We start from the raw sequence: 57151 nt of genomic DNA on the forward strand, positions 1-57151 counted from the left end.
TCAATGACGTCGAAACATACCGCGATCCAAGTCCCCACCACGGCTGCGCGATATGCGCCGCTCTTGTAGCAGTTGACTGCCTCGACGAGAAACACCTTGACCCTGTCATCGCGGCACTTTTCAACGAGTACGTCCAAGTCAATCAGTGATGTGTCCATGAGGACGATTAGGGCTGGGACGGATAGCCATGTCAATAGGCTCGCCGACGCCGTAATCTATGCCGCATCCGGCGTCTCTGAGCGGAATCTATGGGAAATGCAGGCCCAGGCAAGCCCGGACTGGGGGGCTCCCCGCTCGCCGGCCCCGTGATTTCCCCTTTACCCGCCCGCGCATGAGGAAACTCGAAATCAGCAGACCAAACTTTTAGAGGGAGCGCAACATGGCAGCGCGGCGATGGACGCAGGAGCAGCGGGAGCGGCAGCGGGAAACAATCAGGTCCTGGAAACCATGGGAGAGTCCAGCGGCCCCAAAAGCCCCGAAGGCAAGGCTAGGATAGGAAGGAACGGCTGGAACGGCGGAACCCGGGTGTTGCTTAGGGAGCTGTCACGGGTGCTGCGTGGGCAGCGAGACCGTCTCAAGGAACCCTCTTTCGACTGAGTACCATTGCGGAAAATGATGGAGGTTCGATGCAGCAAGCAATCTTCGCAGTCGGTGACGAGCCGTATTCACTCTGGGAAGAGGACATCTTCGTCCGCGCCGTGGACTTTCTCGACGGCCTGGACCCAGAGTTCTTCACCTACTTGCTGAAGGCTCACCAAGGAGCCAGTGACGAACAGAGAGCAGCCGTTGGCATTCGCCTTGCACTACATCACGCAGTGGAGACCATGTTCTCATTGCTCGGGGCACTGGTACAGGCTCCGGACTGTCCTTATGCATGGATCGCACGCTGCTCGAACATTGAGCTTCGCGAAGTGGTTCGGCGAATATCCGAGGGCGACCAAACGCTGCTTTCCAAATTTAAGCTTCCGAGCATGGGCTGGGAGCCAATTGCGGCCCTTGTGTTCCAGGGGTTCGAGCCGGGCTCCGAAAGGCAGAAACTAGCTGTGCAGGGTTTCTCCAAGCTCTGGAAAGGGCTGGCGGGGGAACTGCTCACCGAGGCGGTTGCTGACGAATACAACGCAACCAAGCACGGGTTTCGTACAAGGCCAGGCGGGTTCAAAATCGAGATCGGCCCGGTCACTTCTCCTGACATGCGTCCAGAGGATGTACCGATGACTGTCCTGGGTGAGTCAAAGTACGGCGCCATGTTTTACCGCGTGGAGAAATTTGGTGGCAAAGGCAGCCGTCACCTGCGGTCGCAGCGAGTGGCGATGAACTGGTCGCCAACGCGCGACAGTCTCTTGCTCCACCTAGCGCAGCTCTCCATTCAGAACACGGTTACAGCCCTCAAATTGGCCAACAAGTTTCCGGCAGAGCAGTGCAGGTACCAATGGCCGGATGACGAGACGGACTTTGCGGGCCCCTGGCGGCACTCTCCCGGCGTTACGAGCATTACGTTGCCCCACACTGTCGACCCGAGCGGGGTTGCTCGCGATATCCCCAAGGCTGACCTTCTGAAACTGATTCGCGATGCTCTGGGTGGAAATGTGGGTCCCTGACCGCGCACGCACCGTGTTCCTCGTGGGAATTCCCGGGGTGGTGACAGTAAGACAACAAGGACCTTCATGAGCCGCCTCCTATCTGCCTTAGCGATCTTCCTTGTCGTCGGGTGCGCCACGCCGCCACCGGCAGCCTATCCGGCAGCGGCCAGCAACAACGCGGCCTACATTGCGATCCAACGTTCAGATGCTGCCAAACTGCGTGAGAACATCTCGAACGCCCAAACCCGTAGAAGCCTTGCAAGACTGCAGGCCGAAATCGATGCACTTGAGGAGGAGATTGAAGCCCTCGAAGAGCGACTTGCAGACGTGGAGAAGCGGATAGCGACCGCCGAAGGGCGGCAGTATGTGCCGGCTGCGCCACCTAGCGGTAGTGGAGCAGTTCACACTGGCCCTAGGGGGGGCCGGTACACAATCAGTCCATCTGGGAACAAGGTCTATAAAAAGCGCCGCTAGGTCGGCAATGCGGTACGACTGTTTGGGATTTTTCTGTGATTGAGGCCGTGCTTTGTCTTGTCGTGGCAGTGAGCGACGGCGACACCGTGAAAATTCGGTGTGGTGACCCTATCAACCGCGTCGGGCGTCTCACTGCTTGAACTGCGGCGCCGCGAAGGATGGCCAGTTTTTGTGGGTCGACAGTGGAATACATCGCAGCCGCAGACTCAGCGACGACCTTGTACTGATCATCGGTTAGATTTTGGACGAGCACATGCATCGAGTTTGTCAGTGGTCTTCCAATAATCCCCAGTTGTGGTCGTCGAATATTCCCCACCCATCAACGCCAAGGAGCAGACGATGGAAGAGGAAGTTCGAGGGATCGCGGCAGCGATCGAAGGTTGGATTACAGCAATGGGAGGCAGTACATGAGCGATGCTCGCAAGGGCTGAGCATCGCGGCGATCGCGCGCGAGCTCGATCTGGATCGCAAGACGGTGCGCACATGCCTTAAACAGGAGTGCTGGCGTCCGTATCGCCGCGAGGCTGCAGGCAGCCTTCTCGATGCGCATCGCGACTGGCTGGGCGCGCGTGCGCCCGAGGTCAACTACTCGGCGCGCATCCTGTGGCAGGAGCTGCGCCAGCAGCGCGGCTTCGCCGGCAGCTACGTCATCGTGCGTCGGGCTGTGGTGCCGCTGCGGCTTGAGGCCTCGGTGGCATCGCTCACGCAACGCCGCTTCGAGACAGGCCCTGGCGAGCAAGCGCAATGCGATTGGGGGCAGGTGACGGTACGGCTGGGCGGTGTGCGCACCGAGATCCACGTGTTCGTCATGACCCTGGGCTACAGCCGCCGCGGCTTCGCCATGGGGTTCCTGCGCGAGCGCATGCCCGACCTGCTCGCCGCCCATGAGGCAGCGTTCGCGCACTTCGGCGGGCGCTGCGAGTTTCTGCTGTACGACCGCATGCGCACCGTGGTGCTGGGCACGAGTGAAGGCCGTGCCCGACTGAACCCCACGTTTGCCTCGTTCGCGGCGCACTGGGGCTTCACGCCCCGGCTATGCCAGCCGTATCGCGCTCAGACCAAAGGCAAGGTCGAATCGGGTGTGAAGTACGTCAAGCGCAACTTCGTGCCCGGGCGCCAGTTCCGCGACCTGGAGGACTTCAACGCGCAGCTCGCGGCCTGGCAAATCGAGGTGGCCGATGTGCGCGACCACGGCACGACGCATCAGCGCCCGATCGACCGCTTTGCCGAGGAAGCGCAGGCCCTGGCACCGACGGCAGGCCATCCGAGCTTTCTGGCCGCGATGGTGCGCGAGCGCATGGTGGCTGACGATTGGCTGGTGTCCATCGAGGGCAACCGCTACTCGGTGCCCTTCGCGCTGATCGGCAAGACCGTGCAGGTGGTGCGCCAAGGCGGCAGCTGGGTCATTCGCCATCGCGGCTGCGTGGTGGCCGAGCACCCGGTGCTGGCCGGCCGGGCGCAACTGAGCGTGAAGCCCGAGCACGGCCCCGGGGCTGCGGCGCGCAATGTGCGGCAACGCCACGGCAATCGCCCCCCGCAGAACACGGCGAACGTGGATGTAGCGCGCGAAGTCGAAGTGCGTGACCTGGCCATCTACGAGCGCCTGTTCACGACCCCGATGCTGGAGGTGGCGCCATGAGCAGAACCGCAACCCGCAGCGTGTCGGCGGCCGCCAGCGCCGGCGCGATGACCACACCGGCACAGCTGGAGCGCCTGGGCGAGCACTTGCGCAAGCTGCGGCTTCTGAAGAGTGGCGAGCGGCTCGAAGCGATGCTGCAGCACGCCGCCGCGCAGGAACTGCCCTACGCGGAGTTCCTCGAGCAGGTGCTGGGCGAGGAGGTGGCGGCCAAGATGAGCAAGAACATCACCATGCGCACTTCCATGGCGCGCTTCCCGTTCGTCAAACCCCTGGAGACCTTCGACTTCAGCTATCAGCCTTCCATCGATGCCAAGCAAGTGCAGCAGCTTGCCAGCTGCCACTTCATCGAGCACGGTGACAACGTGATCGTGCTCGGGCCTCCTGGAGTGGGCAAGACGCACCTGGCCGTGAGCCTGGGCATGAAGGCGATCGAGGCGGGCTACCGGGTGCTGTTCACCACCGCGGCGCACCTGATTGCCACGTTGACGAAGGCACACGCGGAGGGGCGGCTCGATGAGAAGCTGAAGGTGTTCACCACGCCACGCCTGTTGATCATCGACGAGATCGGCTACCTGCCGATCGATCGGGTGGGCGCCAACCTGTTCTTCCAGCTGATTAGCCGCCGCTACGAGCGCGGCCCGATGATCCTCACCAGTAACCAGAGCTTCGGCGCTTGGGGCGAGGTGTTCGGGGACCGCATCATCGCCACAGCCATCCTGGACAGGTTGCTGCACCACGCCGTGACCATGAACATCCGCGGCAACTCATACCGCTTGAAAGACAAGCTCAAAGCCGGCCTGGTCCGGCCTCACGACGACAGTTCATCCCAACCGGGTGGGGAAATTTGAACGACCATGACTGGGGAAAATTCAGCGACCCTTGACAGAGTTGAGCCCGGCTTCCAGTTGTCGGATTGATTCTTCGACTCGTGCCATCTGACGCCCGCGGGCCAAGCTGTCCACCAACGTTGGCAGCAGCCCGGCGAAGTCGCCCACCGCAACGCCAATCACGGCCGCCCCAACCCGGCAACGGTTGATCCGGCGACTGCAAGGCAAGAAACCCGGTCATCATCCGGCCCGGTTTTGCCCGTTCACCCAGACGATACCCAGACCGATCGGGCCACAGGCGTGCTCAACAATTCCGATGGCTGCCAGTCTTATTTAAGCGTTGCGCATAACGCATCAGCCATCGCAAACTCAAGCTTATGTATGTTGCCTGAGACTTCCTGCAGGTATGAGGAGTCGCCGGGAATCAGCAACTCCCCGGTCTTGGTCGTAGTCTCGATACCTGCCTCTTTTATTTTCCGCAGATAGGTCTCGTTGCAAATCCATTCATTATGAATTCCCAGGTCTCGTACCTGACTCGCATCTTGCAGCGCTGCGCATCCGACTTGCAGCACGGTCTGCCTGGTGCGATGCGCCGTTAGGAAAACTTGAACCGTTCCGCCGGCACCGCGCCCGGCCGCGCTGGCGCGGTGTGTTCGCGCTGGCATTGCGCTTGGCCATGAACCTCGGACCCTGCGGTGTGATCCGTGCGGGCACGCATAGGTCAATGGGCTGGCGTCTGGCGCATTCTGATACATTCCGCTTAATGGCCACATCAGTCGGCCTGTATTTCAAGGAGGAACCCAATGATCCGCAAACATCTCATCGCTGTTTTCTTGATGTGTCTATGGGGAGTGGCTGTGGCAGCCCCGAACTGCCCAGTCGGCACGACTATGAACGTAGTCGCGCATCAGGACGACGATCTGTTTTTCATGAACCCTGATCTCATCCACGAGATTCGCGCCGGCCGCTGTGTTCGCACAGTGTATGTAACTGCGGGCGATGCTGGACAACCGGAGGCATACTGGAAAAGCCGAGAGGACGGAGCAAAAGCGGCTTATTTGCAGATGAACCAACCACCGTCGGGCCCGCCGCTGCTCCCTTCCTGGAACGTTTCATCCGCGGGCGTCCCCGGTCGCGTCATTGACGTTCACTCATTGCTCAACACGAAGGTTTCACTTGTCTTCCTGCGACTTCCCGATGGGGCCCGTTGGGGGGGTGGAAATGCAAGCCAAGGCTATAAAAGTCTGCACAAGCTGTGGACCGGGACCGGGACAGATGTATGGCGGACAGCGGAGCCTGGAACTGGATTCATTTGGGACATGAAGAGCGTGGATAACCTGAACATCTATACGCTTGCCCAACTGCAAGATGTCCTGCTGACGTTGGTTAACAACTATCAACCCGACAGACTCAAGACACTCGATCACGTCGGGCCCCACGCGGATATGGATCATCCAGACCACCATACCGTCGCCTATATCATGGATAACGTGAACGGCCGCTACACTACCCCACACGTGTTCATGGGCTATCGTGGTTACACCGTGACATACCCGGTCCACTTGGCAGAGAACGTGCATGGAAGCGATCGCACTGACAAGCTAAAGGCAATGCAAGCGTATCTGCCTTATGACAGTCAACTACCTGCGAATGCACTTGATCCGTCGAACGTCGATTCGGAATATAAGTGGGTAACGCGGCAGTACAAGGTGAATGCTGGACCCAACTTGGCATTCACCGCCACGGCGACGGCATCCTCAACCGCGGGAACTTCTCAGGCGGCTAGCAAGGCTATTGACGGGGTAGCCCAAGGATATCCCTATGACGCTACGCGTGAGTGGGCGGCGACGTCTGGTGCTGGCGCGGGTAGTTGGCTTCAGCTTACTTGGCCCTCGCCGCAAATCATCGATCGGGTCACCTTGATTGATCGTCCCAATGAGTACGACCAAATCATGTCCGGCGCGCTGGTGCTCAGTGGTGGGGGCGTTGCGGCAAGCTCTGAGTCGGTTGGGGTGGTGGAAAACCTCGATGGCAGAAGGACTGTTGTGGAATTCGCAAAAAGGCCAGCTACAACCGTTCGATTGAACATTCAAACCGTTTCCGCCGCCACACAAAGCGTTGGCCTGTCAGAAATAAAGGTCCATGGCCCGCCGCAATTCGGCACTAACCACGCCTTGACGGCGACGGTCACGGCGTCCTCCCAAAGCACGAGCACGTCTCAAAGTGCTGCAAAGGCGATCGATGACGTGGTCGGCGGGTATCCTGGGGACTCCAGCAAGGAGTGGGCGACAGTGGGCGGTCAAGCCGGCAGCTGGCTGCGTCTCGCATGGAGCACGGCCCGTAAAGTCAACCAGGTCATCTTGCACGATCGCGTGAACACCTACGATCAGGTCATGAGCGGAAAGTTGACTTTCAGCGACGGCACCAGCGTGGACGTGGGAAACCTCAACGACGACGGATCCCCTACGCCGGTGGTGTTTCCTGAGCGTCTAGTCTCGTGGGTCAAGTTTGAGATATTGGCAGTCAAAAACGCAAATCAATCCAGCACTGGCCTGGCCGAAATTAGGGTGTTTGGACCCTGACGTCGTCCGCCGCGGTCTGGGCGAATCAGTCGGCAGTCGGCGGCCGTGCCGGTGAGCAAGCGCTGGGCGGCGGCGCTCCCGGCGGGCTAACGACTAGGGTGCTCAGCTCGCGGCCCACTAAGAGAACTTGAACCGTTCCGCGGGCACCGCGCCCGGCCGGCGGGTCTTGCGCCAGTCGGTGCTGCGCTCAGGGCCGGGCGTGTACGGGCTGGCCTTGCGCTTGGACATGAACCCCTCCACTTCCAACTGCAGGACTATGTCGAACAGCTCGGCGTCTGTGCCCGCCACCACCAACCAACCTAGCGAAATCGCGATTGGTAGAAAGTAGTGGTCGTTTCGTTGGGCCGCCCGACACTGTCGTGGTCAAGTTTTTTCGGACACGCCGATCGGGTGGTTGGTTAAATTCTCGGGTTTGCTGAGTGCCTCAGGCGGGTTGCTTCTGATGGACCGCCTCATGCATGTTCGGCGAGCAGTAGTCCAGCGTCGAATGCAGTCGCACACTGTTGTAGAAGCCGACGATGTAGTCCGTGATATCTCGCTTGGCTTCGTCGTGGTTGGCGTAGTCGCTGTGCCACACGCGCTCCATTTTCAGGTTCAGGAAGAACCTCTCCATCACCGCGTTGTCCCAGCAGTTGCCCTTCCTGCTCATGCTGGCAATCAGGCCGTGTCGGTTCAACAGGTCGGCATGTTCGGCGCTTGCGTATTGGCTGCCTCGATCTGAATGAACGATCAATCCTTTGGGCGGGCGGCGGCTGCATATTGCCATCTCCAAGGCCGCGCACACCAGCTGCGCCGGCATCGCCGAAGCCATCGCCCAGCCCACGATCTTGCGCGAGTACAGGTCCATCACGGCCGCCAGGTACAGCCAGCCGCTGCGCGTGCGGATGTACGTGATGTCGCTCACCCACGCCTGATTGGGCCGAACAGGCGTGAACTGGCGCGCCAGCACGTTGGCGGCCACCGGCAGGGTATGGCGGCTGTCGGTCGTATGGACGAATTTGCGTTTCCATTTTGGCCGCATCTGACCGGCCCTCATGAGGGTTCTGGCGCGATGACGGCCGATCTTGTGTCCTAGGCTTTTCGAAGCAGCGCTCACGCGCCTGCTGCCGTAGGTGCCTCCACTGGCGTCGAAGACGGCCGCCACCTGCACGCTGTCGGCGCAGATCGTCGGCGTTGCCGTGGCTCTCCGTCGCGCCGTGTAGTAGCCCGAGCGACTGACTTGCAGAAGCCGGCACAGTTGCTTGATGGGGGCCTTCCCCGACCACCGGGTGATCAGCTCGTGAATCACTTCAGTTCCCGGGCGAAGAAGGCCGATGCTTTTTTTAGGAGATCGTTGTCCGATTTGAGTTGTCGATTCTCTGATTCGAGCTGGCGAATGCGCTGCTGCTCAGGGGTCAGCGGCTTGCCCACCCCGGGCCTGCCGGCGCTTTCCTCGTCGTACTGCTCGACCCAACAGCGAACAGCGCTCTCGACCAGGTTCATGTCGCGACACACCTGGGAGATGCTCACGCCTTGCTCTCGAATCGTGCGAACCACTTGCAGCTTGAATGCCGCATCAAAGGCTCGCCGGGATCTCTTCTTTTCTGCCATGCTCTTCTTGTCCTCGTGGGAAAAAGGCCCTATCGAGGTGTCCATTTGGATTGGACCACGTCAGGCGGGCCATGCTGTCACCAGACTGTCACCGCACAAACTCTGCAAATCTGGCTGCTACACAAAAGAGAGCGCCACCCGAAGGCGGCGCTTGTGTTTCAGTGGCGGGCCCTGAGTGACTCGAACACTCGACCTACGGATTGAGAGTCCGTTGCCACCCTGCCATCACATGCGCAGAGTAGGGCGGCCGTATTAGTTACATGTATTTCCGCGACGGGGTGCTAACGACTATCCAGATTCGCGGTGCTAGCCGTGGAAGGTCCCGCGAATCTTCAAACCTTGCCCTACCGCCCACGCATCAACCCCGCCAACCGCGCATTCGCATCCGACTGCCTCTCAATCTCACGCGCAAACTCCACCGCGCTGCCCGTGGCGGGCAGGTTGCCACCTTCGGCCAATGCCTTGCGAAACTCCGCCTGCGCCAGCACTTCGGCGCAAGCCGCGTTGAGGCGCGCCACTTCTGCCGCCGGCGTGCCCGGCGGCGCAAACAAACCGAACAGGGAACTGAGGTTGGCGGCAGGTGCGCCCACTTCGGCGAACGTGGGCACCGTGGGCAGAAACGGCGAACGTGTCGGCGCACCGAGTGCCAGCGGCGTGAGCTTGCCGCTGTTCACATATTCGATCTGCAGCGGCGCCAGGTTGGTGGATAGCAGCTCGAAGCGCCCGGCCAGCGCGTCTTGCAGTTGCGGCGCTCCGCCGGAATAGGGCACGTGCACCACGTCGAGCTTCAATTCGCGCCGCACTTGCTCCAGCGCCATGTGGCCGATGGTGGCCACGCCCGACGTGGCCCAGCGCAGGCCCAGCGTGTTGGCCCGCGCCTCCTGCACCATGTCGGCAAAGTTGCGCGCGGCCAGGGCGGGCGTGCCCACCAACAGCAGCGGCGTATGCATGACGCCGCTCACGGGCACGACGTTCGGCGCTGGCATGCCGAAGTGCGGTGCCAGCGCCAGTGGGCTGATCGCGGTGAAGACCAGCGTGTTGCCGTCCGGTGCCGCACGCGCCAGCGCGCCCAGGGCCAGGCCGCCGCCCGCGCCGGGCTGGTTCTCGACGATCACGCTTTTCTGCAAGACGATGCCCAGGCGCAGCGCCAGCAGCCGCGCCACGTGGTCGCTGATGCCGCCGGGCGGGTATGCGACGACGATGCGCATCGCCTGTGCCGCCGCAACGCGCGCCGCGCAGGCCGCGCCGGCGATGACCAGCCACTGGCGCCTACGCATCACCGTCCCTTGCCTTTCGCCCTGGGCGCGGATGCGCGCACCAGGTCGACGAAGGATCGCAACGCGCCCTGGTACTCGGCCTGGCGGAACACCAGGGTCAGCGGCGCGTCCAGGCTGTCCGTGCCTTCGAGCGCGCGGTATTCGACAGCCTCGGCGTGCACGCCTTGCATCGAGGCGGGCACCACGGCGATGCCCTGGCCGGCAGCGACCAGCGTGAGTGCGGTGGTCATGCGGCTGACCTCATGGCTCACGGTCGGCGTGAAGCCCTGCTTCTCGCACAGCGACAACAGGTTGGCGTAGAGGCCCGGCGCGCCGCTCTGGCGCACCAGGATGAACGATTCGTCTTTGAGCTTGCCCAGTGACAGCGGCCGCGGCGTCTTGGTCAGCAGCTTGTGCCGCGACGGCAGCGCCACCAGAACCGGCTCACGCAGCAAGGTCTCCAGCACCAGGCCCGGCGGCCGCGCCACCGGCACGCGCAGAAAGCCGCAGTGCAGCTTGCCGGCGGCGATGGAATCGGTAAGGCCGGCGGCGTGGTCTTCGCCGATCTGCAAGGCGATGCCCGGGAAAGCCTCGCGGCACTCGCGCAGCACGCGCGGCGTGAACTCGTGCGCGGCGGCCGAACTGGTGAAGCCGATGGACAGCACACCCGCGTGGCCGGCGGCCACTGCGCGCATGCGCGTCTTCACCGCGGCGGCGTCTTCGAGCAGGCGGCGGCTGTCGGCCAGCAGCAGCTCGCCGCTGTCGGTCAGCGTCACGCCCTTGGGGTGGCGGCGAAAGAGGGTGGTGCCCAGGCTCTGCTCCAGCGCGCGGATCTGTTGGCTGAGCGGTGGCTGCTGCATGCCCAGGCGGGCCGCGGCGCGCGTGATATGGCCCGTTTCCGCAACCGCCACGAAGTAACGCAGGTGCTTCAAGTCCATATCTTTATCGTCTGAAGATGGGCATTTAATTGTATTTGATTTTATGTACATCGGCTCTTATCGTTCGCTCCCAAGCCGGCCCCGACTGGCACCAAAACACTCGTTGGAGACAGAAGTTGAAGTACCTCGCATCCCTCGCCGTCGCCTCGTTCGCTCTTCTCCTGGCGGGCTGCGCCACCCCGCCGCCGGCATCGCCGCCTCCGCAAGCTACGAGTTGCCCGGCTGCGGTGCCCGCCGGCACGCGCTGCCTGTCGGGCCAGGACGCGGCCGGCGCCTTCTATCTGGTGGCCATGCCGCCGCATTGGAACGGCACGCTGGTGCTGCACGCGCATGGCGGCCCCAACCTGGGCGTGCCCACGCTCGCCCGCACGATGGAAGACTTGCAGCGCTGGGCCGTGGTGGTCAAGGCGGGCTACGCCTGGGCCGGTTCCAGCTTCCGGCAGGGTGGCGTGGCGGTGCATTCCGCGGCTGAGGACACCGAGCGGCTGCGCCGCATCTTCGTGAAGCAGGTGGCGCAACCCAAGCTCACCATCCTGCACGGCCAGTCGTGGGGCGCCAGCGTCGCCGCCGTCGCCGCATCCATGTTCACCGACGATGCCGGCCGCCGGCCTTACGACGCGGTGCTGCTCACCAGCGGTGTGCTGGCGGGCGGCACGCGCGCATATGACTTCCGTCTGGACCTGCGTGTGATCTACCAGTCGCTGTGCGCCAATCACCCGCGCGCCCATGAGCCGCAGTACCCGCTGGCGATCGGCCTGCCGCCGGGCAACAAGCTCACCAATGCCGAACTGCGCGATCGGGCGAACGAGTGCCTGGCGCTCGACAAGCCGGCGGCACAGCGCACACCGGACCAGCAGCGAAAAGTGCAAACCATTGCCGACGTGTTGAAGATCCCGGCCGGCTCCATCCTCAGCCACCTGGCTTGGGGCACCTTCCACTTCCAGGACGTCGCGCAGCGCAACGGCGGGCGCAGCCCCTTCGGCAACGCCGCCGCGCGCTACGCCGGATCGCCCGATGACGCGGTGCTCAACGCCTCGGTGGCGCGCTATGCAGCCGACCCGCAGGCCGTCGCGGCGTTCGGCGCCGACACCGATCCAGACGGCCGCATTCCGGTGCCGGTGCTCACGGTTCACGGCATGGGTGACCCGACGGCGTTCGTCGAAATGCAAGACACCTTCCGCCGCACCATGGAGAAGGCCGGCACCGCGAGTCACCTGGTGCAGACCTTCACGTCGCACGACACGCACAGCTACCTGGACGACGCGGTCTATCCCACACTGCTGTCGGCGCTGGCCGACTGGGCGCGCGGCGGAGCCAAGCCCACGCCGGAGCAGATCGCGGCGCAGTGCGGCCGGGCGGCGCCTGCGCTCGGCAACAACTGCCGCTTCCGCCCAGATTTCCAGCCGCAGCCGCTCGCGTCGCGTGTTACGCCCCGCTAACCACACCCCGTCAATCACGGCCCGCTGAACTCACCGACTCTCCGCCAGAGGCCTTCATGATCAATCGCATTCGCACAGCCACCATTGCCGAAAACGCGGCCGCCAGCACCGCGATCTACACACCGGCACCCGCTGACCTTCTGTGGCAAAAACTGATGGCATTGCTGCCGGGGATGCGCGTGCAGTACACACTGGGCGGCGCTGACGCGGCCCTGTTCAACATATCTTCCACCGGCGTGGTCACCCTCAAATCCCCTGCCGACTACGAAAGCCGCAGCAGCTACAACGTGGAAGTGATCGCCAGGAGCGGCGCGCAGACGACCGTCCAGCCGCTGAACGTGCTCGTGAGAAACCTCAACGACAACGCGCCGGTGTTCACCTCGGGCGGAACGGGTTTCGTGGCGGAGAACGCGAGCAGCAGCACGCTGGTCTATACCGCAGTTGCCACTGACGCGGACCAGCCGGGTGGCCTGATCGCCTACTCGCTGGCGGGTGCCGACGCCGCCTTGCTGCGAATCACGGCGTCGGGCGCCGTGAGCCTGAGGGCCTCCGCGAACTTTGAAGCCAAGAGCAGCTACAGTTTCAACGTGGTCGCGAGCGATGGGTTCCACACCACCACGCGGGCGGTGGTCGTGACGGTGGGTAACCTTGACGAGTTTGCGCCGGTGTTTACCTCGGGCGGCACCGGGACCGTGGCCGAGAACGCGGCGGCCGGCAGCGTGATCTACACCAGCGTGGCCGGCGACGCCGACACCCCCACGCTCAGCTACAGCTTGGGTGGCGCCGATGCGGCCTTATTGGACATCGACGCGGCCGGTGCGGTCACGCTCAAGGCCGCGGACGACTACGAGGTCAAGGGCAGCTACAGCTTCACAGTCACTGCGAGCGATGGCGTGCACGACACGGTTCAACCGGTGCTGGTTTCGGTCACCAACGGCGCGCCGACGCTGGCCATCACCAGTTCCGTCGCTTCCTTGCAAGACGGCGAAACCGCAACCATCACCTTCACTTTCAGCGAAGACCCGGGCAGCAGTTTCATCGGCTCCGACATCGCCGTCACCGGCGGCATGCTGGGCGCTCTCAGCGGCAGCGGCCTGACGCGCACCGCAACGTTCACGGCCGTGGCCGGCTCGGGCCTGAGCACGGGCGCGAAGATCAGCGTCGCGGGCAACACCTTCACCGACCTTGGCGGCAAGGCCGGCGAGGGTGACGCCACGCTGGACATCGCCACGGTCTTCAACAAGGTGCTGTTCGTGGGCAACAGCGCGACCTTTGCGCGCGTCGATCCGGTGATGTCTTACAACACGTACGACGCGGTGACCAACCCGGACGGCGTGCACGACCTCACATCCCCCGACCAAGGCGGCACCTTCACCAACCTCACCGGCAGCAATCTTTACGAGCCACACAACTGGGGCGGCGTGCCCGGCCTGGTCGACGCGTTCGCGGCGCAGCTGGGGCTGAACTACGACGTGTCGCTGTCCACCCGCAATGCGGCCACGCTCAAGGGCCACTACACCAACTCCTCACCCGGCGGCTGGGACTTGCGCGGCAACATCGCCAGCGACGAGTGGGACATCGTCGTGCTGCAAGACCAGACCGACGAACCACTGCCGTCGGGCAGCGGCTCCATCACCTTCGCGGCCGGCAGCTCCACGGCCAGCCTGATCATCACGCCGAACAGCGACGCGGTTCAAGAGTACGACGAGACGTTCGCGCTCACCCTCGCGAGCTCGGCGAACTACCGCGTCGGCACCAGCACCGCGATCTCGACGACGATCTTGAACGACGACCCGACGGCACCCGTGATCAACCCCGCGTTGTCGACTGTGACGCTGGTGGCCAGCCCCGGCTCGGTGGCCGAAGACGGCGCCAGCAACCTCATCTACACCTTCACGCGCACTGGTTCCACGGCGAGTGATCTGACAGTGACGTTCACGGCGTTCCGCGACGGCGCCACCTCGCCCTCGGTTTCGACGACGATCTCGGCCAGTCAGGATCTGGAGATGTACAACACCACGACGGGTGCGTTGGCCGTTGCGGGCGGCGCAGGCACGTCGCCGTATCGTTTCACCAACGGCGGCGGTTTCGCGACCAGCGCCAACACCGGCGTGAACACCACGACTGGCAGTGTGTCGTTCACGTCGAACACCGGCACCATCGTGATCAAGGCGGGCCAGACCTCGGCCAGCATCACGCTCGACCCGCACGTCGACGCCAACGTCGAACTCGACGAGTCGATCAAGCTGACGCTGACGCACCCCGCGGCCAGCACCGACTACAACATCGGCACCAGCGGCCCGGTGAGCGGCACCATCGTCAACGACGACTTCGCGGCCGGCGTGGACACCAGCCTGCCGAACGTGACTCTGGGCCTCAGCTCCGCAACCAGCGTGTATGAAAGCGCTGGGCAGAGCCTGGTCTACACCTTCACGCGCAGCGGCAGCACTGCGGGCGCCCTGACCGTGAACTTCACTGAAGACGGCACTGCCACCTATTTCGCCGGCGACGCCGCACACTCCGACTTTAGCGTGACCACGACCGGCGCAACGTCCGCCTCACTGACGACAACGTCGGGGAAGAACGCAGACATCTCCGAATTCCAGAAGTACGCCACGCTGATCGAAGACTACATTCACACCGGCACGGCCGACTCGGTCACGGTGCCTGGCACCACGATTGCCGCCAACGCGAACGCAAGCGCTGAAACCGACGTCTACCTGTACGCGACCTGGGCGCGGCCGGACATGATCGCCGGCGCCTGGGACATGGTGACCGACAAGACGCTGCAGCCCTCGGGCGCTTACACCGGTGGCACGATCTCGCAGTCCAGCACGCAGGCCACGGCCTACTACCTCACGCTGGAGGCGATGAGCACCGACCTGACCAACGCGTACACCAACCTCGCCAACGTCAACACCGACTTCAAGGGCGTGGCGCCGGTGAGCACCGCATTCATGGCCGCCGTGCTGGACGGCCTGGCCATCCGCGACCCGTACACGGAGACCTCCACCTCCAGCGTCAGCACCGGAAAGGTCGACCTGTGGTTCGACGACAAGCTGCACGCCAGCAAGTACGGCTCCTACCTGTCCGGTCTGGTGCTGCTGGAGACACTGACGGGCATCGATGCGCAAGCGCTGGGCGCCGACGACCCGGTGGCGCAAGACCTGGGCATCGACGCGGCCACGGCGGCCGCGCTGCAGAAGGTCGCCTCCGCCACCTTGGGCTTCAACCAGAGCTACCACTGGACAGGCCCTGACGCGGTGACCGACCTGGGCGGCACGAACGCAGCCGCCACCCTGGCCGCGGCCGGTGCCTTCAGCTTTGCCGACGGCGACTACACGACGCACACGGTGAGCGTGCAGTCGGAGATCGGCAACCTCGGCACCTTGGCCGCGGTGGTTCGCTCGGACGGACACGCCGGCCAGGTCAATTGGCTCTACACGGCCGACAACCAGGTGGTGGATCCGCTGCTGCAAACCGGCGAGCAGCACGTTGACAGCTTCACTGTCACGCTGGACGACGGGCATGGGCACGTCAGCATCGAGACCATCGGCGTGAACGTGTACGGTGGAATCGAGCCGTAAGTCGCCTAGCCCTTCTCCGGAATCGGGTTCCTGAACCCCAGGTTCAACAGATTCCACGCATTGATCGACGCAATGCAGAACCCGAGTTCGGCGATCTCTTCGTTGGTGAAGTGCGCCTTGAGCTTCTCGAACTCCTCATCGCTCGTCGCATGATGCGAGCGAGATGTGACGGCTTCGGCCCAGTTCAGCGCGGCGCGCTCGCGGTCGCTGAAGAAGGGCGCCTCGCGCCAGCCGGCCACGGCGTTCAGGTGGCGCGGGTCGGCGTCGAGCTTGATCAGGTCGCGCCAGTGCATGTCGATGCAGAAGCCGCAGCCGTTGATCTGCGAGACGCGCAGGAGCACCAGGTCGGTGAGGCGCGCGCCGAGCAAATCCTTGCGCACCGCGCCGGAGAAATTCAGCAACGCCTGGAAAGCCTTGGGCGCGAGTTGGTAATAGGGCAGACGGGGAGACATCGACATGACGAGAGCCTTTCGGTTGTAATGGCGGCCACACCATTGTGGCCGCTCATACCATCAAGACGCACCGGCTCCGCGTTTTGTGACAGGCCCGTCAGCCCCATAAGCACATCAGCCGGCGAGCACGTCCTTCAGGTACACGCTGTGCGACAGGCCTGCGTGGATCTGGCGTGTCGGCTCGTCGACAAAAACTTCCTCCGCACCTTCGGCGATGGCCTTGTAAGCCTGGGCCACCACGTCTTGCGGCGTGGTCTTGGGTGCGTCAAAGCCGCGCGCCATGTCGGTGTCGATGAAGCCCGCGTGCAAGCCGACGACCTGCGTGCCCTGCGCCCGCAGTTCCAGCCGCAGTTCGTTGGTGAGGCCCCATGCCGCGGCCTTCGTTACTGCGTAGGCGCCGAGCGCCGGTGCGCCCACCCAGCTCACGATCGACAGGATGTTGAGGATGGCGCCACCGCCGTTCTTGCCGAGCGTCGCCGCGAAAGCGTGGCTCAGGTTGAACATGCCGAACAAGTTGGTCTCCATCTGTTCGCGCAACAAGGCGGCCGGGTCGCCTTCGACCACACCGCCCAGCCGCGCGATGCCGGCGTTGTTGACCAAGAGCGTGACGTCGGCGCACTGGCTGGCTACCGTGGCCACGTCATCCGCGCTGGTGACGTCCAGCTTGACGGGGATCACGCCCGCCAGCGTGATTTTGGACGGGTCGCGTGCGCCCGCGTAAACCTTCCTGGCCCCTGCGGCCAGTGCCTGCTTGGCGAATTCCAGGCCCAGGCCGCGATTGGCACCGGTGATGAGGACAACAGAACCTTCGAGCTTCATGACGACTTTCCTTTCGCGCTGAGCGCATTTGACAAAAATATGATGGTGGCAATATTCGAGGTCGTGGCTGAAGGCGAGAGGTGGTCAGCGACGTGGAGAAGAAGAGGAGGCGGGCGGCTGCTCAGGCGCCGTAACGCGCGAGCAGTTCGTTCTTGGTGGAGGCAAGCACGGCGCGGCCTTCGGGCGTCTCGCCCAAAGCGCGCGAGAGCTGCACTGCACCGATCAGCGTGCTGGCGATCGCCCATGCGGATGCGCGCGGCACGCCCTTGGGGAGAACCGATGTCACTCGCTTGTGCAGGCTGTGGATGACGCGGCGTGAGGCTTCGCCCACCTCGGCCACCTGGCGCGATGCCTCCTGGCACACCGCGGGCAAGGGGCAGCCATGCTCGCTGTCGGCCACGTGGTCCGGCGAGAGGTAGCACTCGATGAATGCGCGGAAGGGGCTCATGCCACTCTTGACCAGCAACGCCATCTGGTCGCCGATGGCGTCCGAGCTGGTGGAGCCGGCCCGCACCAGTGCCTCGGACACCAAGGCATCGCGCGAAGGGAAGTGCGCGTAGAAGCCGCCGTGCGTCAGGCCGGCTTCCTTCATGATGTCCGCGACGCTCACCCCGCGCACACCCGAACGGCGCAGCGCACGAGACGCGGCGTCGACGATTCGTTCACGGGATTCGGAGGCCTTGCGGCCGGTCAGCGTCATCTTGATTCCTGAATATGACGGCAATCATAATCAAGAATCGAGTGCGGCGCACAGACCGCTTCCACTGCAGGGGCATCCCGGATCTACTGCAGCGGCGGGATGTGTGCCAGCTTGTCCGGGTTGCGCACCGAGTAGATGCCGACGATGCGCTCACCGTCCGTCACGCAGCAGGTGGCGGACTCGACCTTTCCATCGATGTAGCGCAGCAGCCCGGGTTCGCCGTTGATCAACGCCAGGCGATAGGTGAGGTGCTCGCCGAAACGCAGCGCCGACGCGAAGAACACATTGGCGATGCGGTCGGCGCCGTGCATGGCGACGCTGAATGCCGTCGCCTTGCCACCGCCGTCGCCCACCAGTTCCACGTCGTCGGCCAGCAGGGCCTTGATGGCCTCGCGTTCGCCGCTGCGTGCGGCCTGCATGAACTTCTCCAACACGCGGCGATGGGCATCGCGAGGCACGTCGAACCGCGGGCGTTCCGCCTGCACCCGTTCGGCGGCGCGGTGCACGATCTGGCGGCAAGCCGCCTCGCTCTTGCCAAGCAGCTTGGCAATGTCGCCATAGTCGTGGTCGAACACCTGGTGCAGCAGAAAGGCGGCGCGTTCCTCGGGCGCCAGACGCTCCAGCACCCACATCAACGCCACCGACACCTCACCCGCCAGCTCCGCAGCAGATTCAGGCGTGTTGTGGTCGATCTCCGCCACCATCGGCTCGGGCAGCCACATGCCCACATAGGCTTCGCGCTCGGTCTTGGCGGCGCGCAGCCGGTCGATCGACAGGCGCGTGACGACAGTGACGAGCCACGCCTCTGCCGATTGGAGCTCGGCCGCGTCGGTCTTGCTCCAGCGGAGCCAGGCGTCCTGCAGCACGTCCTCTGCGTCGGCGCGCGTGCCGAGCATGCGGTAGGCGATGCCGAAGAGGCGGGGCCGCAGGGCGGCGAAAGGGTCGGGAGTGGTGCTCATATTGGCAAGACGGCCCGGTGAGCGGTTTGTGACACCCCCGCCCGCGTCGAGCTCAAAAATGTACTGTTATCTGGACAAAATCGCCAGTTTTTCAGAGAATGCACAGAATAATGGACATTTCAAAAAACCCCCAGGAACTCGGCGAAGCGGTCCGCCGGTTCCGCCGCGCCCGCAAGCTGACCCAGGTGCAAGTGTCCCACCTCTCCGGCCGCAGCCGGGACATCCTCTATCGCCTGGAGCAGGGCAAGGACGTGAGCGTCAGCGCGCTGATGGACATCGTGCGTGCGATGGGCGCATCGCTGGAGCTGCGTACCGCCGGCCTGCCGACACTGGAAGAAATGCGCGAGCGGTTTGCCGGGGACGACGACGATGCTGCCTGACAAGGTCCGCACCCTCGAAGTAGACATCGCTGGTCAACACGGCGGGCAGCTCGTCCGCGACTCGCAATATGTCTTCACCTACCGCCGGGACGATCCGGCGCAGTCCTCCGTCGGCCTGTTGATGCCCTCCACGCGGCTCGCCTACCAGGACACCGCGCTGTTCCCGGTGATGGACCAGAACCTGCCGGAAGGCTATCTCTACCAGCGCATCCGCGCCGAATTTCCCAAGCGGGCCCTGACACCGATGCACCTGCTCGCACTCATGGGCAGCAACGGCATCGGCCGCCTTGGTTTCCGTCTGCCCGAAGCACCGCCGGCGCAGCAGCCGCGCGTCATCGACCGCGCGCAAATCCTCGCGGCGCCTGCCGGTGCGCAACTGTTCGAAGATCTGGTCCACGCCTATCTTTCCACCGGCGCGGGGCTGGCCGGCATCCAGCCGAAGATCATGGTGCCGGACCGGGCCACGTGGCCCGTACCCAACCTGATCGTGAAGATGGGCAGCGACGCGTATCCCGGCATCGCCGCCAATGAATTCCTGTGCCTCTCGGCCGCCCGGCGTGCCGGCATCGAGGTGCCGGGGTTCGAGCTGTCGCACAGCGGCGAGTTGCTGGTGCTCGAGCGCTTCGACGTCCTGGAGGACGGCCGGCGCCTGGGCTTCGAGGACATCGCCGCGCTGATGGGACTGCAGGTCCACGGCATCCACGACGGGGAGCGCAAGTATGTGCGCAGCTACCAGGCCGTGGCCGAAGTGCTCAACGCCATCAACCTGCCCCGCAGCGACCTGGCCCGGTTCTACGAGCAGGTGGCCTTGACGGTGATGGTCCGCAATGGTGACGGGCACCTCAAGAACTACGGGGTGCTGTACGACGAAGCTGTCGGCGCGCGGCTGGCGCCGATGTTCGACGTGGTGACCACGTCGATCTACAAGTACTCGCACAGCTTCAACGGCCCGCCGCAGGAAGACCACACGCTGGCCCTGAAGTTCTTCCGCGGCCACCATGCCAGCAAGGCTTACCCGACGACACAGGAGCTTCTGCGGTTCGGCACGGACGTGTGCGGTGTTCGCAAACCCGGTGACGTGGTTCAGCGGATCGCGCAGGCCATGCACGAGACACTGGTTCTTGCGAAGCAGGATGAACGCATCCCGCATGACACGCTGGAAAAAATGGGCGAAGCATGGCGGCATGGGCTGGCCTACGCAGCGGCCCCGTGAATCGCGGCTGCGGAACATAATCGCCGCTCCTGACGCACCCATCCCAAGGAAGATCATGGCAAATATCGCATTTCTCGGCACCGGCCTGCTTGGCAGCGCCTTCGCCGAAGCCGCCGCCAAACGCGGCGACACGGTCACAGCATGGAACCGTTCCCCCGGCAAGGTTGAGCAGTTGGCGGCCTTCGGCGTCAAGGCGGCCGCCACGCCGGCTGATGCCGTACGCGGCGCGTCCCGCGTGCACCTGGTGCTCAAGGACGACGCCGTCGTCGAAGACGTGATCGGCGCCGCGCGCGCGGGCCTGTCGCCCGACACGGTGCTGATCGACCACACCACCACGTTGCCCGCGCTCACCGCGGCCCGCGTGGAACGCCTCAACGCGCAGGGCGTGAAGTACCTGCACTGCCCCGTGTTCATGGGCCCGCCCGCGGCGCGCAACGCGCAGGGTTCGATGATGGCCGCTGGGCCCAAGGCACTGTTCGACAGCGTGCAGGCGCAGCTGGCGCCCATGACCGGCAAGCTCGAATTCATGGGCGAGCGCGGCGACCTGGCCGCCATCCACAAGCTTTTCGGCAACGCGGCCATCATCGGCCTCTCGGGCGTGATCGCCGACGTGCTGACGCTCGCGCAAGCCAGCAACGTCGAGGGCATGGACGCCATCAAGCTGCTGAGCTGGCTGGACCTGAACGCCATGGTGGCCAACCGTGGCGGCAAGATGGCCAAGGGCGACTTCACGCCCAGCTTCGAACTGGCGATGGCGCGCAAGGATTTGCGGCTTATGCTGGAGACCTGCGGCAGCCGTCCGATGGCGGCGTTGCCCGCGGTGGCCGCGCGCATGGATGAGTTGATTGCCGAAGGCCGTGGCGAAGAAGACTTCACCATCATGGCGGTCGACGCCGCCAAGCGAGGCTGAGCATCATGAGCACCTCCAACACCACCTCCAGTATTTCCACCGGGCTGCAACTGAGGTCGCTGGTCACCCCGGAAGGCCGTCTCGAGATTTCGCTGGCCGACGTTCCCACGCCTGAGCCTGCTGCCGACGAAGTGGTCGTTCGCATCGAAGCGTCGCCGCTCAACCCGTCCGACATCGGCCTGCTGTTCGGGCCGGCGGACATCACGACGGCGCAACTCTCGGGCACCGCGACGCACCCGGTCGTCACGATGCAGATTCCGCCCGCCGCGATGAAGAGCCAAGGGGCGCGCCTAGGCCAACCGATGCCTGTCGGCAACGAGGGCGCAGGGGTGGTCGTCGCCGCCGGTTCGTCCGCTGCGGCGCAGGCGCTCTTGGGCAAGACGGTCGCCGTGCTCGGTGGCGCCATGTACGCGCAATACCGCTGCATCAAGGAAGAGCAATGCCTGGTGTTGCCCGATGGCACGGCGCCCGCCGACGGCGCATCGTGCTTCGTCAACCCGCTCACTGCACTTGGCATGGTGGAGACGATGAAGCGCGAGGGCCACAAGGCGATCGTGCATACGGCGGCCGCGTCCAACCTGGGCCAGATGCTGAACAAGATCTGCATGAAGGATGGCGTCGCGCTGGTCAACGTCGTGCGCAAACCCGACCAGGTGGCGTTGCTGAAGTCGCTCGGCGCAAAGCACGTGTGCGATACGTCATCGCCCACGTTCATGGAAGACCTGACGCAGGCACTCGTCGAGACCGGCGCCACGCTGGCCTTCGACGCCACCGGCGGCGGCAAGCTCGCCGGTCAGATCCTCTCGTGCATGGAGACCGCGCTCAATCGCACGGCCAAGGAATACAGCCGCTACGGATCGACCACGCACAAGCAGGTGTACCTCTACGGCGGGCTCGACACCGGGCCGACCGAGTTCGTGCGCAACTTCGGCATGGCGTGGGGCATGGGTGGGTGGCTGCTGTTCCCTTTCCTGCAGCGCGTCGGCCCGCACGCGGCGCAGGCGCTGCGGCAACGCGTCGTCGCCGAACTGAAGACGACGTTCGCCAGCAGCTATTCGAAAGAGATTTCCCTGGCGCAGGCGCTGCAGCCTGAGGAGATCGCGGTGTACGGGCAACGCTCGACGGGCACCAAGTTCCTGATCAATCCGAACAAGACATGAAATTCACCACCTTCTCCGCCATCGCCGCCGCCGTCTTCGTCTTGCAGGCTGCGCACGCCCAGACGCCCGCCAAGACGGTCAACCGTGACCAGCTGCGCGTGTGCATGAATTCCGAAAGCGACCTGGCCGCGCGGCGCCAGGCCATGGACGCGCGCAACAAGGTCAACAACGAAGAGGCGGCCGCGATCCGCGCCGAGCAGCAGGAGCTGACAGAAGAACGCAAGCGCATCGGCGAAGACGACGCCACGAAGATCGAGCGATTCATGAATCGCCGTGCGAAGCCGCACAACGCGCGAGTGAAGGTCGCGCAGGACAAGGCCGAGGCCTTTCGCGTCGACCTGGAAGCCTTGAACAAGGCCCTCGTCGCGCACAACGATCAGTGCGGCGGCATTTCCTTCATGGCCGAAGACAAGGAAGCGATCCTGAAGGAACGCGAAGCGGCGAAGAAGCCCTAAGCGGCTCTATCGGAGGCCGATTGCGGCGCGCATCTTCTCGACCTGGTCGGCCGCGGGCGCGACGAAGCTGAACTGCGGCCCCAGGTCGAGCGCCACGGCGAGCGGCTTGGAGGGTGACGACAAGCCCTGGAACAGGGCCACGGCTTTCTTGATCTGCGCATCGGACACGCTGGGGTGAACGTACAGGCCGAAGCCGACGCTCGTGCCCTTGGTGGGGATCACCACCAGCCGCGCGGCGTGGATGGCTTCGAAGCGGCCGGCGAGCCCTTTCAGGCTGGTGTTGAGCGCCAGGTTCTCGCGCGTGACGATGCCGGCCCACGATTGCTCCTCCCAAGCGAACGCGGCCTTGGCGATCAGGCCCTGCTGGCCCACCGCTGCCTGCGCCGCGACGTCTTCGATGTTGCCGCACAGGCCCTCGGCCCGGCCGATCGCGGTCTCCACGCCGGCGGTGGTGCCGAAGCATTTGGACCGCTGCATGCGCTCCAGGATGGCCTTTTGCTCGGCGGCCGGCAAGCTCTTGAGGGGCACGGCGCCTGCGTCGGGCTTGGCGCCCGGCACGACGGCGGTGATGGCCAGCACCGCGGGCTGGATGGGTTCGTTGTTGACGACGGCCGGCTTGAAGCCGCTCATCAAACCGATCACGGAATTGACGTACGCCCAGCAATAGGGCGCGCGGCCCGACGAGGTGATGTCGTCCACGCGCTTGATCGTATAGATGGGCGCGGCGGGCAGGCCCGTGCGGCTCATGAAGGTGTGGATCTCCTGCTCGGCCAGGGCACTCTGGTGCGCCGCCTCGCCGCGGAAGAGTTGCGGATTGAGGTACGCGCCACCTTCGCATGCCTGGGCCCAGGCGTGGGACGAGACAGCGGTGGCGGCCAGCAGCAGGGCGGCGCGAAAGATGCGGATGGTCGGCATAGGTTTCTTCCTTGGCACGTGTTGAAACCACGGTTGAACGATTTGTTACAACGTTAGCAGAATACATGCCACTGTCCCGCTAGGGCAAACCAGCGGGAGCAGGAAACCACTCAGCCCATAAGCTAATTTGATTCATGCCGCGCCAAGGCGCACGCGGCGGCGGCCTAGAGGCTGGCGAAAATCAGGCCCACGCCCACCACCGCCAGCACCGCGTGACCAATGACGATCGGCTTGGGCAGCGGCAGGCGCTTGTCGTGGAAGTTCAGGTTGAGGTAAACACCCCCCAGCGCGGCCAACACCAGCAGGCCCATGCCGATCCAGGTCAAGCGCGGGATGCCATAGGCGAATCCGGCGAACAGCAGCAGCGTGAGTGCACTGCCCGCCAGCAGGCCATGCACCATCGCGAGCCATGAAGGCGGCCGCTCCGCACCGGCGAAGCGCTGGAAGGCCATCAGCAACCCGCCGGCCGCCGTGATGGCGAGCAGGGCGAGCGCGGTTTGAATCATCAGCTTCGAGTCCATGAGGCAGATCCTTTCTTGTTCGGTGTTCTGTCCCCTCACTGCGGAGTCTAGGCGCCAACCACCGGCCAAACAGGCTGCGCGTGTAGGACGGGGGCCCGCCAATCGGTTCAGCCTGCGTTCAGGCAAGCATTTGCATGATGTGCTCCATACCAAACCCAGGAGCTTCCATGAAACGCCTCGCCCTTGTCTCCATGCTCGCTGCCGCCGCGGTGGGCGCTCACGCGGAAACCTTCATCGACCATGCGCGCGTGCGCAGCGTCGAGCCGCAATACGAGAGCGTTAGCGTTCCGCGCAACGAATGCACCAGCCAGTGGGTCAACGAAACCCGGCCCACGGGCGGTCAGAACTACGGCGGCGCCGTGGTCGGCGGTGTCGCGGGCGCCCTGCTGGGCAACCAGGTCGGCAAGGGCCATGGCCGCGAAGCGGCAACGGCCGTCGGCGCGGTGGTGGGCGCTTTCACCGGCGATCGCATCGCCAACGGTGACCGGCGCGACCAGTACGAAGTGGTCCAGCGCGAAGTGCAGACCTGCCGCACGGTTAACGAGATGCAGGCCCGCATCGCCGGCTACCGCGTCGGCTACGAGTACCGCGGCCAGCACTACACCACGCTGATGCGCGACAAGCCGGGCCCGGACCTGCAGGTGCGCGTGTCGGTCGACCCTGTTGTCCAGTAGTACCATGCGCTCCAGACTCTGGCTGTTGCCGTTGCACATGAACCTGTTCGTCCTGCCGCTTTGCGCCGCGTTGCTGTTGTTGTCCGCGCCCGCCTGGGCCGACATCAGCCGCGACGAAGCCGCGGCGGTGGCGCAGCAGGCGACCAGCGGCCGCGTGCTGTCCGTCGACCGCACCGAGGCGGGCGGGCGCGTGGTCTGGCGCGTCAAGATCCTCACCGCGCGGGGCGAGGTGAGGGTGATCCTGGTCGATGCGGCCACCGGCAGGATGCTCTAGGTGCGGCTGCTGTTGATCGAAGACGAGGCCGCCCTGCGGGCCGGCCTGGCAGCGCAGCTCGAGGCCGATGGCTACCGCGTCGACCAGGCGGTGGACGGCGAGGACGGCCTGTTCCAGGCGCGCGAATATCCGATGGACCTCGCCATCGTCGACCTGGGCCTGCCCAAGCTCAACGGCCTCACCGTCGTGCAGCGCCTGCGCGCCGACGGCCGCACCATGCCCATCCTCATCCTCACCGCGCGCGGCAGCTGGCAGGACAAGGTGGTGGGCCTCGAAGCGGGCGCTGACGATTACCTGGTCAAGCCTTTCGAATACCCGGAGTTGGCGGCGCGCGTGAAAGCGCTATTGCGGCGCTCGCTCAAGGCCACGTCGGATGTGCTCACGCTGGGACCCATCGCCCTCGATTTCTCGGCACAGGTGGCAAAACTGAATGGCGAGGTGCTCGAGCTCACCGCGTTCGAATACCGCCTGCTCGAGTTCCTGGTGCGTGAGCGGGCGCGCGTCGTCACCAAGCAGGAGCTGTCGGACTATCTCTACCCGCACGACGAAGACCGCGACAGCAACGTCCTCGAAGTGCTGATCGGCCGGCTGCGCCGCAAACTCGACCCCGACGGCACCCTGGCGCCGATCGAAACGCTGCGCGGGCGCGGCTACCGCTTCACGCTCGGATGAGGGTCTTCGACTCCATCCGCACCCGCCTCATCCTGGGGGCCACGCTGGTGCTGGTGGCGTTCGTTGCGGGCGCGGGGTTCGCGGTGCAGCAAGCCCATGCGGACAGCGTTCGCGCCGCGCGGTTCGCGCAGTTGCAAAGCACGGTCTACCTGTTGCTGGCGGGCGCGGAAGTCGACGACAGCGGCACGCTGGTGATGCCGCCCTCGTTCCCCGAACCGCGCCTGTCGTTGCCGGGCTCGGGGCTTTACGCCAAGGTCGTCAACACAGCGAAGGGCGAGGAATGGCAGTCGCCGTCCACGGTCGGCCTCTCTCCGCCATTCCAGCGGAGCGTGCCCGTGGGCGAATGGCGAAACGAAACACTCACCGAGTCGGGCCGGGCGTTCCTGGCAGTGACCTACGGCGTGAGCTGGGCCGGCAGCAAACAGGCCGCGCCGTTGGTGCTCTCCGTGCTGGAAGACAGGGCCGAGTTCGACCGCGAAATCGCGATCTTTGAGAAAACCCTGTGGACATGGCTGGGCGGCGCTGTCGTGTTGCTGCTCTTGTCGCAGACGATCCTGCTCGAATGGGGCCTGGGCCCGCTTCGGCGCGTGATTGGTGAGATGCGCCGCATCGAAAACGGCGAGCAGGCCGAGGTCGAAGGGCGGTATCCCGCGGAGATCGCGGCGCTCACGGGCAACCTCAACACATTGATCCGGCAGGAGCGCGTGCGCCAGACGCGCTACAAGGAGGCCCTGAGCTTTTTGGCGCACAGCCTCAAGACGCCGCTGGCCGTGCTGCGCACCGCGCTCAGCCAGCCGGCGCAACTGCCCGCCGCCGTGACCGAGCAGGTGGCGCGGATGGACGACATCGTGCAGCACCAGCTCGCGCGCGCGGCGGCGAGCGGCTCGGCGCGATTCGTTCCGCACCTCGCGCTGGCGCCGGTGCTGCATCGCATCCGCGACTCGCTGGCCAAGGTGTACGCGGCCAAGAACCTGCGAATCACCATCGACTGCGCGGCCGATGTGAGCTGGCGCATCGACGAAGGCGATGCGTTCGAGATGTTCGGCAACCTGTTGGACAACGCCTCCAAATGGGCGCGCAACCGTGTGACGGCGCGAGTCTGGCGCGAAGCCGGCGGCTTGCGCATCTGCATTGACGACGACGGCCCGGGTTTCACCGACACGCAATCGATCCTGCAACTGCACGTGCGGGCCGACGAGAAGGTGCCGGGCCACGGCGTGGGCCTGGCCGTGGTCAACGACCTGGTGGCCAGCCACCACGGCAATCTCAGTTTGTCGCGCTCCGATGAGGGCGGCGCGCGCGTTGACATTTCTTTACCTTCGGCGTGAAACGGGCCTGAATCGGTTCAGGTTGCGTTCATGGAGCGGGGCGCAAGATGACTCCACCTTAACAAGGAGCTCACCATGAAATCTCTGTCTACCGCTAAGTTCGTCGCAGTGGCCGCCCTGGCGGTCGCAGGTTTCGGCGCCGTGACCGCCGCCCACGCTCGCACCGATGTCGTGCTGCAGATCGGCGTGCCGATCTACTCGCAGCCCGTCTATTCGCAGCCCGCGCCGGTCTACTACGAGCCGGCCCCGGTCTACGTGCAGCCCCGCAGCTACTACGTGCAGCCGGCACCGGTCTACAACCAGTACCGCTACGACAACCGCGGCGTGCGCTACATCAACCACGACTGGGAGCGCCGCCATCACGGCGATTGGCAAGCGCGCCGCTATGGCCCGAACGGCGACCTGGACCGCGACGGCATCGCGAATCGCAATGACCGCGACCGCGACGGCGACGGCGTGCGCAACCACCGCGACCGCGACCCCAACAACGGTTACCGCTATTGATAGGCCTCTGGCGATGCCCGATGACGGGCATCGCCAGAGCGGCCGGCCGCCTACTCCCGGTTCCGCTGCCGCCCTACAGAGGCTCAGCGTTGAGCGGGTCACCATCGAACCAGCGGCAATCTCACCAGGGTCACGCCGGCCCCAACAGTCCGGCCACTCCCACATCCGAGGAACCCATCATGAAAACATCCCCCTCCGCCTTTCGTCACCGCATGTCGGTTCCCTTTCGAGGCCCCGTCACGGCGCTTTTCCTGGCGTTGCCAGGCGCGTTCGTCGCTTCGGCGTTGCCTGTCGCCGCGATTGCCCAGCCCGCTGCGGCCGAGGTACGTTTGCTGACCGTGCGCAGCGACGGAGATCTCGGACCGGGCTCACGCCTGACCTTCCGGGCGGTGGCCAGCCCGCGTGCACAAGTGGCCGTTCGCGTGCGGGGCGTGCGTGAAAGAATCGCCCTGCGCGAGATACAGCCCGGAATCTATCTTGCGCGCTACACCATCAAGCGGGGCGAGGTGATCGAGGCCGACCGCGAAGTCCGCGTCACCGTGCGCCAGGGCAATCGCACGGCCGCTGCGGACTACACCCTGGCCGAGGTCATGGCGGCTCCGCCGGTGGCCGTCACGCCGCAACCCCTTCCCCCGCCGCCGCCTCCGCCGCTGCGCATCGAGCGCTTCGGCGTCACGCCGGTCGAACGCCTCGAGCCCGGCGCGGAACTTCGCTTCGCGCTCGAAGGCGCGCCCGGCGCCGCCGTGATCGTCGACCTGCCCGGCGTCGCCAACGACGTGGCCCTGCGTGAAACCCGTCCGGGCCACTACGAAGGTGCCTACACATTGCGGCGTTCGGACAACCTCAATGTGTCCCGCCCGATCGTGGCGACGCTGCGGATCGGCGAACGAGTGGTGACAGCCAACCTGGCGGTGCCGCTGGTTCAGCCGCAGGCGGACAACCGCCCACCGCAGGTGGTGAACATTTCGCCTCGCGACGGTGACGCCTTGCCGGGCGGGCCGGTCCAGATCTCCGGCAATTTCGAGGACCGCGGCGGCAGCGGGGTCGACCCGGCCAGCGTGCGCATCCTGATTTCCGGCCGCAACGTGACACCCGATGCACAGGTGACGCCCAACTCGTTCAACTTGCGGGCCAGCCTGCCGCCGGGACGGCACGCCGTCGAAGTCACGGCGCGTGACCGTGCCGGCAACGCCGTGCGGCGCGACTGGAGCTTCGAAGTGAGTGGCGGCGTGGTGCCCGTGGCCCTGCCGCTGCAGGTGACGAGCCCCGGCAATGGCGCGAGCATCGATGGCGCTACGACGGTGACTGGGCGCACCGCGCCATTCGCAACCGTTCAGGCCAAGGTGGATGCGAGTCTGCGGATCCAGACCGGCTTCGGCGTGGACCAACAGGTGTTCTCGCAGACACTTCAGGCCGACGGCAACGGCAACTTCTCGTTCACGTTCTCGCCGCGGTTGCCATTGGCGGGCACACGCTACGAAGTCACCGTGGCGGCGACGAAAGCCGGTGTGACGAGCGAAACCCGCATGACGCTGCATCAACGCTAGCTTCTACCCGCTCAGTCGTCAGAAAGAGCCCGGCAGCCGCCGGGCTCTTTTACGGGAGCGCTAGACTGTGCCGATGCAACTTCGACGCCTCGGCCGTTCGGCCCTTCAAGTCTCTCCCTTGTGCCTCGGCGGCAACGTCTTCGGCTGGACGGCCGATGAGAAGACCTCGTTCTCCATCCTCGATGCGTGGGTGGACGCGGGCTTCAACTTCATCGACACCGCCGACGTCTATTCGCGCTGGGCGCCCGGCCATGGCGGCGGCGAATCGGAGGCCGTCATCGGCCGCTGGCTCAAGCAGGGCGGCGGCGCGCGGCGCGACCGCGTCGTCATCGCGACGAAGGTGGGCATGGACATGGGCGACGGCAAGACGGGCCTTTCACCGAAATGGATACGGCAGGCGGTGGACGATTCGCTGCGCCGCCTGAACGTCGATCGCATCGATCTCTACCAGACCCACAAGGACGACGCCGACACGCCGCTCGAAGCCACGCTCGAGACGTTTGCGGAACTGGTGGCCAAGGGCAAGGTGGGCGCGATTGGCGCCTCCAACTACACGGCCGCGCGCTTGAGCGAAGCGCTGGACACCAGCCGCCGGCTCGGCGTGCCGCGCTACGAAAGCCTGCAGCCCCTCTACAACCTGTACGACCGTGCTGTGTTCGAGAAGGAATTGCGGCCGTTGTGCGTCAAGGAAGAGATCGGCGTGTTCAGCTTCTATGCGCTGGCCGCCGGCTTCCTTTCCGGCAAGTACCGCAAGCCGGAAGACGCGGGCAAGAGCGCGCGCGGCGCCGGCAGCGTCAAGAAGTACCTGAACGAGCGCGGGCTGAAGATACTCGCCGCGCTGGACGAAGCCGCGCAGCGCACAGGCACCACCCCTGCGCGCGTCGCCATCGCCTGGGTGATGGCGCAGCCCGGCGTGACCGCGCCCATCGCCAGCGCGAGCACGCTGGAGCAGTTGGACGAATTGATCGAAGCTTCGCAGATGGTGCTGGATGCCGCGACGTTGGACTTGCTGAACCGGGCCAGCGCAGAGGGTTGAACCCGGATGTCATTGCGGACTTGATCCGCCGGCTCACGCGCGCGCGCGCAGCCAGGTGCCGTGCGCGTGCACGCCACGCGCGTGCCTTCGCGGACCGAGTTGTGCATGCTCGACCGGCACGGTTTCACCGGTGGCCGGGTCGCGCGTGGCGGCGCGCGACAGCATGGTCTGCGCGGCTTCGGCCAGCCGCTGCGCCTCATGCAGCAGGTCCTCCACCGCCGAATGGTCGCGCTCCATCAGCACCACACCGACGCCGATGTCGGCGCGGACCTGGATGGTGCGGCCCTCCGGTCCGTTGACCTGCATGGGGCGGCGCAGGCTGCTGGCCACGCGCAGGCCCAGCGTGCGGACGTCGGCTCGCGAGTGGATCGTCTCCACCAGTGCGACGAAGCAGCGATCCCAGTAGCGGCCCACCGGGTTGACCGGCCCCACCTGCCTCTGCAGGCGCTCGGCCAGGTGCACATACATCTCGTTCAAGCCGGCGGTGCCGGCCTGCGCGACGATGCGATCGGGCTTGAAAACCAGGACGGCGATGATGGCGCCTTCGCGCCGCGTGAGGCGCCTGCGAGCTTGCGCGCGCAGCAGTTTGCGCACGAAGGGCAGGCCGCCCGGCAGTTTGGTGACGGGGTCGAACTGCGACTCGACGGCTTCGACGCCGCGAGCGCGCCGCTCGTGCTGGTTGCGCTTCCAGAGCATGAAGCCGATCACGGTGACGCACGCAACGCAGAAGACGGCCATGAAGGCCTGTGCGGTGGAGCCGATGCCGGGCAGCGCCAGCGCAACCGCGTAGAGGCCGCCGACCGCGGGCAGCATCGCCAGACAGCCGATCGCGATGCCCAGGGCGAGCGAGTCGCCGAGCATCCAGGCGCGCACCGAAACCCAGACCACCAGCGCGGTGTTCAGCACCACGATCGCGGCCGCGGCGGGCAGCTGCTGCGTGGACGGCAGCAGCAGGCAGAGCAGCCCTGCCGGCAGTGCGACGGCGGCAGCGCCGCGCAGGCTCACATCCATCAGGCGGTCGCGTTGCCGTGCGGCCAGCCAGTCATGCACCCAGTAGTCACCGAGGAAAACGCACAGCGGTCCGATGAGGACCCGCGCCGGCCGCAGCGCCTCCGCGTCGAGTTGCGGGGCCAGGGTGGTGAGCAGTCCGCTCAGGATCACCACGAAGAGAAGGGCAGAGAAGTTGTAGGCGGCGCCCTGGGCGGCCGCTTTGGTGCGCACCAGTACCCAATCGACCAGGCACACCATGACCACCAGGGCAATTGCGCCGGCGGCTGCGCTCCAGATGGCGACGTCTAGCGCGGTCATGTGTCGCCCCAGTTTGCGCGAGCGGGCCGGACCGGTCAAGCAGGCGGCAGGGTTACTTGCGATCGGACGGGTAGCCGGGGCGGATACGCGTCTTCCTCACAACGCCGGAGGCATCGAACAACACCACGAGTTCCGTGGCTGTGCGGCTCGTGCGGTCGGCGCCCGGCCAACGGTATACCCAGACCTCGTAGCCGCTGTCGAAGTGAACGACAGTGGCCTTGCCGAGCGTGGCAGCGACATCGCCCTGGTTTTTCCCGGCGACGGACTGGCTCGCGGCCTGCGGCGAGACGCCGGCCGTGCGCACGACACCCGGCGTGCTCTCGGTGATCGCACCATCCCCCGCGCAGCCTGCGAGCAGTAGCCCACCCGCGATGGACGTGAGGGCGTGCAGCGAGCGGGTCATGGCCGGTCGTCCATGTACTCGAACTCCACCAGCGTGTCGTCGGGCCAGCTTCGGTCGCCCAGCGGCAGGAAGTAGGTTCGGTCCACCAGCACTTCGCAATCGCAGAAGGGCAGGTCGTTCTTCAGGCCCGGGTCGTCACTCGCGCCCGCGTAGAGTTGTTGGATCGGCAGGCTTTCGCGCCGCCCGCCCGCGGCAAGCGCCACGTTGAACACCGGCCGGTCGGCGAAGAAAAGGTACTGCGTGTCCTTCCGGTCGCAGTAGCTCTTGGGATCGCTGAACAGGTTGGTGAGCCGGCCGAGCGCACCCGTGTTGGAGACCAGGTCTGCCTCGAGGCCGACGAGGCACTCCAGCCGCATGTCGCCCAGACGGCGCGTGTTGGGCGGCAGGCCGGGCGTGCGGATGTCGGTGCGCCAGGTCATCGTCAGCTTCTTGCGGTTCGGCGACACGATGGCGTTTTCGGCGATGGCTTTGCGATCGCGCTGCAGCGTGAATGTCTGGTCCGCGGCGATGGGGACTTCATAGGCAAAAGTGGATCCGACCACTTCCAGCAGCACATGGGACAGGTCGGTACTCTGGCGGCGCGGCAGCAGCTTGAAGCGCAGCACGGCGTTCGGCGCCATTGCTGGACGCAGGCGCTCGAACAGGTCCATGCCCTGGACCATTTTTCGATAGGATTTCTCGACCGGGTCGCGCGCGGCGGCTGTCACGGTGACCGGCGGCAACGAACCGGCGGATTTTTTTTCTTGCGCGCCAACGGCAATGCACGCCGAGGCCAGCGCGATCAGCACTGCGACGCGGGGGAGCAATGTGCGCTGCAAGGCGAAGGCGCAAAAAAAAGGCCCAGGCACGCGAGGCGAGCCCGGGCCGTGGGACTTAGCGCTTGTCCTTGCCCACCTCGTTGCCGACGACACCGCCGACGGCGGCGCCACCCAGTGTGCCCAGGGCACTGCCGCCCGTCAGCACGGAGCCGGCCACTGCGCCGACGCCGGCGCCCACGGCGACGTTCTTCTCACGCTGGGTCATGTTGGAGCAGCCGGTCATCGCGATCAGCGAAACAGCGGCCACGGTGGTGACAGCAAAAGATTTGATCGTATTCATGTCTTCCCTTTCGGAACGGATAAGGAAAGTTCAGGATAGGGCGCGCACGACCGCGCAGGGTGAGTGGATGGCGCCAGCATGTGTAGGAGCGTGTCTCGGACTCAAGTGCGGCGCTGCGGCTCAGCGTTTCGCCAGTGCGGAGTTATTCCGCGGCGATCAACCGAACGGCACGCCTTTGACGTGCGCCGGTATGGCGGCGCCCAACTGCTGCAGCAGAGTCGCGGTAACGTCCTCGGTCGTCACCGGGGGCAGGCGCCGGCCCGCTTCGAAGCCGGGCCCGCGCGCCAGCACGAACCCTTCGCACGAGTGGCCGCCGGTGCGAAAGAACGGCATGGGCCCGATGCGCCCGTGCACCGGGTGATCCACCACGTCGGTTTCGATCTCGCGCCACACCACCATCAGGTCGGCAGCGGAAAGGTTCGCACCGTCCCACGGTGTCTGCCGCACGCGGATGATCTCTTCGGCCATCGGCTCGCCGCTGCGCGCATCGACCAGCTCACCGAGCATGCGCGCGATCTCATCGCCCACGCGCTGGAAATCCTCGGGGGCGATGCCCTGCGCTGCGTCGCGGCCGGCGACGTTGATCCGCACCAGGCCTTCGGAATAACCCGGCAGCGAAAACGCCCGCATCGCCGGCCACTGGCGGCGATACCAGTTGCCTGGGTCCCAATCGAGCGGGTCGTCCATGGCCTCTTGTTCGTAGGGGGACTCCAGCACAGCTTGGCCATGGGGTGTGCGCTGGTCCCAGACTTCCTCGCGCCAGTGGCGTGAATAGTCCAGCCGCGATGGGGGCAGCGGTTCGCCGGCGGCGCCGCCGGCGAATGCCGCTTCGCCCTGGCTCCATCGGTAAATGAGCTCCGGCAGGAACACCATCGAGCAGATGTCGAGCGTGTTGCTCTGCATGCCATGCGGGGAAAAAACGATGATGCGGGCGTCTTCCCCGGCCTGGTCGAGGAGGAGGCCCAGGTCGGCATCGATGGCCTGCACCACGTCCAGGATGAAATTGCTGCCGGCGTTGCGCTGCAGTTCCGCCAGCGGACCGGCAGCTTGGCTGAGGTGCCAGAACAGGTGGCCTGCCGTATGCACTTCGGCGTACGCGCACATCAGCAGGTCCCAGCGCTCCATTCGCATCAGATCCAGGATGATCGCGGTGCGCTGGTGCACCGCGGCCACGAGCCGGTCTCGCGTCAGGCGCATCTGGTCCATGTCGTAGATGCTGGGGATGCGGTACGACATCGTCTGTGTGCCGTCGTCCGCCTCATGCTCGCTGTCGTACAAAGGGTGGCGTCCATGGCGCGCGATCAGTTCGGCGAGCAGCCCGGGCGGCGACGATTGGCGCAGGATCTGGTTGACCTCGGTGCCCCAGCCGAGCAACTGGACGCCGTTGACGTCCGGCACTTGCTGAGTCAGCGGAATGTCGAAGATGGCGACACGGCGGTCCGGGCCCAGCGCGTAAAAGGGCGGGTACTTCCTGAATTCGTAAGACGCCCGCTCGGTGAAGCTGAAGGCCTGCGCGTCATAGTCCTGGTGGCCCCATTCGTCGCTGGTGTCGACCTGGCACCCCTGCAGCAACGTCAGCCAGCTGCTCTCGGTACGGTTCAGGCTGGTGTTCGTCTGGCGGGCGTAGAGGCCATCGCGAGCGAGCCGTGCGAGTGTGGGCAAACGGCCTTCGGCGAGCCAGCCTTCCAGCAACTGCGGACCGAGGGCGTCCAGGCCGATGGCGATCACCGGCGAGCGTTGCATTGTCTTTGCTTGGGCCACGTCTTGCTCTCTTCTTGTCAATAGCCGAATGCGTAGGGTTGGATGGCGTCGTACCGGCCGCTCGCGGCGAGCTGCGCCGCCTGCTCCAGCCACGCCCCCATCCGGAAATTCACCTGCACTTCGAAGTCGCCCTGCACCCGGCGGTGATAGGCCAGCGCGTCGTCGATCACGGCGGCGGCCTGCGAGGGCCGGTCGGATTGCGCATGGATCGCCGCGAGGACCATCGAAGCATTGAGCGATTCGACCGGGAACGTCTCGGGCCTTTCGCGGTGGACCCGTTCGAGCGCGACGCGCGCTTCGGCGAGCCGGCCCGCACGGTACGCCATGTAGCCGCTGAACCAGGGGTAGCGCAGGCACCCGGGTTCACGTGCCATGGCGCAACGCAGGCGCAGCCCGTACCAGTCGTCTTTTTCTTTCTGGCGCCGCAAGTCCGGGTAGTGCCGCAGACGCACCTGGGGCGCCCATGCCGCCGTCTCGTTCGAGCGGCGCAGGCTGGGCTGGGCGGTGTCGTGGATCAGGCCGCTATGGTGATGGCCCTTGCGGAAAAAGCACAGCTTGTAGTCTTCCACCAAAGCGTCCTGGCCGACGTCGGTGGTCCATGCGCAGAACAGCCCGGCCGGCAGGCCCGCATCGGGCTGCGACATGAGCGCCTTCAGCTCTTCGCGGTCGATGCGCTCGTCGGCATCCAGCGTCAACAGCCAGGGCGTGCGCAGCAGGTCGAAACCTCGATTGCGCTGTGTTGACAGCGCGAAGCATTCAGCGGCATCGAGCTCGGCCTGCAGCGCGGTGATCCCGAAGTGCTCGGACAGCAGCTCCCGCGTGCGATCGGTCGACCCGGTGTCCACGATGACCACCTCCGCAAAAAGGTCGACGATGGGCCGAAGGCTCGCCACAACGTTCGCTTCCTCATTCTTCACCAACATGCACAGGCCGATATCCAGCATTCGCTTGTCGCTCATCCATCCCAGGAGCTCGTTCATACCACACGCGACCGTCGAAGCCGAAAGTTCGCAACCTGGGAACTGATGGGGCATGGGCACAAGTGAAATAATGGCCCGCACAACCTCAGGAGACTCGCATGCGCTTCGGTTCCCGCTGGCTGGCCGTTCTGGCCGGCGCCGCCCTGTCCACTTCACTCGCCATCGCCCAGACTTACCCCAACAAGCCGATCAAGGCGGTGGTGCCTTTCGCGCCCGGCAGCGCGACCGACCAGATCGGCCGGGCGTTTGCCACCAAGATGTCGGAAACGCTGGGCCAGACCATCGTGGTGGACAACAAGCCCGGCGTGAACGGCATGCTGGGCGCGGACGCGGTGGCCAAGTCGGCGCCCGACGGCTACACCATCCTCATCGGCACCAACAGCACCAACGCGGCGCTCAAGAGCCTGATGAAGAAGCTGCCCTACGACCAGGACACGGCGTTTACACCGGTGGCGTACATGGGATCGGTGCCGCTGATCGTGGCCGTCAACAACGACGTGCCGGCCAAGACCCTGCGCGAACTGGTGGACCTGGCCAAGGCCAAGCCGAATCACGTGACGTTCGCCAGCGCCAGCACCTCGCAGCTGGTGTCGACCGAGATGCTTGCGAGCATGGCCGGCATCCAGATGACCAACGTGCCCTATAAGAGCGGCCCGGCGGCGATGACCGACCTGATCGGCGGCCAGGTGATGCTGTTCACGGCCGACTTCGCCGTGATGCTGCCGCAGGTCAAGGGCGGCAAGATCCGCGGGCTCGCCGTGACGTCGACGAAGCGCTCGCCCGCGATCCCCGAGCTGCCCACGGTCAACGAGGCGCTGGGGCTGAAGGACTACGAGCTGATCGCGTACTTCGCGGTGTTCGCACCGGCCGGCACGCCGCCGGACGTCATCGCCAAGCTCAACGCCGCCGTCAATGCGGCTGCGTTGAGCAAGGACGTTCAGGAGAAGTTCGCCGCCATCGGCTTCACCGTCGAGGCCGGTTCACCCGAAGCGCTGGCGCAGCGCAACAAGGTCGAAACCGCCAAGTGGGCCAAGGCAATCCGCGACGCGAAGATCGAGCCGCAATAACCAACGGGCTGTCACGGTTCTTTCACGTTCCCGGGAGACAGTGATGAGCTTTGGTCCGAAAGTGGCCTCTTTTCACCCGGAAACAACTATGAAAATCAAGTTACTGGTTGCCTCGCTCGCGCTTGGCCTCGTTTACGCCTGCGGCGGCGGCGACCCGCTCAAGACCCTCACAGGCGAAGCCCCGCTGGTGATCGGGCACCGCGGCTCCCCCGGCACGTTGCCGGAACACACGCTGGAAGGCTATACGCTCGCCATCCAGCAAGGCGCCGATTACGTCGAGCCGGATCTGACGCTTACGAAGGACGGCGTGCTGATCGCCCGGCACGAGCCGGTGCTGGATGGCACGACGGACATCGCGAGCAAGTTCCCCGCGTCGCGCAAGACCACCAAGAACCTGGACGGCGTGTCCACCTCGGCGTACTTCGCGAGCGACTTCACGCTGGCGGAAATCAAGACGCTGCGCGCGGTGCAGGCCTCGGCCTCGCGCTCGCATGCCTTCGATGGGCAATACAGCATCCCGACGCTCGACGAAGTGATCGCGCTGGTGAAGTCGGAGTCGGCCAAGGTAGGCCGCACGGTCGGCATCTATCCCGAAATCAAGCATTCGACTTTCCACGCCACCGTGGCGGGTTTCGGCGCGAACGTGATCGAGGACAAGCTCGTCGCCACGTTGCACGCCGCGTACAGCAACAGCGCGAGCGCGCCCGTGTTCATCCAGTCGTTCGAAGTTTCCAACCTGCAGTACCTGCGCTCCAAGACCGCCATCCGGCTGGTGCAGCTGATCGACGCGGACGACGTGAACGCCGACGGCAGCATGTCATTGGTCGCCCCTTACCGCCAGCCGTACGACTTCGTCGTGAAGGGCGATGCGCGCACGTTTGCCGACCTGCTCACACCCGCCGGCCTGGACTTCGTGAAGACCTATGCCAACGCGGTGGGCCCGTGGAAGCCGTACCTGGTCAAGACCGTGAACGACGGCGTCGAGCGCACCGGTGACAGCACGCTCACCATCAACGACCGCCGCGTCGACGGCAGCACAGGCGTCGTGGAAGCAGCCCACGCGCGCGGCCTGCTCGTGCACACCTGGACTTTCCGCAACGATTCGAGCGGCTACGGTTTCAAGGATCCGCAGGCCGAAATGGAGTACTACATGCGGTTGGGTGTGGACGGCCTGTTCACGGACTTCACCGCCACCGGCGTCGCGGCGAAGAACGCCGCTCTTCGCTGACGCGTCCCGACAGATGTCATTGCGGGCTCTTGTTCCGCAATCCATGACTTTGCTTTCGACGGTGGTTGGCGCACCCGCTCTGGCGCGACCGCGAATGGACCTGCGCCCGACCCACCCCAACCACCGGCCGAGTCCAGCGTGCGGGTTTGCAATCGTTGCGCGCCAATGTTGTCTCTGAGCGTCAGGCGGTATCCGGCAGGGCCGATCTCAGCGAAGTCGGCGCAAAGCGGCGACCGACACAGTGTGAGGCCCTGCCGGGTGCCGCCTGACGCGATGCGAGGAAGAGGAAGTCCGGAAGTCATGGATTGCGGATCGAGTCCGCAATGACAACCGCACTCACGAGTCAAAGGTTCGGATAGTTCGCGAACAGCTCCGCTGCCCAATCGACGAACGCGCGGGTCTTGGCGCTCAGGTGGCGGTTGGGCGGGTACACCACGTGCAGCGGGATGCTCGGACGTGACCAATCCGCTAGCACTTGCACCAGTTGCCCGGTTGCGAGATAGGGTGTCACCGCGAACTGCGCGGCTTGCGAGATGCCCAGCCCGGCGACCAAAGCCTCGGTGTGCGCATTGCTGCAGTTGACCGACACCTTGTAGGTGCCGACCAGTTCCACCACTTCGTCGCCCTTGTTGAACACTTCCGGATGGAAGCGGCCCGTTCGCGCGGAGAAGAAGCCCACGGTGGTGTGGCCCTTCTCCAGGTCGTTCGGGTGCTGTGGCACGCCATGGCGCTTGAGGTAGTCCGGTGAAGCGACGGTGATGAGCCGCAGGTTGGCGATGCGCCTGGCCACCAGCGATTGCTCGATCAGGTCGCCGCCGCGCAGTACGCAGTCGACGTTGTCGCTGATCAGGTCGACCGGCCGGTCGCTCACGCCCAGGTCGAGCTGGATGTCGGGGTAGCGCTGGTAGAACTTGGGCAATGCGGGGATGACGATGAGGCGCGCGATGGACGCGCCGACGTCCACCCGGAGCCGCCCGCTGGGATTGGCCTGCGCATTGGTCATGCTGGCCTCGATGTCGTCGAGGTCGTTCAACAGGCGCGTAGTGCGTTCGTAATAGGCCGCGCCATCGGGCGTCACGGTGACGCGCCGCGTCGTTCGATTGAGCAGCCTGACCTTGAGCCGCGCTTCCAGGTGCTGCACCAGCTTGGTCACGGTGCCTTTGGGCAGTTCGAGCGACTCTGCGGCCTTGGTGAAGGTGCCCGCCTCCACCACCCGCGCGAAGACCCGCATGGTTTGAATCTGGTCCATTGATCTTCCTGTTCTTGCTTGTTCGCCCTGTTGGGTCGCATTGTTCTCCGTTTGGAAACAGAGAACTGGCAGGAGGCCTCTTTATCCGCATGACCCACATGCCTATATTCCAACCATGTCAACTCGCCCTGCATCCGCTGCAACCTCCGCTATCGCGGAAGCCGATACCACGATCGATGTGGCCGGTCGCGCAATGCAGGCGCCGGGGTTGAAAGCGCGCATTTACGGGAAACGCAAGCCTGGAAGCGCCGCACCCCTGGTGCTGCACTTCCATGGCGGCGCCTTCGTCAGCGGCGACCTGGACAGCGGCGCGTGCATGGCGCGCCTGTTGGCCGAAGTGGGCGCGGTCGTGGTCTCCGTGGCTTATCCGCTGGCGCCCGAGCATCGCTTCCCCGAGGCGGTAGAAGCAGGCTATGCGGCCCTGGAGTGGGTCTACAAACAACGCAACAAGCTGGGCGGCAAGGGCGCGCCCGTCTATTTGGCAGGCGACGAGGCGGGCGGCAACCTGGCCGCGGCCGTGGCGTTGGTGGCGCGAGACCGCGGCCATCCGCCGCTGGCCGGGCAGATCCTCGTCGCGCCGATGCTCGATCCGTGCGTGGGTACAGCGTCATTGCGCGAGACGCAGGAATGCATGGCCGGCTGCAAATGGGCCGACGGCTGGCAGCAATACCTGCGTGGCCCGATGGACGCCGAGCACCCGTACGCGGTGCCGGGCAAGGCCACGCGTCTGGTCGGCCTGCCGCCGGCGCTGATCTTGACCGGCGCGGACGATCCGATGCGCGACGAAGCGATGGCCTATGCGCAACGCCTGCGCGACGCCGGCATCGCCGTCACCAGTAACCTCATGCCGACGCAAACCGGTTGGCCCGATTCGCTCACCGAACCGCCGACGCAGGAGTGTCCGTGCGCGGTGGGCGTGAAAAAGCACCTGAGCGCGTTCTTCGCGCAGGCCACGCCGCCGCCTTCGTAGTCCCAGTCATCCATCCGCATTGCGCCTTCCCGGTGATCCGCCGGGCAGGACGAACTCATCCCAAAAAAGGAAGAAACCATGACCAACAACCTCAAGAACACCAATCAGCGGCGCGTGTGGACCTCCGTCGGCGTGCTCACCGCACTCACCGCCATTGCCTCCGCGCTGTTCGGCATCAACAGCCCCTCCGCGCAAGCCACGGCCAGCAACGCGCCACAGGCCACGCCGGTTTCCGTCGCGTCGGTCAGCGAGAGCGAAGTCACGGCGTGGGACGAGTTCTCGGGCCGCCTGGAAGCCGTCGAGCGGGTGGACGTGCGATCGCGCGTCGCCGGTGCGGTGCAGGCCGTGCATTTCCGCGAAGGCACGCTGGTGAAGAAGGGCGACCTGCTGATCACCATCGACCCCGCGCCGTACGCGGCGGACGTCGAACGTGCCGAGGCGCAAGTCGCCGCCGCGCAGGCACGCGTCACCAATACGCAGAGCGACCATGCGCGCGCCCAGCGCCTGTGGGACGACCGCGCCATCTCGCAGCGCGAGTTCGAAGACAGGCTGAACGCCATGCGCGAAGCGGAGGCCAACCTGCGCGCGGCGCAGGCGCAGCGGGAAACCACGCGGCTCAACCTCAGCTACACGCAGGTGCGCGCGCCGGTATCGGGCCGCATCGGCCGGCTGGAAGTGACCGTCGGCAACCTTGTCGCGGCCGGCCCTGGCGCGCCGGTGCTGACCACGTTGGTGTCCGTGAGCCCGATCTACGCCAGCTTCGACACCGACGAACAGATCGTCGTGCGCGCTCTGGGCAGCCTGCCCAGCGGCTCCAGCGCGCGGGCGCAGATCGAACGCATCCCCGTGCAGATGGGCACATCGGCCCAGGCCGACACGCCGTACCAGGGCCATCTGCAACTGATCGACAACCAGGTCGACGCCAAGAGCGGCACCGTGCGCGTGCGCGCGGCCTTCGACAACAAAGACGGCACGCTCATCCCGGGGCAGTTCGCGCGCATCCGCATGGGCCAGGCGCAGAACGTCAAGGCGCTGCTGGTGAACGAGCGCGCGGTGGGCACCGACCAGAACAAGAAGTTCGTGCTGGTGGTGGGAGCCGACAACAAGGCGGAATACCGTGAAGTGACACTGGGCGCATCGGTCAACGGCCTGCGCGTCGTCAAGTCCGGCCTGAAGACCGGAGAGCGCATCGTCGTCAACGGCTTGCAGCGCGTGCGGCCGGGGGCGCTGGTGCAGCCCAACGCGGTGAGCATGGAAGCCAAGGCCGAAGTCCCGGCCGCCAAGGCCGCGACCAAGTCCTGAGCGGAGAAAAGAAGAGCAACATGAATCTCTCCAAATTTTTTATCGACCGGCCGATCTTCGCCGGCGTGCTGTCGCTGCTGATGTTCCTGGCGGGCCTCATCGCGCTGCGCGGGCTGCCGATCTCTGAGTACCCCGAGGTGGTGCCGCCGTCGGTCGTGGTGCGCGCGACATACCCCGGCGCCAACCCCAAGGTGATTGCCGAGACCGTGGCCACGCCGCTGGAAGAAGCGATCAACGGCGTCGAGGGCATGCTCTACATGAGCAGCCAGGCGACGACCGACGGCTTGATGACGCTCAACGTCACCTTCAAGCTGGGCACCGATCCGGACAAGGCGCAGCAGTTGGTGCAGAACCGCGTCTCGCAAGCCGAGCCGCGCTTGCCCGAGGAAGTACGGCGCCTGGGCGTGACGACGATCAAGAGCTCGCCCGACCTCACCATGGTCGTCCACCTGCTCTCGCCCAACAAGCGCTACGACATGACGTACCTGCGCAACTACGCGCTGCTGAACGTCAAGGACCGCCTGGCGCGAGTGCAGGGCGTGGGCGACGTGCAGTTGTTCGGCTCGGGTGACTACTCGATGCGCGTCTGGCTGGACCCGCAGAAGGTGGCGCAGCGCGGCCTGTCGGCCAGCGACGTGGTGCGCGCGATCCGCGAGCAGAACGTGCAAGCCGCCGCCGGTGTCGTCGGCGCATCGCCGGGCGTCAAGGGCATCGACCTGCAGCTGTCGGTCAACGCACAGGGGCGCTTGAACAGCGAAGAAGAGTTCGGCGACATCATCGTCAAGTCGGACGCCGGCGGTGCGGTGACCCGGCTGCGCGACATCTCGCGCCTCGAGCTGGGTGCTTCGGGGTATTCGCTGCGCTCGCTGCTGGACAACAAGGACGCCGTGGCCGTGCCGGTGTTCGCCGCGCCCGGCTCCAACGCCATCCAGATCTCCGATGGCGTGCGCGCCACGATGGCGGAGCTGAAGAAGAACATGCCCGATGGCGTGGACTACGAGATCGTCTACGACCCGACGCAGTTCGTGCGCGCGTCCATCGAGTCGGTGGTTCACACGCTGCTCGAAGCCATCGCGCTGGTGGTGCTGGTGGTGATCCTGTTCCTGCAGACCTGGCGCGCGTCCATCATTCCGCTGCTGGCCGTGCCGGTGTCGGTGGTGGGTACGTTCGCGGTGCTGCACCTGCTGGGCTTCTCGATCAATGCGCTCAGCCTGTTCGGGTTGGTGCTGGCGATCGGCATCGTCGTCGATGACGCCATCGTGGTGGTGGAGAACGTGGAGCGCAACATCGAGGCGGGCCTGTCGCCACGCGATGCAACCTACCGCGCCATGCGCGAGGTATCAGGGCCGATCATCGCCATCGCACTGGTGCTGGTGGCGGTGTTCGTGCCGCTGGCCTTCATCAGCGGCCTGACCGGGCAGTTCTACCGCCAGTTCGCGGTGACCATTGCCATCTCCACGGTGATCTCGGCGATCAACTCGCTGACGCTGTCGCCAGCCCTGGCCGCATTGCTGCTTAAAGGCCACGACGCGCCCAAGGACGCGCTGACCCGCGGCATGGACAAGGTGTTCGGCCGCTTCTTCGCGGCGTTCAACCGCAACTTCGGCCGCGCCGCCACGGGCTACACGCAGGGCGTGAAGTCCGTGACGTCCCGCAAGGCGCTGATGCTGGGCATCTACCTGGCACTCGCCGCCGCGACGATGGGGGTGTTCAAGCTGGTGCCCGAGGGCTTCGTGCCGGCGCAAGACAAGCAGTACCTGATCGGCTTCGCGCAGTTGCCGGACGGGGCGACGCTGGACCGCACCGAGGAAGTGATCCGCCGCATGAGCGAGATCACGCTCAAGCAGCCGGGCGTCGAGCACGCGGTGTCGTTCCCCGGCCTGTCGATCAACGGCTTCACCAACAGCTCCAACGCTGGCATCGTGTTCGCCACGCTCAAGCCGTTCTCCGAACGGCGCGGCGCGGACCAGAGCGCGGGCGCCATCGCTGGGCAATTGAACGCGCAGTTCGGCCAGTTGCAGGACGCTTTCGTCATGATGTTTCCGCCGCCGCCGGTGCAGGGCATCGGCACGACCGGCGGCTTCAAGCTGCAGCTGGAAGACCGCGGCTCGCTCGGCTACGAAGCATTGGACGGCGCGCTGAAGGCTTTCATGGCCAAGGCGTACCAGGCGCCGGAACTGGCAGGACTGTTCTCGAGCTTCCAGCTCAATGTGCCGCAGCTCTACGCCGACATCGACCGCACCAAGGCGCGCCAGCTCGGCGTGTCGGTGACGGACGTGTTCGACACCATGCAGATCTACCTGGGCAGCCTGTACGCCAATGACTTCAACAAGTTCGGCCGCACGTACTCCGTGCGGGTGCAGGCCGACGCGCCGTACCGCGCGCGCGCCGAAGACATCGGCCTCTTGAAGGTGCGATCGTCCACCGGCGAGATGGTGCCGTTGTCGGCGCTGATGAACATCAAGCCCAGCTTCGGCCCCGAGCGCGCCATGCGCTACAACGGCTACCTTTCCGCCGACATCAACGGCGGCCCGGCGCCCGGCTATTCGTCTGGCCAGGCGCAAGACGCCGTCAAGCGCATCGCCGCAGAGACGCTGCCCCCAGGCATCACCTTCGAATGGACCGACCTGACCTACCAGGAAATCCTGGCCGGCAACTCCGCGGCCTGGGTGTTCCCGCTGGCGATCCTGCTGGTGTTCCTGGTGCTGGCCGCGCAGTACGAGAGCCTGACGCTGCCGCTATCGATCATCCTCATCGTGCCGATGGGCCTGTTGGCGGCGATGACCGGTGTGTGGCTGTCGGGCGGGGAGAGCAACGTCTTCACGCAGATAGGGCTGATGGTGCTGGTGGGGCTGTCGGCGAAGAACGCGATCCTGATCGTGGAGTTCGCGCGGGAGCTGGAATTTGCGGGACGCACGCCGGTGCAGGCCGCGATCGAGGCTGCGCGCCTGCGCCTGCGCCCCATCCTGATGACGTCGCTCGCGTTCGTCATGGGTGTGCTGCCCCTGGTGCTGACCACCGGCGCCGGCGCCGAGATGCGGCAGGCGATGGGCATCGCGGTGTTCTTCGGGATGATTGGCGTGACGGCGTTCGGGCTGTTCCTCACTCCGGTGTTCTACGTGACGCTGCGCGGGCTCACCGGCAACCGGCCGCTCAAGCTCCACGGCGAAGTGCCGCATGTCGAGGCCTTTGCGTCTCCCACTGAACCCACTGAATTCGGCGGCGGTGCCTCGGCTCGCCCGGTGCCCGCTGCTCCCCTGAAGGCGAACGAATCATGAAACAGCATTCATTCCCGGCACGGCATGCGCTGCTGCCTTTGTTGACCGCGTTGGTGTTGGCCGGTTGCGCCACAGCGCCGGCGGAAATTCCCGCTACTGTCGTGGCGCCGGCTCAGTTCAAGGAAGAGGGCCCGAAGTGGACCGTGGCCGCACCCGCCGAAGCGCGTGACCGCGGTGCCTGGTGGAAGTCCTTCGCCGACTCCACGCTCGACGGCTTGGTGGAACGCGTCGGCGCCAACAACACCAGCATCCAGGAGGCGGCAGCCCGGCTGGCGCAGGCCCGCGCGCTGGTGCGCAACGCCAATGCCGACCGCGCGCCGCAGATCGGCGTGGGTGCGGGTGCCAACCGCCAAGCCGGAGCGAACACCGCAGGCGGTGCGACGCCTTCCACGCTGGGCTCGGCCGGCGTCAATTTTTCGTACGAACTCGACCTGTTCGGCCGTCTCTCGCGCGCCAGCGATGCCGCGGCGCTCGATGCGCAGGCCCGCGAGGCGCTGCTGCAGAGCACCCGGTTGCTGGTGCAGGCAGAAACTGCGCAAACCTACCTGGCATTGCGGGCGATCGACAGCGAGCGGGCGTTGGTGCGCGAGACGGTGTCGGCGTACCAAGGCACACTTCGACTCACGCAGCGCCGCCACCAGGCCGGCGACATCGCCGAGCTGGACGTCGCTCGGGTCGAATCCGAGCTGGCTTCGACGGAGTCCGAAGCGCTGGCGCTGGACCGCAGGCGTGCCGAGCTGGAACATGCGCTGGCCGTGCTGGTCGGTGATGCGGCTTCCAACTTCTCTCTGGGTGCTGGCGAGTGGAGCACGGCCTTGCCGCAAATCCCGGCAGGTATTCCGGCGACGGTGCTTGCGCGCCGGCCCGACGTATCAGCCGCGCAGAGCAGCATTCTCGCCGCGCAAGCGCGAGTCGGCGTGGCGAAGGCCGCATGGTTCCCGCAGCTCTCTCTCACTGCTGCAGGCGGCTATGCATCGCCTGAACTCGGCGACCTGTTCAAGTGGTCGGCCCGTGCGTGGGGTATCGGCGCCCTGATGTCCCTGCCGATCTTCGACGGCGGCCGGCGCGAAGCCGGCGTGCAAGGCGCGCAGGCGCAGCTGGACGCCGCGCTGGCGGGCTATCGTGGCCAGGTGCTGGTGGCGTTCAAGGAAGTGGAAGATCAGTTGTCGTCGCTGCGGCTGCTGCAGGAACAGGCACAGGCGCAAGCTCGCGCCGTGACTTCGGCGAGCCGTGCGACGGTGTTGTCGGAGTCCCGCTATCGCAACGGCATGGACAGCCAGCTGGAACTGCTGGACGCGCGCCGCAGCGAGTTGCGCAATCGACGGCAAGCGCTGCAGGTCAAGGCCAGTCAGTACCAGGCGACCGTGAGTTTGATCCGGGCGCTGGGTGGGGGTTGGGAAGTGGCTTCGGCGAAGTAGGGCAGAACCAAGAGGAGTGGTGCGCGACGCTCTCTGCGCTCTGAGACCTCGCGGCAACGCCGTGCACGGCCGGGCCGCGGCGCGATGGCTACGGCGTCCGGCATCGCTTGCTTTCGCAAGCTCCTGCCGGAGTCCCCACGCTGAACGGTCTTGCGGCCCGCGCGGCACAACTCGCCTCCGCTACGCTGCGACTCAAACAAGTGCCGCGAGCATGAGACGGTCGCGTCGCAAGCGACGCTGGGCCGCAAGACCGTCCACCGCGGGCGCCTGGGCTTTATTCGCGCCGCGGCCCGGCCATGCACGGCATTGCAGAGAGATGGTGGCGTGCCAGCGGTGGCGTGCTGAAATCCTGGCGACCGACTAAGCGTTGGCAAGCGACTGGTGGCGCGCTCAGATGGTGGCTGCGAAGCTGTGCGTGGGCGGGCTGCGGCGCGAATAAAGCCCGGCGCAGGGGATTCGGTTGGAGGTGCGCAGCACCGAAGCCGAACGCCGTAACCCTCGCGCCGCAGCCCGCCCACGCACAGCTTCGCCGCGAGGTACAGGAATGCGAAGGCGCGAGGCGAACCAAGATGGATTGCGGGTCGAGCCCGCAACGACAGTCCGTGTTACTTCGCCTGAGCCAGCGTCGTGCTGGCGTCGATGGTCCGGCCCTGGCCTTGCGCCAAGTAGGCGGACCCGCTGTCTTCAGCGTTGAGTGCGGCGACTTCGTTGCGCGACGCCACGTATTCGGCAACCACCTGCTCGCGGGTGGTTGCGCTCTTGAATTGCTTCAAAGGGTTGTACTGCGTCGACCACGGGTTGACGCCGGCGCGCTTGTACTGCGCGAAGTCGGCCTGCACTTCGACGCGGCTCTTCGACGCGGCGAAGGGCGTGGTATCCACGGTGATGTCGTCGGCCAGGGCGTTACCGGCGAAGGCGGCAGCGGTGATGGCGAGGATGGATGCGATGTGGCGGGTCATGGTTTCTTCCTTCTGGGTTTGATGACCATCAGCAGATGGGCGCCGCCCGCTGCGCGACAAGGCGGCGAATCGTGGACGCCGTGTTTCGAAACCGGAAACAGTCTGCAGCGCCACTTGACAAGGCGCCTTCTAACACTTAACTTACTGGTTAAGTTAAAAATCACCAGCCATGCGAAAACTGAAACTGGAAATGCAGGTGTCCGCCGATGGGTTTGCGGCGGACGATGACGGCGGCACGGACTGGATGGTGTGGAACTGGGGCCCCGAATGGGGCTGGGAGCAGCGGCTGCGCGACTATCACAACGCGCTGACCACATCGTCCGACTGCATCCTGTTGAGCAGCGCCATGGCGCAGGAGGGTTTCATCCAGCACTGGGAGCAGGTGGCGCGCGATCCGGCGAGCCCGCAATACGCGTTTGCCCAGCCAATCACGCAGATGCGCAAGGTGGTTTTCAGCCGAAAGCTGCGCGAGGCTCCGTGGCCGCGCGCCGAGCTGGCGCAGGGCGGCCTGAAGGAAGCGGTCGATGCGCTCAAGCGCGAGCCGGGCAAAGACCTTCTGGCCTACGGCGGGCCGACTTTCGCGTCGTCGTTGCTGGCGGCCGGGCTGGTGGACGAGTTGCACATCATCCAGAACCCCACGTTTCTGGGGCGCGGCAGGCCGATGTTCAAGGATTTGCGCGCACGCGCCCGGATGGCGTTGCGCGCGGCACTGCCGTTCGCCTGCGGCGTCGTGGTGCTCTGCTACGTGCCCCAAAGCGCGAGATCAGGCGAGGGCATGCCTGAGTGACGGACTACTTGATGCCGGCGCGCATGAAGCTCTGGACGAACTGGCGCTGGAACAGCAGGAAGCCGATCAGGAGCGGTGCCGACGTCATGAGCGTGGCGGCGGTGATGATGGACCAGTCGACGCCCTGGTCGACGGAGCTGAACACCTGCAGGCCGACCGTCAACGGCCGGGCCTTCACGCTGTTGGTGATGATCAGCGGCCAGAGGAAGTTGTTCCAGTGGAAGCTGACCGACACCAGCGCGAAGGCCGTGTAGACCGGCCGCGCCAGCGGCACGTACACGCGCCACAGAATTTGCATCGCGCTCGCGCCTTCCACTCGCGCCGCTTCGTCCAGCTCCTTGGGGATGCCCATGAAGGTCTGGCGCAAGAGGAAGATGCAGAACGCCGAGGCGAAGTAGGGCAGGCCGATCGCTACCAGCGTGTCCACCAGGCCGAGCTGCGACATCGTCTTGTAGTTTTCCACGAGCAGGATGTCCGGCATGATCATCAGCTGCACCAGCACCAGGGCGAAGGCCACGTTCTTGCCGCGGAACTCGTAGCGCGCGAAGGCATAGGCCGCCATCGTCCCCAGCACCACCTGAACCGCCAGGATCATCAGCACGAGCATGGCGGTGTTGAGGAAGTAGCGGGCGAACGGCGCCGCTTCCCAGGCACGCCGGAAGTTGTCCAGCGTCAGGGGCGCCGTCAGCGAGAAGCGGGTCGAGTATTCGCTGGGATGGAAGGCCGTCCAGATGGCATACACCAGCGGCAGGATCCACAGGAGCGCCAGCACCCACGCTGCGACGGTGTCGAGCCACGTCGGGTCGTTGTAGACCAGGCGCCGGGCACCTTCGGCGTGGGGCGCGGTAGCACTCATTTGTAATGCACCCGCTTGTCCAGAACGAAGAACTGGAACAGCGCGACGCTCGCCAGCACCACCAGCAGCACGACGGTGATCGCCGAAGCGTAGGCCGTATCCCAGAATTTGAAACCGACCTCGTACAGGTGATAGAGCAGGAGCGTGGAAGCGTTGTCGGGCCCGCCACGCGTCAGCACGAATACATGGTCGACCATGCGAAAGCCGTTGATCACCGCGTTGATCAAAACGAACAGCGTGGTCGGCATCAGCAGCGGCCACTGCACGCGGCGAAAGAAGTACCAGCGCGACGCGCCTTCGATGGCCGCGGCTTCACGCAGGCTCGGGTTGAGCGTCTGCAGCGCGGCCAGGTAGAAGATCATGAAGAAGCCGGCTTCCTTCCACACCGCCACCAGCGTGATGCAGGCCAGCGCGGTGCGCTGGTCACCCAGCCAGTTGTGCGAAGGCAGGCCCAGGGCGCCCGTGATCTGCTCCAGCAACCCGTATTGCGGCGTGTAGAAGAAGAGCCAGATGTTTGCCACCGCGATCATCGGCAACACGGTCGGCGTGAAGTACGCCATGCGCAGGAACGCACGGCCGGCGATGCGTTCGTTGACCCACAGTGCCATCACCAGCGCGAGCACGATCGACAGCGGGATCGTGGCGCCCGCGAACCACAGGTTGTTGATGACGGCCTTCCAGAACACCGGGTCTTCGGCCATCGCCCCATAGTTCTCCGCCCCCACCCACACGCCCGGGCGGCTGCCCTTGGGTGTGGAGAAGAAGCTGTCGATGAAGGTGGCCGCGGCCGGCCAGTGCGTGAACGAGACCAGCAGCACCAGGGCGGGCAACAGCAGCAGCCAGGCGTGGATCGCCTGGTGGCTGGCCGTGCCGGCGGCGGAGCGTGCCGGCGCCTGCGTCACTTGTAGGTGCGCAGCAGGCGGTCGGCTTCGCGCTGGGCGTCCTGCATGGCTTGCGCGGGCGTCTTGGTGCCGGTCAGTGCGGCTTGCAAGCCGTCATTCAGCGCCTTGGTCACGCGCTGGTTGTCATGCGTGGAGAACTCCGCCACCGACATCGGCAACTGGTCGCGCGCGACCAGGGCCGGCGGGAAGTCGCGGCCGTACTTGCGCAGCGTGTCCGTGCCATAGGCGGCTTCGGACACCGCCACGTAACCGGTGTCCATGCTCCACTGCGCCGCGCGCTCGGGGTGCGTCACCCACTTGATGAACTTGAAGGCGGCTTCCTGCTGCGCCGGCGTGGACTTCTTGAAGATGTAGAAGTTGCCCCCGCCGGTGGGCGAGCCCTTGCGGCTGTTGCCCGGAATCATCGCCACGCCGAAGTCGAACTTGGCGTTGTTCTTCACATTCGTCAGGTTGCCGGTGGTGGTGAACATCATGGCGGCCTTCTTTTCGAAGAAGTCCTTGGGTGTGGTGCCCCATTCCACGACGCCGGGCGGGTGCACGCCGGCCTTGCCCAGGTCGACCCAATACTGCAGCGCCTCGATGACCTTGGGGTCGTCGAACTTCACCTGAGTGCCGGCCTCGTTGCCCAGGATCGCGCCGTTGGTGGTGGTCAAGGTCTGAAACAGCCAGTAGGGGAACCCGCTGGAGGGAATCTGCAGGCCCCACTGCGTGACCTTGCCGCCGGCGTCTTTCTTCGTCAGTTTCGTGGCTGCATCCTTGAGCTCGGCCCAGGTTTGGGGCGGGCGATTCGGGTCCAGCCCCGCTTCCTTGAGCAACTCCTTGTTGTAGAACATGACCACGGTGGAGCGCTGGAAGGGCACGCCCCAGGTCTTGCCGCTGGTGCGGCTGTTCAGCATGAAGGCCGGATAGAAGCTGCCCAGCCAGGCCTTGTCTTCGGCGGTCTTGATGAAATTGTCGATCGGCACGATCGCGTCTTCGTCGATCAGCGTGTACATGTCGGTGGTCAGCAGCACCGAGGTGACGGGCGGGGTGCCGGACTTGTTGGCCGTCAGCGCCTTGACCAGCGCCTCCTGGTAGGCACCGGCATAGATGGGCGTGACCTTGGTGCCGGGGTTGGCCTTCATGAATTCGGCGGCAAAGCCGTCGATGGTCTTGGCGATCGCGCCGCCCACGGCGACGGGATAGAAGAACGAGATCTCGGTGGTCTGCGCCTGCGCGGTGCCGAGGCCCAGCGCCGCGGCGGCGCAGCTGGCCAGCATGAAGCGGTGGAAGGTCTTGCGTTGCATGGTCATGTCTCCTCTTGTGATGTCACTGAAGCCGTTGTCCTTGGGAATCGAAATGGTGGAGCGCAGATGCGTCCCAATCGAGCAGCACGTGGCTGCCGGCGGCGAGTTCCGCCTGCCCGCCGGTGCGCACGGTGATGGTTTCGCTGCCCACACCGCAGTGCAGGATCAGGTCGGCACCCAGGTACTCGATGCTTCGCACGGTAGCAGGCACGCGTTGCCCCAATATGACGGATTCGGGACGCACGCCCAGCCAGTGCGCGGCGCGTCCGGCGGGCACGTCGCTGCCCGCGATGCGGTCGCCGTCCAGGCGCAGCAGGTTCATCGACGGCGTGCCGATGAAGCTGGCGGCGAAGGTCGTGGCCGGGCGAGCATACAGAGCGCGCGGTGTGGCCGCCTGCTCGATGCGGCCGCGATTGAGCAGCACCACCTGGTCGGCCATGCTCATGGCTTCGGCCTGGTCGTGCGTGACGTACACCACCGTGAGGCCCAGGCGTTGCTGGAGCTGGCGCAGCTCGGTTCGCATCTCCTGGCGCAGCTGCGCGTCGAGGTTGGAGAGCGGCTCGTCCATCAGGCAGACCTTGGCCTGCGCCACCAGGGCGCGGCCCAGGGCCACGCGCTGCTGCTGGCCGCCGGAGAGCTGCGACGGCTTGCGATCCAGCAGGGCGGAAAGGCCAAGCAGTTCCGCCGTCTGCGCGAGCCGCTTCGCTGTTTCGGCCGCGGGGACTTTGCGCACCGACAGGCCGAAGGCGATGTTGTCGGCGACGCTGAGGTGCGGAAAGAGGGCGTAGTTCTGGAACACCATGGCCACGCCTCGCTGGGCGGGCGGCAGGTCGGTGACGTCGGTGCCGTCGATGACGACGCGGCCGCTGGTGGCCGTCTCGAGTCCGGCGATGATCCGCAGCGTGGTGGACTTTCCGCAGCCCGACGGACCGAGCAGCACACAAAAGCTGCCGGCCTCGATGTTCAGTTGGATCTCCTCCAACGCGGTGGCCTCGCCCCAACGCTTGGCCACGTCAACAAGTTGGATCGACGACATCGGCCGAGTATAGGAAGCCGGCGCCCGGTTCCGACCCCATAACAACCCTCCCAGGCCGGGGAATCCGGCCAGTGCTAAGCTGGGCGCCTCTTTTTGCATGCTACAAGCGAGAACGCGATGCCCGGACTCCTCCCCAACGTCGACCCCGAAGGCCTGCTCGAATTTTCGGTGGTCTACACCGATCGGGCCCTGAACCACATGTCCCGCAGCTTCCAGGGCGTGATGCAGGACATCTCCTCCATCCTGAAAGAGGTGTACCGCGCGCGTTCGGTTGCGCTCATCCCCGGCAGCGGAACCTTCGGCATGGAAGCCGTGGCGCGCCAATTCGCCGGCGGCAAGGACGTACTGGTCATTCGCAACGGCTGGTTCAGCTACCGCTGGACCCAGATCTTCGACATGGGCCAAATCCCGGCCTCGTCCACCGTGCTGAAGGCGCGGCGCACGGGCAGCGGCGCGCAGGCGCCCTGGACGCCCGCACCCATCGCGGAAGTGCAGGCCGCGATCCGCGACAAGAAGCCCGCCGTTGTCTTCGCGCCCCACGTGGAAACCGCGTCCGGCATGATCTTGCCGGACAGCTACCTGCGCGCCGTGTCCGACGCCGTGCATGAAGCGGGCGGCCTCTTCGTGCTCGATTGCATCGCTTCCGGCGCGATGTGGGTCGACATGCAGGCCACGGGCGTCGACGTGCTGATCTCCGCGCCGCAAAAGGGCTGGAGCAGCTCGCCGTGCTGCGCGATGGTCATGCTCAGCGAGCGCGCACGCGCCGCGATCGACGCCACCACCAGCTCCAGCTTTGCCTGCGACCTGAAGAAGTGGCTGCAGATCATGGAAACGTATGAAGGCGGCGGCCACGCGTATCACGCCACCATGCCGACGGACGCGCTCACACGCCTGCGCGAAGTGATGAAGGAGACGCAGGCCTACGGCTTCGCCAAGGTACGCGCGGAGCAGGAAGAACTGGGGCGCAAGGTGCGTGCGCTGTTCGAAAGCCGCGGGCTGGCCAGCGTCGCGGCCGAGGGCTACAAGGCGCCGGGCGTGGTGGTGAGCTACACCACCGATCCGGAAGTGCAGTCCAGCCGCAAGTTCCTGGCCGAAGGCTTGCAGACCGCGGCGGGCGTGCCGTTGCAGTGCGACGAAGGCCCGGACTTCATGAGCTTCCGCGTCGGCCTGTTCGGCCTGGAGAAGTGGCACCACGTGGACCGTACCGTGGCACAACTCGCCGCGGCGCTCGACCGTATCGGCCTGGGCAGCCCGGCAGCAAAACCACAGGCAGCACACGCCTGACACCTCGCGGCCGGGCTGCCTGCCCGGCCGGTGTGCGCCTGTGTAAGTTTCTGGGCGAGACGTAGACGGCTCAGTTGATCAAGCCACCGCGTTGCTGCACCCCTGTATAAACTGCACTCGCAGTCTGGGGCGCAAATGATTGTCAGTGTGCTGGTGGTCGAAGACGAGCCGGGGTTTCTGCAGCGATTCTGCGATGCGATCGCCGCCGAGCCCGCGCTGCGCCTGTGCGGCGCGGCCACCACCGTTGCAGGCGCTTGCACCCTGGTCGATGCCCTCGTGCCCGACGTCGTGCTGGTCGATCTGGGGTTGCCCGATGGCAGCGGCGTCGATGTCATACGCCATGCCATGCACGGCCGCCCGACGCGCGACGTCATGGTGGTCACCATGTTCGGCGACGACGGCCATGTGATCGACAGCATCCGCGCGGGCGCAACGGGCTACCTCCTCAAGGACGCCTTGCCCAAGGACATCACGGCATCGATCCTGCAGGTGCATGGGGGCGGCTCGCCCATCAGCCCCGCGATTGCGCGGCGCGTTCTGACGAGCTTTGGCGAGCATCAAAATTCCGATACCGCCGAGAAGGCGCCGCATTCAGGCAGAACGGCGCGTTCATCGGTACTGTCCGAACGCGAAACCGAGATTTTGCGACTCGTGGGCAAGGGCCTCAACTTCAAGGAAGTGGCGGGCGTCCTCGCGATTTCCCCCAACACGGTGATCACGCACGTCAAGCGCATCTACCAGAAACTGGCTGTCCACTCGCGAGGGGAAGCGGTCTATGAAGCCAACCAGATGGGCTGGCTATAGTGCCTGGCTCGGCGCCTGGCTCGGCGCCTGGCTCGGCGCCTGGCTCGGCGCGTTGCTCGTGCTGGCGGCGCTGTGCGGCGCGGCCCATGCCCAGCCGCTGCGGCCGCGCCAGGCCGACGTCGTTTTCAATGCAGGACTGGTTCCACCGAAGGAGGACTCGGCCTGGCAACGGGTCAACCTGCCCAATTCCACGCGCCACACAACGGCCTGGTATCGCGTGGATTTCGAGGCTGCGGCCTCGAAGACAGGCGAACCGTGGGCGGTCTACCTGCCTTACCTCTACCGCGGCGGCCGGCTGTTCCTGAACGGCGAACTGCTCGCCCACATCCAGGAGCCGAGCCCTGGCACGGTGATCCGTTGGGAGCGGCCCCACCTGGTGCCCGTTCCGGCGGCGTCGCTGCGGCCCGGCATCAACCAGTTGCTGCTGCGCATTCCCGCAACGGCCGTGGCGCCCGATCACATGCCGCCACTCGCGATAGGTTCGTACATGGAATTGCTTCCGGAGTACGAGAGCCGGCTGTTCTGGGTCCGCACCATGCCGCAGTTCACCGTGATGTTCTCGCTCATCGTCGGCTTGCTGGCGTTGTTCGTGTGGTGGCGGCGGCGCGACGAAACGCTGTATGGCCTGTTCGGCGCAGCCGCCGTGCTGTGGGGCATTCGCACGCTGACGTTCGTCATCGAAGTGCTGCCCACCCCCGCGTGGCTGGCATGGCGGACGATCTACCACGGGGCCACGGGCGGCTTCGTGGCCGTCATGCTGCTGTTCGCGATGTGCCTGGCCGGCATCAGCTATCGGCGGCTGACGTGGTGGCTGTTCGGCTACTGGCTGTTGGGGCCGGTGGGCTATCTGGCGAGCGGCGGTAACGAGACCCTGATCGGCCGGTGGTGGGCGGGCGGTCTGCTGCCCATCGGCCTGGCCATCTTCGTGATCAGCGTCGTGGCGGCCCGGCGGCAGAAGGCGCTGGTGGGCTTGAGCATCTCGCTGGGCGTGGCGCTGCTCGCGGGTGTGCACGACTACCTGCTGGCCACGGCCGCGCCGGTCATTCGCGCTTTCGCCCCCGACCACGCGGCGGCCCGTGTGTTCCTGCTGCACTATGCCGCCGACATCCTCCTGCTGGTCATGGGGGGTATTCTCACCGCGCGTTTTGTGCGCACGCTCCAAGCCATCGAGCAGCTCAATCGGACACTCGAAGCGCGGGTCGCCGAGCGTGAGGCTGCGCTGGCGGAAAACTATGAGCGCCTGCGGCGGCTCGAGCGCCGGCACGCCGCGGGAGAAGAGCGCCAGCAGATCATGCGGGATTTGCACGACGGCGTGGGCTCTCAGCTTTTCCTCATGCTCTCGCGGGCCGAGCTGGGCGAAGTGGGTCACGATGAGCTGGTGCAGGCGCTGCGCGAATGCATTGCCGACATGCGCATGACGCTCGAAGCCTTGAGTCCCGAGAACGACGACTTCCTCCAAGCGTGGAGCAATTTCCGATTCCGCTGGGAGCGCGTGCTCGAAGCAGCCGGCGTGGCGTGCACCTGGGAGCAGGACGCGGCCCGGCCTGTGGAGCTCAGCCCGCATGCGATCCTCCAGTTGCTGCGCATCGTGCAGGAGGCGCTCACCAATGTGCTCAAGCACGCGCGCGCGCAGCGGGTGGATATCAGGTTGCGCACGGACGAGCGCGCCATCGCCATCGAAGTGCAGGACAACGGGCGCGGCCTTGCCGGCGCGTCGCCGCACGGCGGGCACGGCCTGGCCAACATGCGGGCGCGGGCGCGGCGTTTGGGCGCGCGCATCGACATCGCGGACCTGCATCCGGGCGTGCGTGTCGCGGCCCGCCTCGAGCGGGACATGGCGGTTCCGCAACGCCTGGAAGCAGGCGATCAGGCCGTTGCGGTCGCCTGAACCGGGGTCGCCCGGTCAGACTGCTGGGCAAGCACGCCCCACTCGCCCTCGCCGGTCAGGCCCAGCGCCACGGCACCGAACAAGCTCAGGGTGGTCACCACCGCAGCGATGGCGGCCAGAACGCGGACGAGACCGGATGAAGAGCCGAAGTTCGAGTCCATGACGAATCTCCTTCGATGGATTGCAGGTTGATTGCGAGGGGGTACCGATGGTGCGCACTGCGTGGCGCGCTGGCTATCCCGTGTCCATGCGCGGCGCGTCCAACGCTGTCCCCTGAACGCGGGACACGCTGCGACGTGGCGGTTGCGTCACCGCCTGAAACAAGCAGCTCGGCTTGGGTTACAGACGTTTGAAACTTGTCAGTTCCACGCCTACTCTGTATTTCTCGCGGCGTTTGATACCGGTCGAGGAAAGGCAATCACCATGTCTGACTTGCAGATGAAGTCGCGCCACGGCGCGGGCCAACGGTTCAGCGACGAACGCATCGCCGCGTTTCAACAGGGGATACGCGGCCGGCTCGCCACCCCTGGCTCGGAAGACTACGACCAGGCGCGAACGATCTGGAACGCCATGATCGACCGGCGGCCGGCGCTCGTGGTGCGATGCGCGGGCGCCGCGGATGTGCTGCGCTCGGTGCGCTTCGCGCGCGACAACGACCTGCTGGTCGGCGTGCGCGGCGGTGGCCACAACATTGCCGGCAACGCGGTGTGCGACGGCGGCCTGCAGATCGACCTGTCGCTGATGAAATCGGTGCGCGTCGATCCGGTGGCCCGAACGGCGCGCGTCGAGCCCGGTGTGACGCTTGGCGAGTTCGACCGCGAAGCGCAGGCCTTCGGGTTGGCGACACCGCTGGGCA

General features: G+C 65.6%; 53 protein-coding genes (2 of these 53 only partly in view). 29 read left to right on the top strand and 24 right to left on the bottom strand.

The features are described from left to right. Positions 1-158, bottom strand: the beginning of a protein-coding gene (locus tag EEB15_RS23050) for a hypothetical protein (RefSeq protein WP_141512295.1). It extends 1159 nt beyond the left edge of the window; only the first 158 of its 1317 coding nucleotides appear in the window; the start codon lies at positions 156-158; its stop codon lies beyond the left edge, outside the window. Between the two features lie 468 nt (positions 159-626). Here EEB15_RS23050 and EEB15_RS23055 point away from each other — a divergent pair, with 468 nt between their 5' ends. The 4 genes from EEB15_RS23055 to EEB15_RS23070 all read left to right on the top strand — a co-directional run bounded on the left by EEB15_RS23055 (position 627) and on the right by EEB15_RS23070 (position 7102). Continuing rightward, positions 627-1598: a hypothetical protein gene (locus EEB15_RS23055; RefSeq protein ID WP_141512296.1), complete on the top strand. Its 972-nt coding sequence runs from the start codon at positions 627-629 to the stop codon at positions 1596-1598. A 709-nt stretch (positions 1599-2307) separates the two neighbouring features. Next, on the top strand, positions 2308-3693 hold the full coding sequence (gene istA, locus EEB15_RS23060) for an IS21 family transposase (RefSeq protein ID WP_233259587.1): 1386 nt from the start codon (positions 2308-2310) through the stop codon (positions 3691-3693). Between the two features lie 65 nt (positions 3694-3758). Next, positions 3759-4541 carry an IS21-like element helper ATPase IstB gene (istB, locus tag EEB15_RS23065; RefSeq protein ID WP_370283838.1) on the top strand — a complete coding sequence of 261 codons (783 nt, stop codon included), beginning with the start codon at positions 3759-3761 and terminating at the stop codon, positions 4539-4541. A 782-nt stretch (positions 4542-5323) separates the two neighbouring features. After that, a complete protein-coding gene (locus tag EEB15_RS23070) occupies positions 5324-7102 on the top strand; it encodes a PIG-L family deacetylase (RefSeq protein ID WP_141512297.1) in 1779 nt (592 codons plus the stop codon). Between the two features lie 117 nt (positions 7103-7219). Here EEB15_RS23070 and EEB15_RS33785 read toward each other — a convergent pair whose 3' ends face one another. From EEB15_RS33785 to EEB15_RS23090, 4 genes are all read right to left on the bottom strand, one after another. After that, a complete protein-coding gene (locus tag EEB15_RS33785; RefSeq protein WP_158290201.1) occupies positions 7220-7390 on the bottom strand; it encodes a hypothetical protein in 171 nt (56 codons plus the stop codon). A 136-nt stretch (positions 7391-7526) separates the two neighbouring features. Continuing rightward, positions 7527-8692 (bottom strand): IS3 family transposase gene (locus EEB15_RS23075; protein ID WP_199236604.1). Its coding sequence is split into 2 segments (ribosomal slippage): positions 7527-8416 and positions 8416-8692, totalling 1167 coding nucleotides; the frame shifts between segments, so codons are not numbered across the junction. A gap of 344 nt (positions 8693-9036) precedes the next feature. Then, on the bottom strand, positions 9037-9969 hold the full coding sequence (locus EEB15_RS23085) for a tripartite tricarboxylate transporter substrate binding protein (RefSeq protein ID WP_141512298.1): 933 nt from the start codon (positions 9967-9969) through the stop codon (positions 9037-9039). Beyond that, on the bottom strand, positions 9969-10886 hold the full coding sequence (locus EEB15_RS23090; RefSeq protein ID WP_141512299.1) for a LysR family transcriptional regulator: 918 nt from the start codon (positions 10884-10886) through the stop codon (positions 9969-9971). The genes EEB15_RS23085 and EEB15_RS23090 overlap by 1 nt, the downstream gene beginning before the upstream one ends. 116 nt (positions 10887-11002) lie before the next feature. Here EEB15_RS23090 and EEB15_RS23095 point away from each other — a divergent pair, with 116 nt between their 5' ends. Then, complete coding sequence (locus EEB15_RS23095; RefSeq protein WP_141512300.1) at positions 11003-12325, top strand: hypothetical protein; 1323 nt, start codon at positions 11003-11005, stop codon at positions 12323-12325. A gap of 56 nt (positions 12326-12381) precedes the next feature. Beyond that, entirely contained in the window at positions 12382-15912 is a 3531-nt protein-coding gene (locus EEB15_RS23100; RefSeq protein WP_141512301.1) for an Ig-like domain-containing protein, read from the top strand. Between the two features lie 5 nt (positions 15913-15917). Here EEB15_RS23100 and EEB15_RS23105 read toward each other — a convergent pair whose 3' ends face one another. The 4 genes from EEB15_RS23105 to EEB15_RS23120 form a co-directional block, all read right to left on the bottom strand. Then, positions 15918-16370 carry a carboxymuconolactone decarboxylase family protein gene (locus EEB15_RS23105; protein WP_141512302.1) on the bottom strand — a complete coding sequence of 151 codons (453 nt, stop codon included), beginning with the start codon at positions 16368-16370 and terminating at the stop codon, positions 15918-15920. Between the two features lie 108 nt (positions 16371-16478). Continuing rightward, positions 16479-17183 (bottom strand): SDR family oxidoreductase, encoded by a 705-nt coding sequence (locus EEB15_RS23110; protein WP_141512303.1) that lies wholly within the window; start codon positions 17181-17183, stop codon positions 16479-16481. A gap of 121 nt (positions 17184-17304) precedes the next feature. Beyond that, positions 17305-17883 (bottom strand): TetR/AcrR family transcriptional regulator, encoded by a 579-nt coding sequence (locus tag EEB15_RS23115; RefSeq protein ID WP_141512304.1) that lies wholly within the window; start codon positions 17881-17883, stop codon positions 17305-17307. 83 nt (positions 17884-17966) lie between these two features. Beyond that, positions 17967-18842, bottom strand: coding sequence for an RNA polymerase sigma-70 factor (locus tag EEB15_RS23120; protein ID WP_141512305.1), 876 nt, complete (start codon positions 18840-18842; stop codon positions 17967-17969). Between the two features lie 110 nt (positions 18843-18952). On the opposite strand from EEB15_RS23120, the gene EEB15_RS23125 reads away from it, so the two are divergent. From EEB15_RS23125 to EEB15_RS23145, 5 genes are read left to right on the top strand one after another with little or no spacing between them, the layout of a single operon-like run. Continuing rightward, positions 18953-19222, top strand: coding sequence for a helix-turn-helix domain-containing protein (locus EEB15_RS23125; protein ID WP_233259588.1), 270 nt, complete (start codon positions 18953-18955; stop codon positions 19220-19222). Continuing rightward, positions 19212-20435 (top strand): type II toxin-antitoxin system HipA family toxin, encoded by a 1224-nt coding sequence (locus EEB15_RS23130; RefSeq protein ID WP_141512307.1) that lies wholly within the window; start codon positions 19212-19214, stop codon positions 20433-20435. Before EEB15_RS23125 ends, EEB15_RS23130 begins: the two co-directional genes overlap by 11 nt. 55 nt (positions 20436-20490) lie before the next feature. Next, a complete protein-coding gene (locus EEB15_RS23135; protein WP_141512308.1) occupies positions 20491-21345 on the top strand; it encodes an NAD(P)-dependent oxidoreductase in 855 nt (284 codons plus the stop codon). Between the two features lie 5 nt (positions 21346-21350). Beyond that, a complete protein-coding gene (locus EEB15_RS23140; protein WP_141512309.1) occupies positions 21351-22505 on the top strand; it encodes a zinc-binding dehydrogenase in 1155 nt (384 codons plus the stop codon). Beyond that, on the top strand, positions 22502-22960 hold the full coding sequence (locus EEB15_RS23145) for a hypothetical protein (RefSeq protein ID WP_141512310.1): 459 nt from the start codon (positions 22502-22504) through the stop codon (positions 22958-22960). Before EEB15_RS23140 ends, EEB15_RS23145 begins: the two co-directional genes overlap by 4 nt. A gap of 6 nt (positions 22961-22966) precedes the next feature. On the opposite strand, the gene EEB15_RS23150 is transcribed toward EEB15_RS23145, so the two are convergent. Together EEB15_RS23150 and EEB15_RS23155 are read right to left on the bottom strand one after the other, a co-directional pair. Further along, positions 22967-23875: a hypothetical protein gene (locus EEB15_RS23150; protein WP_141512311.1), complete on the bottom strand. Its 909-nt coding sequence runs from the start codon at positions 23873-23875 to the stop codon at positions 22967-22969. Between the two features lie 164 nt (positions 23876-24039). Beyond that, positions 24040-24396, bottom strand: coding sequence for a hypothetical protein (locus EEB15_RS23155; protein ID WP_141512312.1), 357 nt, complete (start codon positions 24394-24396; stop codon positions 24040-24042). Between the two features lie 167 nt (positions 24397-24563). On the opposite strand from EEB15_RS23155, the gene EEB15_RS23160 reads away from it, so the two are divergent. From EEB15_RS23160 to EEB15_RS23190, 7 genes are all read left to right on the top strand, one after another. Continuing rightward, entirely contained in the window at positions 24564-25070 is a 507-nt protein-coding gene (locus EEB15_RS23160; protein ID WP_141512313.1) for a glycine zipper 2TM domain-containing protein, read from the top strand. 4 nt (positions 25071-25074) lie between these two features. Continuing rightward, positions 25075-25344, top strand: coding sequence for a PepSY domain-containing protein (locus EEB15_RS23165; protein ID WP_141512314.1), 270 nt, complete (start codon positions 25075-25077; stop codon positions 25342-25344). Further along, on the top strand, positions 25345-26016 hold the full coding sequence (locus tag EEB15_RS23170; RefSeq protein WP_141512315.1) for a response regulator transcription factor: 672 nt from the start codon (positions 25345-25347) through the stop codon (positions 26014-26016). Next, positions 26013-27344 carry an ATP-binding protein gene (locus EEB15_RS23175; protein WP_141512316.1) on the top strand — a complete coding sequence of 444 codons (1332 nt, stop codon included), beginning with the start codon at positions 26013-26015 and terminating at the stop codon, positions 27342-27344. The genes EEB15_RS23170 and EEB15_RS23175 overlap by 4 nt, the downstream gene beginning before the upstream one ends. Positions 27345-27419: 75 nt before the next feature. After that, positions 27420-27848 carry a PXPV repeat protein gene (locus EEB15_RS23180; RefSeq protein ID WP_141512317.1) on the top strand — a complete coding sequence of 143 codons (429 nt, stop codon included), beginning with the start codon at positions 27420-27422 and terminating at the stop codon, positions 27846-27848. 179 nt (positions 27849-28027) lie between these two features. Beyond that, positions 28028-29395 carry an Ig-like domain-containing protein gene (locus EEB15_RS23185; protein ID WP_141512318.1) on the top strand — a complete coding sequence of 456 codons (1368 nt, stop codon included), beginning with the start codon at positions 28028-28030 and terminating at the stop codon, positions 29393-29395. Between the two features lie 73 nt (positions 29396-29468). Beyond that, positions 29469-30431, top strand: a complete 963-nt coding sequence (locus EEB15_RS23190) for an aldo/keto reductase (RefSeq protein WP_141512319.1) — start codon at positions 29469-29471, stop codon at positions 30429-30431. Positions 30432-30464: 33 nt separating this feature from the next. Here EEB15_RS23190 and EEB15_RS23195 read toward each other — a convergent pair whose 3' ends face one another. The 6 genes from EEB15_RS23195 to EEB15_RS23220 form a co-directional block, all read right to left on the bottom strand. Then, positions 30465-31739 (bottom strand): diguanylate cyclase domain-containing protein, encoded by a 1275-nt coding sequence (locus EEB15_RS23195; RefSeq protein ID WP_141512320.1) that lies wholly within the window; start codon positions 31737-31739, stop codon positions 30465-30467. A 52-nt stretch (positions 31740-31791) separates the two neighbouring features. After that, a complete protein-coding gene (locus tag EEB15_RS23200) occupies positions 31792-32142 on the bottom strand; it encodes a hypothetical protein (RefSeq protein WP_141512321.1) in 351 nt (116 codons plus the stop codon). Continuing rightward, on the bottom strand, positions 32139-32948 hold the full coding sequence (locus tag EEB15_RS23205; RefSeq protein WP_233259589.1) for a hypothetical protein: 810 nt from the start codon (positions 32946-32948) through the stop codon (positions 32139-32141). Before EEB15_RS23205 ends, EEB15_RS23200 begins: the two co-directional genes overlap by 4 nt. Before the next feature lie 67 nt (positions 32949-33015). Further along, the gene (locus EEB15_RS23210) at positions 33016-33240 is read right to left on the bottom strand and encodes a glycine zipper 2TM domain-containing protein (RefSeq protein ID WP_141512322.1); all 225 of its coding nucleotides are present in this window, start codon (positions 33238-33240) and stop codon (positions 33016-33018) included. A gap of 156 nt (positions 33241-33396) precedes the next feature. Further along, on the bottom strand, positions 33397-34983 hold the full coding sequence (locus EEB15_RS23215; RefSeq protein WP_158290202.1) for an alkaline phosphatase family protein: 1587 nt from the start codon (positions 34981-34983) through the stop codon (positions 33397-33399). 35 nt (positions 34984-35018) lie between these two features. Next, positions 35019-35981 carry a glycosyltransferase gene (locus EEB15_RS23220; protein ID WP_158290203.1) on the bottom strand — a complete coding sequence of 321 codons (963 nt, stop codon included), beginning with the start codon at positions 35979-35981 and terminating at the stop codon, positions 35019-35021. 98 nt (positions 35982-36079) lie between these two features. Between EEB15_RS23220 and EEB15_RS23225 the strand changes: the two genes are divergently transcribed. Together EEB15_RS23225 and EEB15_RS23230 are read left to right on the top strand one after the other, a co-directional pair. Next, the gene (locus EEB15_RS23225; protein ID WP_141512325.1) at positions 36080-37048 is read left to right on the top strand and encodes a tripartite tricarboxylate transporter substrate binding protein; all 969 of its coding nucleotides are present in this window, start codon (positions 36080-36082) and stop codon (positions 37046-37048) included. Between the two features lie 88 nt (positions 37049-37136). Further along, entirely contained in the window at positions 37137-38276 is a 1140-nt protein-coding gene (locus EEB15_RS23230; RefSeq protein ID WP_141512326.1) for a glycerophosphodiester phosphodiesterase, read from the top strand. Between the two features lie 343 nt (positions 38277-38619). On the opposite strand, the gene EEB15_RS23235 is transcribed toward EEB15_RS23230, so the two are convergent. Further along, positions 38620-39525, bottom strand: coding sequence for a LysR family transcriptional regulator (locus EEB15_RS23235; RefSeq protein WP_141512327.1), 906 nt, complete (start codon positions 39523-39525; stop codon positions 38620-38622). A 115-nt stretch (positions 39526-39640) separates the two neighbouring features. Here EEB15_RS23235 and EEB15_RS23240 point away from each other — a divergent pair, with 115 nt between their 5' ends. The 4 genes from EEB15_RS23240 to EEB15_RS23255 all read left to right on the top strand — a co-directional run bounded on the left by EEB15_RS23240 (position 39641) and on the right by EEB15_RS23255 (position 46493). After that, the gene (locus tag EEB15_RS23240) at positions 39641-40495 is read left to right on the top strand and encodes an alpha/beta hydrolase (RefSeq protein ID WP_141512328.1); all 855 of its coding nucleotides are present in this window, start codon (positions 39641-39643) and stop codon (positions 40493-40495) included. A gap of 78 nt (positions 40496-40573) precedes the next feature. After that, positions 40574-41797, top strand: a complete 1224-nt coding sequence (locus EEB15_RS23245; protein WP_141512329.1) for an efflux RND transporter periplasmic adaptor subunit — start codon at positions 40574-40576, stop codon at positions 41795-41797. Positions 41798-41817: 20 nt separating this feature from the next. Next, positions 41818-45075, top strand: coding sequence for an efflux RND transporter permease subunit (locus EEB15_RS23250; RefSeq protein WP_141512330.1), 3258 nt, complete (start codon positions 41818-41820; stop codon positions 45073-45075). Next, a complete protein-coding gene (locus EEB15_RS23255) occupies positions 45072-46493 on the top strand; it encodes an efflux transporter outer membrane subunit (RefSeq protein ID WP_141512331.1) in 1422 nt (473 codons plus the stop codon). Before EEB15_RS23250 ends, EEB15_RS23255 begins: the two co-directional genes overlap by 4 nt. Before the next feature lie 605 nt (positions 46494-47098). Here EEB15_RS23255 and EEB15_RS23260 read toward each other — a convergent pair. Continuing rightward, complete coding sequence (locus EEB15_RS23260) at positions 47099-47452, bottom strand: DUF4148 domain-containing protein (protein WP_141512332.1); 354 nt, start codon at positions 47450-47452, stop codon at positions 47099-47101. Positions 47453-47621: 169 nt separating this feature from the next. Between EEB15_RS23260 and EEB15_RS23265 the strand changes: the two genes are divergently transcribed. Continuing rightward, a complete protein-coding gene (locus EEB15_RS23265; protein WP_141512333.1) occupies positions 47622-48239 on the top strand; it encodes a dihydrofolate reductase family protein in 618 nt (205 codons plus the stop codon). 4 nt (positions 48240-48243) lie between these two features. Here the strand turns inward: EEB15_RS23265 and EEB15_RS23270 are convergent, their stop codons facing one another. The 4 genes from EEB15_RS23270 to EEB15_RS23285 are packed head-to-tail and all read right to left on the bottom strand — an operon-like array spanning position 48244 to position 52319. Continuing rightward, positions 48244-49095, bottom strand: a complete 852-nt coding sequence (locus EEB15_RS23270; RefSeq protein ID WP_141512334.1) for a carbohydrate ABC transporter permease — start codon at positions 49093-49095, stop codon at positions 48244-48246. Further along, the gene (locus tag EEB15_RS23275; protein ID WP_141512335.1) at positions 49092-49997 is read right to left on the bottom strand and encodes a carbohydrate ABC transporter permease; all 906 of its coding nucleotides are present in this window, start codon (positions 49995-49997) and stop codon (positions 49092-49094) included. The genes EEB15_RS23270 and EEB15_RS23275 overlap by 4 nt, the downstream gene beginning before the upstream one ends. Beyond that, on the bottom strand, positions 49994-51283 hold the full coding sequence (locus EEB15_RS23280) for an ABC transporter substrate-binding protein (protein ID WP_141512336.1): 1290 nt from the start codon (positions 51281-51283) through the stop codon (positions 49994-49996). Before EEB15_RS23280 ends, EEB15_RS23275 begins: the two co-directional genes overlap by 4 nt. 22 nt (positions 51284-51305) lie before the next feature. Beyond that, on the bottom strand, positions 51306-52319 hold the full coding sequence (locus tag EEB15_RS23285) for an ABC transporter ATP-binding protein (protein ID WP_141512337.1): 1014 nt from the start codon (positions 52317-52319) through the stop codon (positions 51306-51308). A gap of 117 nt (positions 52320-52436) precedes the next feature. On the opposite strand from EEB15_RS23285, the gene EEB15_RS23290 reads away from it, so the two are divergent. The 3 genes from EEB15_RS23290 to EEB15_RS23300 all read left to right on the top strand — a co-directional run bounded on the left by EEB15_RS23290 (position 52437) and on the right by EEB15_RS23300 (position 56295). Continuing rightward, positions 52437-53603 carry an aminotransferase class V-fold PLP-dependent enzyme gene (locus tag EEB15_RS23290; protein WP_141512338.1) on the top strand — a complete coding sequence of 389 codons (1167 nt, stop codon included), beginning with the start codon at positions 52437-52439 and terminating at the stop codon, positions 53601-53603. 135 nt (positions 53604-53738) lie between these two features. After that, a complete protein-coding gene (locus EEB15_RS23295; protein ID WP_141512339.1) occupies positions 53739-54407 on the top strand; it encodes a response regulator transcription factor in 669 nt (222 codons plus the stop codon). Beyond that, positions 54379-56295: an ATP-binding protein gene (locus EEB15_RS23300; RefSeq protein ID WP_141512340.1), complete on the top strand. Its 1917-nt coding sequence runs from the start codon at positions 54379-54381 to the stop codon at positions 56293-56295. The genes EEB15_RS23295 and EEB15_RS23300 overlap by 29 nt, the downstream gene beginning before the upstream one ends. Here EEB15_RS23300 and EEB15_RS23305 read toward each other — a convergent pair. Continuing rightward, on the bottom strand, positions 56274-56456 hold the full coding sequence (locus EEB15_RS23305) for a hypothetical protein (protein ID WP_141512341.1): 183 nt from the start codon (positions 56454-56456) through the stop codon (positions 56274-56276). The two genes, EEB15_RS23300 and EEB15_RS23305, sit on opposite strands and share 22 nt — an antisense overlap. Before the next feature lie 262 nt (positions 56457-56718). Between EEB15_RS23305 and EEB15_RS23310 the strand changes: the two genes are divergently transcribed. Next, on the top strand, positions 56719-57151 hold the beginning of the coding sequence (locus EEB15_RS23310; RefSeq protein WP_141512342.1) for an FAD-binding oxidoreductase. The gene runs 992 nt beyond the window's last position; only the first 433 of its 1425 coding nucleotides appear in the window; it begins with the start codon at positions 56719-56721; the stop codon falls past the right edge of the window.

Source organism: Ramlibacter sp. WS9, assembly GCF_003797765.1.
Taxonomy (GTDB): domain Bacteria; phylum Pseudomonadota; class Gammaproteobacteria; order Burkholderiales; family Burkholderiaceae_C; genus Ramlibacter.

Bases quoted from the DNA above. Each gene is read 5' to 3' on its own strand.
- EEB15_RS23055 (WP_141512296.1), top strand. From the start codon at position 627: ATGCAGCAAGCAATCTTCGCAGTCGGTGACGAGCCGTATTCACTCTGG.
- istA (WP_233259587.1), top strand. From the start codon at position 2,308: ATGCATCGAGTTTGTCAGTGGTCTTCCAATAATCCCCAGTTGTGGTCG.
- EEB15_RS23070 (WP_141512297.1), top strand. From the start codon at position 5,324: ATGATCCGCAAACATCTCATCGCTGTTTTCTTGATGTGTCTATGGGGA.
- EEB15_RS23085 (WP_141512298.1), bottom strand. From the start codon at position 9,969: ATGCGTAGGCGCCAGTGGCTGGTCATCGCCGGCGCGGCCTGCGCGGCG.
- EEB15_RS23090 (WP_141512299.1), bottom strand. From the start codon at position 10,886: ATGGACTTGAAGCACCTGCGTTACTTCGTGGCGGTTGCGGAAACGGGC.
- EEB15_RS23100 (WP_141512301.1), top strand. From the start codon at position 12,382: ATGATCAATCGCATTCGCACAGCCACCATTGCCGAAAACGCGGCCGCC.
- EEB15_RS23105 (WP_141512302.1), bottom strand. From the start codon at position 16,370: ATGTCGATGTCTCCCCGTCTGCCCTATTACCAACTCGCGCCCAAGGCT.
- EEB15_RS23110 (WP_141512303.1), bottom strand. From the start codon at position 17,183: ATGAAGCTCGAAGGTTCTGTTGTCCTCATCACCGGTGCCAATCGCGGC.
- EEB15_RS23115 (WP_141512304.1), bottom strand. From the start codon at position 17,883: ATGACGCTGACCGGCCGCAAGGCCTCCGAATCCCGTGAACGAATCGTC.
- EEB15_RS23120 (WP_141512305.1), bottom strand. From the start codon at position 18,842: ATGAGCACCACTCCCGACCCTTTCGCCGCCCTGCGGCCCCGCCTCTTC.
- EEB15_RS23125 (WP_233259588.1), top strand. From the start codon at position 18,953: ATGGACATTTCAAAAAACCCCCAGGAACTCGGCGAAGCGGTCCGCCGG.
- EEB15_RS23130 (WP_141512307.1), top strand. From the start codon at position 19,212: ATGCTGCCTGACAAGGTCCGCACCCTCGAAGTAGACATCGCTGGTCAA.
- EEB15_RS23135 (WP_141512308.1), top strand. From the start codon at position 20,491: ATGGCAAATATCGCATTTCTCGGCACCGGCCTGCTTGGCAGCGCCTTC.
- EEB15_RS23140 (WP_141512309.1), top strand. From the start codon at position 21,351: ATGAGCACCTCCAACACCACCTCCAGTATTTCCACCGGGCTGCAACTG.
- EEB15_RS23145 (WP_141512310.1), top strand. From the start codon at position 22,502: ATGAAATTCACCACCTTCTCCGCCATCGCCGCCGCCGTCTTCGTCTTG.
- EEB15_RS23150 (WP_141512311.1), bottom strand. From the start codon at position 23,875: ATGCCGACCATCCGCATCTTTCGCGCCGCCCTGCTGCTGGCCGCCACC.
- EEB15_RS23155 (WP_141512312.1), bottom strand. From the start codon at position 24,396: ATGGACTCGAAGCTGATGATTCAAACCGCGCTCGCCCTGCTCGCCATC.
- EEB15_RS23160 (WP_141512313.1), top strand. From the start codon at position 24,564: ATGAAACGCCTCGCCCTTGTCTCCATGCTCGCTGCCGCCGCGGTGGGC.
- EEB15_RS23165 (WP_141512314.1), top strand. From the start codon at position 25,075: ATGCGCTCCAGACTCTGGCTGTTGCCGTTGCACATGAACCTGTTCGTC.
- EEB15_RS23175 (WP_141512316.1), top strand. From the start codon at position 26,013: ATGAGGGTCTTCGACTCCATCCGCACCCGCCTCATCCTGGGGGCCACG.
- EEB15_RS23180 (WP_141512317.1), top strand. From the start codon at position 27,420: ATGAAATCTCTGTCTACCGCTAAGTTCGTCGCAGTGGCCGCCCTGGCG.
- EEB15_RS23185 (WP_141512318.1), top strand. From the start codon at position 28,028: ATGAAAACATCCCCCTCCGCCTTTCGTCACCGCATGTCGGTTCCCTTT.
- EEB15_RS23190 (WP_141512319.1), top strand. From the start codon at position 29,469: ATGCAACTTCGACGCCTCGGCCGTTCGGCCCTTCAAGTCTCTCCCTTG.
- EEB15_RS23195 (WP_141512320.1), bottom strand. From the start codon at position 31,739: ATGACCGCGCTAGACGTCGCCATCTGGAGCGCAGCCGCCGGCGCAATT.
- EEB15_RS23200 (WP_141512321.1), bottom strand. From the start codon at position 32,142: ATGACCCGCTCGCTGCACGCCCTCACGTCCATCGCGGGTGGGCTACTG.
- EEB15_RS23210 (WP_141512322.1), bottom strand. From the start codon at position 33,240: ATGAATACGATCAAATCTTTTGCTGTCACCACCGTGGCCGCTGTTTCG.
- EEB15_RS23215 (WP_158290202.1), bottom strand. From the start codon at position 34,983: ATGCAACGCTCGCCGGTGATCGCCATCGGCCTGGACGCCCTCGGTCCG.
- EEB15_RS23220 (WP_158290203.1), bottom strand. From the start codon at position 35,981: ATGAACGAGCTCCTGGGATGGATGAGCGACAAGCGAATGCTGGATATC.
- EEB15_RS23225 (WP_141512325.1), top strand. From the start codon at position 36,080: ATGCGCTTCGGTTCCCGCTGGCTGGCCGTTCTGGCCGGCGCCGCCCTG.
- EEB15_RS23230 (WP_141512326.1), top strand. From the start codon at position 37,137: ATGAAAATCAAGTTACTGGTTGCCTCGCTCGCGCTTGGCCTCGTTTAC.
- EEB15_RS23235 (WP_141512327.1), bottom strand. From the start codon at position 39,525: ATGGACCAGATTCAAACCATGCGGGTCTTCGCGCGGGTGGTGGAGGCG.
- EEB15_RS23240 (WP_141512328.1), top strand. From the start codon at position 39,641: ATGTCAACTCGCCCTGCATCCGCTGCAACCTCCGCTATCGCGGAAGCC.
- EEB15_RS23245 (WP_141512329.1), top strand. From the start codon at position 40,574: ATGACCAACAACCTCAAGAACACCAATCAGCGGCGCGTGTGGACCTCC.
- EEB15_RS23250 (WP_141512330.1), top strand. From the start codon at position 41,818: ATGAATCTCTCCAAATTTTTTATCGACCGGCCGATCTTCGCCGGCGTG.
- EEB15_RS23255 (WP_141512331.1), top strand. From the start codon at position 45,072: ATGAAACAGCATTCATTCCCGGCACGGCATGCGCTGCTGCCTTTGTTG.
- EEB15_RS23260 (WP_141512332.1), bottom strand. From the start codon at position 47,452: ATGACCCGCCACATCGCATCCATCCTCGCCATCACCGCTGCCGCCTTC.
- EEB15_RS23265 (WP_141512333.1), top strand. From the start codon at position 47,622: ATGCGAAAACTGAAACTGGAAATGCAGGTGTCCGCCGATGGGTTTGCG.
- EEB15_RS23270 (WP_141512334.1), bottom strand. From the start codon at position 49,095: ATGAGTGCTACCGCGCCCCACGCCGAAGGTGCCCGGCGCCTGGTCTAC.
- EEB15_RS23280 (WP_141512336.1), bottom strand. From the start codon at position 51,283: ATGCAACGCAAGACCTTCCACCGCTTCATGCTGGCCAGCTGCGCCGCC.
- EEB15_RS23285 (WP_141512337.1), bottom strand. From the start codon at position 52,319: ATGTCGTCGATCCAACTTGTTGACGTGGCCAAGCGTTGGGGCGAGGCC.
- EEB15_RS23290 (WP_141512338.1), top strand. From the start codon at position 52,437: ATGCCCGGACTCCTCCCCAACGTCGACCCCGAAGGCCTGCTCGAATTT.
- EEB15_RS23295 (WP_141512339.1), top strand. From the start codon at position 53,739: ATGATTGTCAGTGTGCTGGTGGTCGAAGACGAGCCGGGGTTTCTGCAG.
- EEB15_RS23300 (WP_141512340.1), top strand. From the start codon at position 54,379: ATGAAGCCAACCAGATGGGCTGGCTATAGTGCCTGGCTCGGCGCCTGG.
- EEB15_RS23305 (WP_141512341.1), bottom strand. From the start codon at position 56,456: ATGGACTCGAACTTCGGCTCTTCATCCGGTCTCGTCCGCGTTCTGGCC.